This window comes from Saccharothrix sp., assembly GCF_031180885.1.
In the GTDB taxonomy this organism is placed as follows: domain Bacteria; phylum Actinomycetota; class Actinomycetes; order Mycobacteriales; family Pseudonocardiaceae; genus Actinosynnema.
On sequence record NZ_JAPSLK010000020.1, the window covers coordinates 1 to 56923 of the forward strand.

Annotated in this window: 55 protein-coding genes and 1 pseudogene; 16 read left to right on the forward strand and 40 right to left on the reverse strand. The window is 71.4% G+C overall.

The window, feature by feature from the left end; genetic code table 11:
* Nucleotides 1-120 (reverse strand): 30S ribosomal protein S2 (locus RIN75_RS22485; RefSeq protein WP_309114081.1); only part of this gene is annotated, 120 nt, incomplete at its 3' end.
* Nucleotides 121-460: 340 nt separating this feature from the next.
* On the opposite strand from RIN75_RS22485, the pseudogene RIN75_RS22490 reads away from it, so the two are divergent.
* Nucleotides 461-883 (forward strand): annotated as a pseudogene (locus tag RIN75_RS22490) (M23 family metallopeptidase); the annotation flags it as partial.
* A gap of 129 nt (nt 884-1012) precedes the next feature.
* Here RIN75_RS22490 and RIN75_RS22495 read toward each other — a convergent pair.
* From RIN75_RS22495 to RIN75_RS22605, 23 genes are all read right to left on the reverse strand, one after another.
* Complete coding sequence (locus tag RIN75_RS22495; protein ID WP_309114082.1) at nt 1013-1861, reverse strand: FliA/WhiG family RNA polymerase sigma factor; 849 nt, start codon at nt 1859-1861, stop codon at nt 1013-1015.
* Between the two features lie 397 nt (nt 1862-2258).
* On the reverse strand, nt 2259-3236 hold the full coding sequence (locus RIN75_RS22500; RefSeq protein ID WP_309113974.1) for a tyrosine recombinase XerC: 978 nt from the start codon (nt 3234-3236) through the stop codon (nt 2259-2261).
* Nucleotides 3237-3269: 33 nt separating this feature from the next.
* Entirely contained in the window at nt 3270-4415 is a 1146-nt protein-coding gene (gene dprA, locus RIN75_RS22505; protein WP_309113975.1) for a DNA-processing protein DprA, read from the reverse strand.
* A gap of 885 nt (nt 4416-5300) precedes the next feature.
* Nucleotides 5301-6815: a YifB family Mg chelatase-like AAA ATPase gene (locus tag RIN75_RS22510; protein ID WP_309113976.1), complete on the reverse strand. Its 1515-nt coding sequence runs from the start codon at nt 6813-6815 to the stop codon at nt 5301-5303.
* A 1-nt stretch (nt 6816) separates the two neighbouring features.
* A complete protein-coding gene (locus tag RIN75_RS22515; RefSeq protein WP_309113977.1) occupies nt 6817-7167 on the reverse strand; it encodes a YraN family protein in 351 nt (116 codons plus the stop codon).
* Nucleotides 7168-7335: 168 nt separating this feature from the next.
* Nucleotides 7336-7659 carry a DUF2469 domain-containing protein gene (locus RIN75_RS22520; RefSeq protein ID WP_033431454.1) on the reverse strand — a complete coding sequence of 108 codons (324 nt, stop codon included), beginning with the start codon at nt 7657-7659 and terminating at the stop codon, nt 7336-7338.
* The gene (locus tag RIN75_RS22525) at nt 7659-8456 is read right to left on the reverse strand and encodes a ribonuclease HII (RefSeq protein WP_309113978.1); all 798 of its coding nucleotides are present in this window, start codon (nt 8454-8456) and stop codon (nt 7659-7661) included. Before RIN75_RS22525 ends, RIN75_RS22520 begins: the two co-directional genes overlap by 1 nt.
* Nucleotides 8457-8499: 43 nt before the next feature.
* On the reverse strand, nt 8500-9417 hold the full coding sequence (gene lepB, locus RIN75_RS22530) for a signal peptidase I (RefSeq protein ID WP_309113979.1): 918 nt from the start codon (nt 9415-9417) through the stop codon (nt 8500-8502).
* Nucleotides 9418-9433: 16 nt separating this feature from the next.
* Complete coding sequence (lepB, locus tag RIN75_RS22535; protein ID WP_309113980.1) at nt 9434-10345, reverse strand: signal peptidase I; 912 nt, start codon at nt 10343-10345, stop codon at nt 9434-9436.
* Nucleotides 10346-10380: 35 nt separating this feature from the next.
* Complete coding sequence (rplS, locus tag RIN75_RS22540) at nt 10381-10740, reverse strand: 50S ribosomal protein L19 (RefSeq protein ID WP_309113981.1); 360 nt, start codon at nt 10738-10740, stop codon at nt 10381-10383.
* Between the two features lie 155 nt (nt 10741-10895).
* Entirely contained in the window at nt 10896-11636 is a 741-nt protein-coding gene (trmD, locus tag RIN75_RS22545) for a tRNA (guanosine(37)-N1)-methyltransferase TrmD (protein ID WP_309113982.1), read from the reverse strand.
* On the reverse strand, nt 11626-12141 hold the full coding sequence (gene rimM / locus RIN75_RS22550; protein ID WP_309113983.1) for a ribosome maturation factor RimM: 516 nt from the start codon (nt 12139-12141) through the stop codon (nt 11626-11628). Before rimM ends, trmD begins: the two co-directional genes overlap by 11 nt.
* Nucleotides 12142-12149: 8 nt before the next feature.
* Complete coding sequence (locus RIN75_RS22555) at nt 12150-12389, reverse strand: RNA-binding protein (protein WP_015104447.1); 240 nt, start codon at nt 12387-12389, stop codon at nt 12150-12152.
* Complete coding sequence (gene rpsP, locus RIN75_RS22560) at nt 12386-12829, reverse strand: 30S ribosomal protein S16 (protein ID WP_309113984.1); 444 nt, start codon at nt 12827-12829, stop codon at nt 12386-12388. Before rpsP ends, RIN75_RS22555 begins: the two co-directional genes overlap by 4 nt.
* Before the next feature lie 152 nt (nt 12830-12981).
* Complete coding sequence (locus RIN75_RS22565; RefSeq protein WP_309113985.1) at nt 12982-13737, reverse strand: 5-oxoprolinase subunit PxpA; 756 nt, start codon at nt 13735-13737, stop codon at nt 12982-12984.
* Nucleotides 13734-14510, reverse strand: coding sequence for a lysostaphin resistance A-like protein (locus tag RIN75_RS22570; RefSeq protein ID WP_375296005.1), 777 nt, complete (start codon nt 14508-14510; stop codon nt 13734-13736). Before RIN75_RS22570 ends, RIN75_RS22565 begins: the two co-directional genes overlap by 4 nt.
* 15 nt (nt 14511-14525) lie before the next feature.
* Nucleotides 14526-15236, reverse strand: coding sequence for a CPBP family intramembrane glutamic endopeptidase (locus RIN75_RS22575; protein WP_309113986.1), 711 nt, complete (start codon nt 15234-15236; stop codon nt 14526-14528).
* Nucleotides 15237-15307: 71 nt separating this feature from the next.
* Entirely contained in the window at nt 15308-16384 is a 1077-nt protein-coding gene (locus RIN75_RS22580) for an amidohydrolase family protein (RefSeq protein ID WP_309113987.1), read from the reverse strand.
* The gene (gene ffh / locus RIN75_RS22585) at nt 16381-17910 is read right to left on the reverse strand and encodes a signal recognition particle protein (RefSeq protein WP_309114084.1); all 1530 of its coding nucleotides are present in this window, start codon (nt 17908-17910) and stop codon (nt 16381-16383) included. Before ffh ends, RIN75_RS22580 begins: the two co-directional genes overlap by 4 nt.
* Nucleotides 17911-17969: 59 nt before the next feature.
* Complete coding sequence (locus tag RIN75_RS22590; RefSeq protein WP_309113988.1) at nt 17970-18506, reverse strand: AAA family ATPase; 537 nt, start codon at nt 18504-18506, stop codon at nt 17970-17972.
* 224 nt (nt 18507-18730) lie between these two features.
* Complete coding sequence (locus RIN75_RS22595) at nt 18731-21100, reverse strand: [protein-PII] uridylyltransferase (RefSeq protein WP_309113989.1); 2370 nt, start codon at nt 21098-21100, stop codon at nt 18731-18733.
* A 2-nt stretch (nt 21101-21102) separates the two neighbouring features.
* Complete coding sequence (locus tag RIN75_RS22600; RefSeq protein WP_309113990.1) at nt 21103-21441, reverse strand: P-II family nitrogen regulator; 339 nt, start codon at nt 21439-21441, stop codon at nt 21103-21105.
* On the reverse strand, nt 21438-22781 hold the full coding sequence (locus RIN75_RS22605; protein ID WP_309113991.1) for an ammonium transporter: 1344 nt from the start codon (nt 22779-22781) through the stop codon (nt 21438-21440). Before RIN75_RS22605 ends, RIN75_RS22600 begins: the two co-directional genes overlap by 4 nt.
* 240 nt (nt 22782-23021) lie before the next feature.
* Here RIN75_RS22605 and RIN75_RS22610 point away from each other — a divergent pair, with 240 nt between their 5' ends.
* Nucleotides 23022-23792, forward strand: coding sequence for a methyltransferase domain-containing protein (locus tag RIN75_RS22610; RefSeq protein ID WP_309113992.1), 771 nt, complete (start codon nt 23022-23024; stop codon nt 23790-23792).
* 48 nt (nt 23793-23840) lie between these two features.
* Here the strand turns inward: RIN75_RS22610 and RIN75_RS22615 are convergent, their stop codons facing one another.
* The 7 genes from RIN75_RS22615 to RIN75_RS22645 all read right to left on the reverse strand — a co-directional run bounded on the left by RIN75_RS22615 (nt 23841) and on the right by RIN75_RS22645 (nt 32285).
* Nucleotides 23841-25406: an alpha/beta hydrolase gene (locus RIN75_RS22615; protein WP_309113993.1), complete on the reverse strand. Its 1566-nt coding sequence runs from the start codon at nt 25404-25406 to the stop codon at nt 23841-23843.
* Between the two features lie 129 nt (nt 25407-25535).
* Nucleotides 25536-26534 carry an allantoicase gene (alc, locus tag RIN75_RS22620; protein ID WP_309113994.1) on the reverse strand — a complete coding sequence of 333 codons (999 nt, stop codon included), beginning with the start codon at nt 26532-26534 and terminating at the stop codon, nt 25536-25538.
* Nucleotides 26531-27835, reverse strand: a complete 1305-nt coding sequence (gene allB, locus RIN75_RS22625) for an allantoinase AllB (protein ID WP_309113995.1) — start codon at nt 27833-27835, stop codon at nt 26531-26533. The genes alc and allB overlap by 4 nt, the downstream gene beginning before the upstream one ends.
* Nucleotides 27836-27840: 5 nt before the next feature.
* Complete coding sequence (locus tag RIN75_RS22630) at nt 27841-28851, reverse strand: glycerate kinase (RefSeq protein WP_309113996.1); 1011 nt, start codon at nt 28849-28851, stop codon at nt 27841-27843.
* The gene (gene gcl, locus RIN75_RS22635) at nt 28851-30563 is read right to left on the reverse strand and encodes a glyoxylate carboligase (protein ID WP_309113997.1); all 1713 of its coding nucleotides are present in this window, start codon (nt 30561-30563) and stop codon (nt 28851-28853) included. Before gcl ends, RIN75_RS22630 begins: the two co-directional genes overlap by 1 nt.
* Nucleotides 30563-31435 (reverse strand): 2-hydroxy-3-oxopropionate reductase, encoded by an 873-nt coding sequence (locus RIN75_RS22640; protein WP_309113998.1) that lies wholly within the window; start codon nt 31433-31435, stop codon nt 30563-30565. The genes gcl and RIN75_RS22640 overlap by 1 nt, the downstream gene beginning before the upstream one ends.
* Before the next feature lie 73 nt (nt 31436-31508).
* Nucleotides 31509-32285 carry a TIM barrel protein gene (locus tag RIN75_RS22645; protein WP_309113999.1) on the reverse strand — a complete coding sequence of 259 codons (777 nt, stop codon included), beginning with the start codon at nt 32283-32285 and terminating at the stop codon, nt 31509-31511.
* Nucleotides 32286-32441: 156 nt separating this feature from the next.
* Between RIN75_RS22645 and uraD the strand changes: the two genes are divergently transcribed.
* From uraD to RIN75_RS22665, 4 genes are read left to right on the forward strand one after another with little or no spacing between them, the layout of a single operon-like run.
* The gene (gene uraD, locus RIN75_RS22650; protein ID WP_375296007.1) at nt 32442-32951 is read left to right on the forward strand and encodes a 2-oxo-4-hydroxy-4-carboxy-5-ureidoimidazoline decarboxylase; all 510 of its coding nucleotides are present in this window, start codon (nt 32442-32444) and stop codon (nt 32949-32951) included.
* A gap of 4 nt (nt 32952-32955) precedes the next feature.
* Complete coding sequence (gene pucL, locus RIN75_RS22655; RefSeq protein ID WP_309114001.1) at nt 32956-33834, forward strand: factor-independent urate hydroxylase; 879 nt, start codon at nt 32956-32958, stop codon at nt 33832-33834.
* Nucleotides 33835-33865: 31 nt separating this feature from the next.
* On the forward strand, nt 33866-34126 hold the full coding sequence (locus tag RIN75_RS22660; protein ID WP_309114002.1) for a hypothetical protein: 261 nt from the start codon (nt 33866-33868) through the stop codon (nt 34124-34126).
* Entirely contained in the window at nt 34123-36195 is a 2073-nt protein-coding gene (locus tag RIN75_RS22665) for a hypothetical protein (protein ID WP_309114003.1), read from the forward strand. Before RIN75_RS22660 ends, RIN75_RS22665 begins: the two co-directional genes overlap by 4 nt.
* On the opposite strand, the gene RIN75_RS22670 is transcribed toward RIN75_RS22665, so the two are convergent.
* On the reverse strand, nt 36196-37377 hold the full coding sequence (locus RIN75_RS22670; protein ID WP_309114004.1) for a DUF6986 family protein: 1182 nt from the start codon (nt 37375-37377) through the stop codon (nt 36196-36198).
* Nucleotide 37378: 1 nt separating this feature from the next.
* Nucleotides 37379-38905 carry a malate synthase A gene (aceB, locus tag RIN75_RS22675; RefSeq protein WP_309114005.1) on the reverse strand — a complete coding sequence of 509 codons (1527 nt, stop codon included), beginning with the start codon at nt 38903-38905 and terminating at the stop codon, nt 37379-37381.
* An 84-nt stretch (nt 38906-38989) separates the two neighbouring features.
* Here aceB and RIN75_RS22680 point away from each other — a divergent pair, with 84 nt between their 5' ends.
* The 5 genes from RIN75_RS22680 to RIN75_RS22700 all read left to right on the forward strand — a co-directional run bounded on the left by RIN75_RS22680 (nt 38990) and on the right by RIN75_RS22700 (nt 41429).
* Nucleotides 38990-39745, forward strand: a complete 756-nt coding sequence (locus tag RIN75_RS22680; RefSeq protein ID WP_309114006.1) for an IclR family transcriptional regulator — start codon at nt 38990-38992, stop codon at nt 39743-39745.
* A 48-nt stretch (nt 39746-39793) separates the two neighbouring features.
* On the forward strand, nt 39794-40165 hold the full coding sequence (locus RIN75_RS22685; protein WP_309114007.1) for a multidrug efflux SMR transporter: 372 nt from the start codon (nt 39794-39796) through the stop codon (nt 40163-40165).
* A 23-nt stretch (nt 40166-40188) separates the two neighbouring features.
* Nucleotides 40189-40536, forward strand: coding sequence for a multidrug efflux SMR transporter (locus RIN75_RS22690; protein ID WP_309114008.1), 348 nt, complete (start codon nt 40189-40191; stop codon nt 40534-40536).
* Nucleotides 40537-40573: 37 nt separating this feature from the next.
* The gene (locus RIN75_RS22695) at nt 40574-41017 is read left to right on the forward strand and encodes a MarR family transcriptional regulator (protein ID WP_309114009.1); all 444 of its coding nucleotides are present in this window, start codon (nt 40574-40576) and stop codon (nt 41015-41017) included.
* A 61-nt stretch (nt 41018-41078) separates the two neighbouring features.
* Nucleotides 41079-41429 (forward strand): hypothetical protein, encoded by a 351-nt coding sequence (locus RIN75_RS22700; RefSeq protein ID WP_309114010.1) that lies wholly within the window; start codon nt 41079-41081, stop codon nt 41427-41429.
* A gap of 341 nt (nt 41430-41770) precedes the next feature.
* On the opposite strand, the gene ftsY is transcribed toward RIN75_RS22700, so the two are convergent.
* Entirely contained in the window at nt 41771-43198 is a 1428-nt protein-coding gene (gene ftsY, locus RIN75_RS22705) for a signal recognition particle-docking protein FtsY (protein ID WP_309114011.1), read from the reverse strand.
* 114 nt (nt 43199-43312) lie between these two features.
* On the opposite strand from ftsY, the gene RIN75_RS22710 reads away from it, so the two are divergent.
* A complete protein-coding gene (locus RIN75_RS22710; RefSeq protein ID WP_309114012.1) occupies nt 43313-44431 on the forward strand; it encodes an anhydro-N-acetylmuramic acid kinase in 1119 nt (372 codons plus the stop codon).
* Nucleotides 44418-45968: a sodium:solute symporter gene (locus RIN75_RS22715; RefSeq protein WP_309114013.1), complete on the forward strand. Its 1551-nt coding sequence runs from the start codon at nt 44418-44420 to the stop codon at nt 45966-45968. The genes RIN75_RS22710 and RIN75_RS22715 overlap by 14 nt, the downstream gene beginning before the upstream one ends.
* On the opposite strand, the gene RIN75_RS22720 is transcribed toward RIN75_RS22715, so the two are convergent.
* Entirely contained in the window at nt 45965-46897 is a 933-nt protein-coding gene (locus RIN75_RS22720; protein ID WP_309114014.1) for a GNAT family N-acetyltransferase, read from the reverse strand. The two genes, RIN75_RS22715 and RIN75_RS22720, sit on opposite strands and share 4 nt — an antisense overlap.
* Nucleotides 46898-47198: 301 nt before the next feature.
* Here RIN75_RS22720 and RIN75_RS22725 point away from each other — a divergent pair, with 301 nt between their 5' ends.
* Genes RIN75_RS22725 through RIN75_RS22735 form a run of 3 tightly spaced genes read left to right on the forward strand, consistent with a single transcriptional unit; the run spans nt 47199 to nt 48749 of the window.
* On the forward strand, nt 47199-47648 hold the full coding sequence (locus RIN75_RS22725) for a helix-turn-helix domain-containing protein (RefSeq protein ID WP_309114015.1): 450 nt from the start codon (nt 47199-47201) through the stop codon (nt 47646-47648).
* A 49-nt stretch (nt 47649-47697) separates the two neighbouring features.
* Entirely contained in the window at nt 47698-48036 is a 339-nt protein-coding gene (locus tag RIN75_RS22730; RefSeq protein ID WP_309114016.1) for a hypothetical protein, read from the forward strand.
* A 14-nt stretch (nt 48037-48050) separates the two neighbouring features.
* The gene (locus RIN75_RS22735; RefSeq protein WP_309114017.1) at nt 48051-48749 is read left to right on the forward strand and encodes a lysophospholipid acyltransferase family protein; all 699 of its coding nucleotides are present in this window, start codon (nt 48051-48053) and stop codon (nt 48747-48749) included.
* A 12-nt stretch (nt 48750-48761) separates the two neighbouring features.
* Here RIN75_RS22735 and RIN75_RS22740 read toward each other — a convergent pair whose 3' ends face one another.
* The 5 genes from RIN75_RS22740 to RIN75_RS22760 all read right to left on the reverse strand — a co-directional run bounded on the left by RIN75_RS22740 (nt 48762) and on the right by RIN75_RS22760 (nt 56908).
* The gene (locus tag RIN75_RS22740; RefSeq protein ID WP_309114018.1) at nt 48762-51677 is read right to left on the reverse strand and encodes an NACHT domain-containing protein; all 2916 of its coding nucleotides are present in this window, start codon (nt 51675-51677) and stop codon (nt 48762-48764) included.
* A 54-nt stretch (nt 51678-51731) separates the two neighbouring features.
* The gene (smc, locus tag RIN75_RS22745) at nt 51732-55373 is read right to left on the reverse strand and encodes a chromosome segregation protein SMC (protein WP_309114019.1); all 3642 of its coding nucleotides are present in this window, start codon (nt 55371-55373) and stop codon (nt 51732-51734) included.
* Between the two features lie 63 nt (nt 55374-55436).
* The gene (locus RIN75_RS22750) at nt 55437-56075 is read right to left on the reverse strand and encodes a zf-HC2 domain-containing protein (protein ID WP_309114020.1); all 639 of its coding nucleotides are present in this window, start codon (nt 56073-56075) and stop codon (nt 55437-55439) included.
* Nucleotides 56072-56578 carry a sigma-70 family RNA polymerase sigma factor gene (locus RIN75_RS22755; protein ID WP_309114021.1) on the reverse strand — a complete coding sequence of 169 codons (507 nt, stop codon included), beginning with the start codon at nt 56576-56578 and terminating at the stop codon, nt 56072-56074. Before RIN75_RS22755 ends, RIN75_RS22750 begins: the two co-directional genes overlap by 4 nt.
* Before the next feature lie 33 nt (nt 56579-56611).
* Complete coding sequence (locus tag RIN75_RS22760) at nt 56612-56908, reverse strand: acylphosphatase (protein WP_309114022.1); 297 nt, start codon at nt 56906-56908, stop codon at nt 56612-56614.
* Between the last annotated feature and the right edge of the window lie 15 nt (nt 56909-56923).

Sequence of the window (56923 nt, forward strand, 5' to 3'; positions counted from 1 at the left end):
GATGTAGATGCCGTTGCGCTCGGTGAAGATGTAGCGCTTCATCTTCGGGTTCCAGCGCCGGGTCTGGTGCCCGAAGTGCACGCCGCTGTCGAGCAGCTGCTTCATGGTGACGACGGCCATGGCCGGTTTCGCACCTCTTCGATCAGGCGCGCCGGGCGGGCCGGCACGCGTTCCGGTTGGTCGCGGCGTTCCGGGTCGGACCGCCGCCCTGGTGCCCCTGCCGCCGCCCGAACCGGAGTTTCACCTCAGGACCGCCGGACGCCGTGACTCGACCACGGGAGGTGGATCGGATCTGCAATGGCACGCGAAGTCGTCCCGCGCTCACACGGGCCGCGCAACGAGTGTACGCCGCTCCCCGCCGCGACCCGAACCGCCCCCGAGTTGTCCACAGCCCTCGAGTTGTCCACAGTTCGCCAGCTCACCCTGGCCCGCATCCGCCCAGGTGAGGACCGTCGAACACATGACCACCCCACGCCTGCCCACCACCCTGGCCCTGACCACCGCCCTGATCGCACTCCTGGCGGCTGCGCCAGGTCCGGCGACCGCCCGCCCACCCCGCTACGCCTGGCCCCTACCCCCGCCCCACGTGGTCCTGAGGACGTTCCACGCCCCCACCACCCCCTACGGCCCAGGTCACCGGGGCGTCGACCTGGCCGCGAGCCCCGGCACACCCGTCCTGGCCGCCGCCGACGGCGTGGTGACCTTCGCCGGCCGGGTGGGCGACCGCGAGGTCGTCTCCCTCGCCCACCCGGGCGGCATCCGCACCACCTACGAACCGGTGACTCCCACCGTCGAACGCGGCCAACACATCACCCGGGGAACCCGCATAGCCACCCTCACCAGCGGCCACGAGGGCTGCCCACAACCCTGCCTCCACTGGGGCGCGCACCGCCCGAACAAGAAGTGGGGCCGCGACTACCTGGACCCGCTGAAACTCCTGGCCACCGACCCGATCCGACTGCTCCCGCCCGAACCGCGAACCACGCGTTCCGAGGGCGTCGGACCGCCCGCGTCAGGAGTCGAGCTGTTCGTTCAGCTTCGTGCGCAGCCGCAGGACGGCCCGGGTGTGCAGTTGGCAGACCCGCGACTCGGTCACGCCCAGCACCTTGCCGATCTCCGCGAGGGTCAGGTTCTCGAAGTAGTAGAGCGTCACCACGACCCGGTCGCGCTCGGCGAGCTGGGCGATCGCGTCGGCGAGTTGCCGGCGGCTGTCCTGGTCGACCAGCGTCGCGATCGGGTCTTCCGCGCCTTCGTCGGGCAACGACTCGGCCAGCGACGCACCGGCGCCACCGGCGCTGCGCCCGGCGGCGATCAGTTCGTCCAGGGCCACCACGCTGGTGAGCTGGAGCTGGGCGTACAGCTCGCGCAGCTCGGCCAGGCCGATCTTGAGCTCGGCGGCGAGTTCGCGGTCGGTCGGCGTGCGCTGGAGCCGGGCGCCGAGCCGTTCGAGGGCGCGTTCCACGTCTCTGGCGCGGCTGCGCACCGACCTCGGGACCCAGTCCTGGGAGCGCAGGTCGTCGAGGATCGCGCCGCGGATGCGCTGCATCGCGTAGGTCTCGAACTTCAGCCCGCGTTCAGGTTCGAACTTCTCGATCGCGTCGACCAGGCCGAAGATGCCGGACTGGATGAGGTCGGCGACGTCCACGTGCGCGGGCAGGCCCGTGCCGACCCGGCCGGCGACGTACTTGACCAGCGGCGCGTAGTGCAGGACGAGGCGGTCGCGCAGGGTCTGGTCGTGGGACTCGCCGTAGGTGTGCCAGAGGGCGATGATCCCGGCTTCCACGTCGTCGGCGGTGCGCGACTCCGAGGCCGGGTGAGCGGGGCGTGCGGACGGTGGGAGCACCGGGTCGTCGTCGGCCATCAGGTCCGGAACTGACAGGTCGGGGGCGGCGGGATCGTCATCGGCAGGGATTTCGTCAGCTATGTCCGCTACGTCTTCGTCAACCACGTCGTCGGCCGCATCGTCCCCAGCCGCATCGTCGCCGGTCTCATCCGCGAAAACATCGTCGTCACCAGCGGCGTAGTCGCCGGCTGAGTCGTCATCACCGCCGTCCTCGTCGACGAACAGGTCAGCGGTCGCCGGGTCGTGGGTGCGGCCGTTGGGGCGGTAACCGGCGCGGGGTTGGTCGGTGGCTCCGTGGTGACCGTTCGTCCCGGTCGGCGCGGGCGCGGCTGGAGAGGGCGCCTCCGACGAAGCCCCGACGTGCGCGGCGGAAGGAGAGGTCACGGTTGCGGTCCGCGAACCTCCCCCTGCGACGTCAGGAGCGGGGGTGGGTTCGGTCATGGATCGCCTTCAACCGGTCGACGGTGACGTGTGTGTAGAGCTGAGTCGTTGCGAGCGTAGCGTGACCGAGCAGCTCTTGGACGGTGCGCAGGTCCGCTCCCCCTTCCAACAGGTGCGTGGCCGCCGAGTGCCGCAGACCGTGCGGGCCGATGTCGGCCGACTCCGGTACCGCACCCACTACATCGTGAACAACCCGCCTGGCGGTACGCGGGTCGAGCCGGCCGCCGCGCGCACCGACGAACAGCGCTCGCTGTGAACGGTCGCTGACCAGCGCCGATCGGCCCTGTTCCACCCAGCGCCGTACTGCCCGTTCAGCCGGAACGCCGAACGGCACGGTGCGTTCGCGCCTGCCCTTGCCCAGAACCCGGATCACCCTTTGGGAGTAGTCGATGTCGTCGAGGTCGAGGCCGCACAGCTCGGCGACCCGAACACCTGTGGCGTACAGCAACTCCACCACGGCTTGGTCACGCAGCGCAACCGGATCGCCCTGTTCCGCACCTACTTCCGCTGCTGTCATCGCCGCCTTCGCCTGCTCCGGACGGAGCACGGTGGGCAGCGTCCGGTGCGGTCGCGGCGCGGTCAAACGCGGGCCCGGGTCGGCCGCCAACGGGCCCTCGCGCGTCGCCCACGCGGTGAACGCACGGGCGGAGGCCGCGCGCCGGGCCAGCGTGGTGCGGCTCGCGCCCGACGCGTGCTGGGCGGCCAGCCACGAGCGGAGTCCGGCCAGGTCGACGGCCTCCACCGCGGCGTCGCCGGGCGTTCCGGACGCCAGGTGGACCAGGAGCGAGACGACGTCCGCCAGGTAAGCGCGGACCGTGTGCGGCGATAACGCGCGCTCGACTGCCAGGTGGCGTTCGTAGCGGTCGACCGCGGCCGCCACGTCCTCGGGCAGCTCACGGCGCAGGCCGACGAGGTCGACGCGGGGTGTCCGAGCGTGCGGCGGCGGGGACATAGACCCTGACGCTGCGCCCTCAGCCGGACTTGGTCAAGTATCGCCACGCGGACTCCCGTTCTGGGAGCGTTTCCAGCCCGCATCGACCCGTTCCGCCAAGTCGATCAGCTCCAATTCGGGCAGCAGCGCCCGGACCCGGGACAGCTCGACCCCCGACTCGACCGAGATCGCCTCGGCACTCGCGCCCGACCGCAGTCCCAGCGCCTCGTACACCCGCAGCGCCTCGCCCTGTGGAAGTCCGACTTCGGTGTTCCGCGTGGCTTCGACGAGATCGACACCGAGCCGCCCGGTCGACTCGATGATCTCGGCGACACTGCTCACCGGCTGCGCCTCGCCGGATCGCAGCAGCTCGTGGCAGCCGGACGAGGTCGAGGACGTGACCGGCCCCGGCACCGCCATCAACACCCGCCCCAGCGCCGACGTCGAGGCAGCGGTGTTCTTGGCCCCACTCCGCCGCCCCGCCTCCACGACCACCGTGCCCTCCCCGAGGGCCGCGATGAGCCGGTTGCGCGTGATGAACCTGTACCGAGCAGGCCGACAGCCCGGCGGGTACTCGCTCACCACGAGCCCGTGCTGCGGAATGCGCTCCAGCAGTCCCTGATGACCCGCCGGGTAGGCGATGTCCACCCCGCACGCCAACACCGCGATCGTCGGCCCACCCGCGGCCAACGCACCCCTATGAGCCGCACCATCGATGCCGTAGGCAGCCCCGGACACCACGGTCACGCCGGCCTCGGCGAGCCCGAACCCGAACTCCGCCGCGACGTGCTGCCCGTACCCGGTAGCCGACCGACTCCCCACCACCGCCACCGACCGCTCCGAGAGCGCCGCGAGGTTCCCACTCCCCCGCACCCAGACCGCGAGCGGAGCAAGACCGCAGCGCAACCCGTGTGCGGCAGCGATGGTGAGGGCGTTGAACGGCCACTCGGGCCACTCGTCGTCTTCGGGGATCACCAGCCGCCCACCAAGACCTTCGACCACCGAGAGGTCTTCTTCGGCCCGGTACTCGTCGCGGCGTGCGGAGGTCTGGTTGGCCACGGCGGGCGGAACATCGCCATTCCGGACCCGACGCGCCGCGTCCACCGGACCGTGCTCGGCGACGAACTCGCTCAACGCCGGCGCCGGCGGCTCAGCAACCCGCGAGAGATACGCCCGAGCAACCCGAACCTCATCACCCATCACAACCCACCCCCACCCCGACCACCAGCCGAACAGGAGCACCGCCCGGTGACATCGCCTCCGCCGCACGAGCAACCACCCACACTGCTGCGGCCGCACGAGCAGCCGCCGCCACGACGGCCACACCAGCAACCAGCGCCGCCGCCAACGCCGCCGCTGCGGTGACACCAGCACTCGCTGCCGCGATCACGGCCACACGAGCAGCCGCCGCTGCCGGCACGGCCACACCAGCACTCGCTGCGGCTCCGGCGGCGACACGGGCACCGGGTGGTGGGGTCGGGCGGATGTGGGTGTCTGGCCGCGTCTGTGGGGAGGGGCTGGTCGCTTTCGGCGTGGTGGGGTCGGGCGGGATCGGTCGAGGGTGGGGCCGCTGGGTTGGTGGGTGAGGGTGCGGGGTGCCTCTGGGAGATGGGTGGGGATGCGGAGGGCCTCTGAGCGGTGGGTGCGGATGCGGGGTGGCTGTGGGCGGTGGGTGGGGTTGCGGAGTGCTTGTGGCAGGTGGGTGGGGGCATGAGGCGGCAGGGGCAGGGTGGGCGGTTTTGGCTGGCGGGGATGGGTGGCGGCGGGGGTGGTGCGGGTGGGGTCGGGGGCGGGGGTTGGCGGGTCGGGTGGAGGTTTGAGGGGTGGTTGTGGGGGTGGGGGTGGTTGGGCGGGGTGCAGTTGGTGGTCATGGAGTGTCTGCCTTTCGGGGTGGGGTGGAGCGGGATTGGGTTCGGGCGTGGATTCGGGTGGTTGGGGGACCGAGGGTCCAGGTGCGGGTGGAGTGGGTGGTGGCTAGGCGGCGGAGGGTTGGGCGACCGCCGTAGGGGCCCTCGCGAGGGGTGTCGGGAGGGGGTGGGTGGAGGCGGGGTTTGGGGGTTACTTGGCGGAGGCGCCAGGTGTGGGTCATGGGGTTCTCCGTTCGCGGAATTCGAGGGCGGCTGCCACGTGGTCCTCGGTGGGGAGGTCGGTTTCGGCCAGGTCGGCCAAGGTCCAGGCGACGCGGAGGCAGCGGTCCGCGCCTCGGCCGGTCAGGGCACCTCGGGACAGGGCTCGGTCCAGTAGGGATGTGGTCTGTCTTGGGAGGCGGTACTCGCGGCGCAGGATTGGGCCGGGGACCTCTGCGTTGGTGTGCCAGCCGTGCCGAGACCAACGGGCGCTGGCTCGGGCGCGTGCGTTCGCCACGCGTTTTCGGACCGTTTCAGTGGATTCGGGGTCCGGGAGACCGGCATCCATCATCACGGTGAGCGGGCGCATCAGAACTCGTAGGTCTACGCGGTCCAGGAGTGGGCCGGATAGCTTGGCTTGATAGCGGCGTCTGACGCCGGGTAGGCAGGTGCAGTCGATGTCCTTCGCGGGAGCGCAAGGGCATGGATTTGTGGCCAATACGAGTTGGAAGCGGGCCGGATAGCGGGCAATGCCGTGCAGGCGTGCGATCCGCACTTCGCCTTCCTCGAGCACGGCACGCAACGCATCGAGTTTGTTGGGGCCGAATTCGGAAGCCTCATCGAGGAACAACACGCCCTTGTGCGCACGGCTCACGGCACCGGGTTTCGCGAAGCCCGGTCCGCCGCCCACCAGTGCCACGGTTGATGCAGAGGGGTGAAGAGAGACGAAGGGAGGGGTGGAAACCAGTGGGCTGCCTGGGGTGAGCAGGCCGGCGATGGAGTGGACTGCCGTGACGCCCAAAGCATCATCGGAAGTCAGGGGTGGTAGGAGGCTCACCAGGCGTTCGGCGAGCATCGTCTTGCCGGTGCCGGGCGGACCGGTGAGCAGGACGTGGTGTCCGCCGGCGGCGGCGACCTCAAGTGCCCATCTCGCCTCCGGTTGACCGACTACATCGGCCAAGTCGGGGCCGGGAGCAGGCGGTGCCGGGGTGAACGGTGGTGGGGCGTGCAAGGTGTCGTCGTTGCCGTCCAGCCAGTGGAGGACGTCGGACAAAGAGTCCGCGCCCCGAACCTCCAGGCCGTCCACCAGGGCGGCTTCGCATAGGGAGGCTGTGGGGACTACGGCTCGGGGGAGGCCGGCGCGGCGGGCGGCGAGTAGGGCTGGGAGTACTCCTCGTACGGAGCGGACGCGGCCGTCCAGGGCTAGTTCGCCCAGGAGGACCGTGCCCTCCAGGCGGTCGCTGGTGACGGCTTGCGAGGCGGCCAGAACCACGCAGGCCAGGGCCAGGTCGTAGCTGGAGCCGACCTTGGGCAGCGACGCTGGGGACAGGCCCAGGGTCACCCGTTGGGTGGGCCACTCGTGGCCGCTGTTGCGGACGGCTGCCCGGACTCTGTCCTTGGACTCCTGGAGCGCGGCGTCCGGGAGGCCTACCAGGCGGGTGAGGACGGCTCCTGCGCCCACGTCCGCCTCGATCTCGACCGGTACGCCGTCCACGCCGAAGAGGGCGACGCACCACGCGCGTGCGAGTGCCATCTCAGGCACCCCGCACGTGGTGCAGGCGGACCGGACCCGATGGGGGCCAGTGGATGCCGATCAGGTCGAAACGGATGCGCATCCAACCCAGACCGTGGGCCCTCAGCCAGCGGCGGGCCAGGTCGCCTATTCGACCGAGTTTCTCCGGGGTGACGGCTTCCAGGGGGTGGTCGTGGTCGGTTCCCGAGCGGCATTTGACTTCGCAGACGACCAACTGTTCGCGGTCGGTCGCCACTACGTCCAGTTCGCCTGCCTTGCAGCGCCAATTGCGGGACAGGACGACCAGGTTCTGCTCCTCCAAGTACCGGCATGCCAGGTCTTCACCGCGCCGGCCCAACTCTTGGTTGCTCATCGCTGCCTCCTGCTTGTCGAGTGGTGTTGTCTCGACTGTGGCGGAGGAATGGCGGGTGGGCCGGCAGTGGATTTGGAATTGTGGATAACTTCGGTCCTGTGGACAACTCCCGGACAAGCAGCAGGGGCCCACCCGTTCGGGTGAGCCCCTGCTGAAGCGGAGCGGTGGTCAGGAGTTGAACGGGCCGTCCTCGGGCAGGCGGAGTTCGGGCTTGTCCAGTTCTTCGACGTTGACGTCCTTGAACGTGATCACCCGGACGTTCTTCACGAACCTCGCAGGCCGGTACATGTCCCACACCCAGGCGTCGGACATCCGCACCTCGAAGTAGACCTCGCCATCCGCGTTGCGGACCTGCACGTCCACCGAGTTGGCCAGGTAGAACCGCCGCTCGGTCTCCACGACGAACGAGAACTGGCTGACGATGTCGCGGTACTCCTTGTACAGCGACAGCTCCATCTCGGTCTCGTACTTCTCGAGATCCTCTGCACTCATTACGCCTCCGCGCGGGTCGTGCTCATCGAGTCCGCGCCCCTCCTCGTCGCGAGCCTGCCACCGCTGGTCTGCGGCGATGTTCCATTCTGGACCACGGCGGCGGAAAGCACGTCGCGCGCCACCCGGTGCGGCGCGGTCAAGCCGTGGCGGGCCGCCGCCGACGCCACGTTCGCATACGACCAGCGGTGCTCCGCGCTCGGGCCGTGTTCCAGCAGCGCTGCCTGGTGCTCGGGGGTGCTGTAGCCCTTGTGCACGTCGAAGCCGTAGACCGGGTGTTCGGCGTGCAGCGTCGCCATGATGCGGTCCCTGGTGACCTTGGCCAGCACCGACGCCGCCGCCACGCACGCCGCCACCCGGTCGCCCTTGACCACCGGCATGTTCGGCGCGGTCAGGCCCGGTACCGGGAAGCCGTCGGTGAGGACGTAGCCGGGGTGCGAGGACAGTTGGGCCACGGCTCGGCGCATGCCCTCGATGTTGGCCACGTGCACGCCGATCAGGTCGACTTCCGCGGCAGGCACCACGATCACCGCGTAGTCCACGGCGCGCTTGAGGACCAGGTCGTACATGCGGTCGCGCGCGGCGGAGGTGAGCAGCTTGGAGTCCGTCAGGCCCTCGAACCGCCCGGCGTCACCGGGCTTGAGCACGCACGACGCGATGACCAGCGGCCCGGCGCACGCACCGCGCCCGGCCTCGTCCACCCCGGCCACCGGGCCGAGTCCACGCCGGTCCAACGCGGCCTGGAACGCCCAGATGCCCGCGGTCTGCCGTACCTGCGCGCGAGGCGGCTTGCGGATCACCACCCGACTTTATCCCAGCCGCCACGGCCGGGAACGCGCGCGCTCAGCCACGGCGGGCGCGGAACAGGCGGGCGCGGACGCGGCGGCTCAGCAACAGCACCGGCCACGCGCCCAGCAGGCCCATGCCCAGCGGCACCGCGGACTGCCAGGCAGGCGCGCCCAACGCCACGACCTGCGGGTTGTGGTCGCCCACCCCCTGCCAGCGCGACGGCGGCAGCACGATCACCCGCGCCTTGCCCACCACGTTCTCCACCGGCACCAGACCCGCCTGCGGCCCCTTGTCCCGCGCCTGGCACCGCGAGTCGCACGAGTCGTTGCGGTTGTCGCCCAGCACGAACAGGTAGCCCTCGGGGATCTTCACCTCGGCGAACGAGTCCTGCGACGTCCCGCGCCCCGGCTCCCAGTACAGGTACGGCTCGTCCAGCGGCTTGCCGTCGACCATCACCCGGTTCTGGTCGTCGCAGCACGACACGGTCTGCCCGCCGACCGCGATCACCCGCTTGACGAAGTCCTCCTTGTTCGCCGTCGGCACCCCGACCAGCGAACCCAGCCCCTGGAAGAACCCGACCACCGGGTTGCTCGGCTCCGCCGGCGCGAAGTCCTGGTTGATCCACGCGTCCGGGCCGTGGAACACCACCACGTCACCCGGCGCCGGGTCGGTGAAGATGCCGTAGGTGACCTTGTCCACCAACACCCGGTCGCCGAAGCACGGCGAGGTGCAGCCGTGCAGCGTCTGCTCCATCGACTCCGACGGGATCATGTACACCCGCGCCAGGAAGGTCTGGATCAGGAACGCGAGCCCGACCGCCACCACGATGAGGACCGGCAGCTCACGCCAGAAAGAGCCCTTCTTCTTCTCCTTCTTGCGCGCGCGCTGACGCCACGCCTCGATCTTCTCCTCGTCGGAGGCACGGGACGAGTCCTCGTCGGAGGAGCCGGGGGAAGGTGCGACGTCGACCACCCGCCCAGCGTACCGATCAACCCTGTGTGGACCTGGTCAACCGGCGCCGCAGCCGCTTGCCGAAGAACACCAGCGGGAACGCCCCCAGCAACCCCACGCCCAGCGGCACACCGGCCTGCCACGCGGGCGCGCCCAGGGCCACGACCTGCGGGTTGTGGTCGCCGATGCCCTGCCAGCGCGACGGCGGCAGCACGATGACGCGCGCCTTGCCGATCACGTTCTCCTCGGGCACGACACCGTTGACCCCGCCGCCGCCCTGGCGCCGCGAGTCGGTGGAGTTGGTGCGGTTGTCGCCCATCACCCAGAGGTGGCCCTCGGGCACCTTGACCGGCGCGAACGGCTCGTGGTCCTCGGGACCGGTGCCGGGCTGCCAGTAGACGTACGGCTCGTCCAGCGGCTTGCCGTCGACCTTTACGCGGTGCTGGTCGTCGCAGCACTCGACGGTCTGCCCGCCCACCGCGATGACGCGCTTGACGAAGTCGCGCTCGTCCGGCGGCGCGAGCCCGACCAGGGACATCAGGCCCTGGAAGCCGCGCACGACGGGGTTCTCGGAACGGGGCGACTGGAAGTCGTTCTGGCCCCACGCCTCGGGGCCGCGGAACACCACGACCTCACCCGGTTCGATCTCGCCGAAGTCGTAGACCAGCTTGTCGACCAGGACGCGGTCGCCGAAGCACGGGGAGGTGCAGCCGTGCAGCGTCCGCTCCATGGACGCCGACGGGATGACGTACACCCGCGCCAGGAAGGTCTGGATCAGGAATGTCAGCGCCAGGGCCGTCACCGCGAGCACGAGCAGTTCGCGCCACAGCGGGGGCTTCTTCTTCTGGGGTTTGTCCTGGGGCTGGTCGCCCGACGCCGAGCCCTCGGTGGGCTCGGCGTCGGGGTCCTGACCGTCTTCGCCGGCGGAGCGGTGCACGGGTTCTGCCACGTGGGGCAGGCTATCGGTTGCGCGTGAGTCCGGCGTCAGGAGGCCGGCTTGGCCTCGCGCTTCTCCTTGATCTTGGCGGCCTTGCCGCGCAGGTCGCGGAGGTAGTACAGCTTCGCGCGGCGCACGTCGCCGCGGGAGGCGACCTCGATCTCCGCGATGTTGGGGGAGTGCACCGGGAAGGTGCGCTCGACGCCCACGCCGAAGGAGACCTTGCGGACGGTGAAGGTCTCGCGGATGCCACCGCCCTGGCGGCGGATGACCACGCCCTGGAAGACCTGGACGCGCTCGCGGTTGCCCTCGATGACGCGGACGTGGACCTTCAGCGTGTCGCCCGGCCGGAAGCTCGGGATGTCGGAGCGCAGCGACTGGGCGTCAAGAGCGTCCAGGGTGTTCATGGTCCGTCCTCTACGTTTCATTCACTTCCCCAGAGGCGCGTGCCATCTCAACTTGCACACGTGCGTGGGGGCGGGCTCAAAGCGCACACCGGTCGACCCGGGTGCAGCAACCTGTCCAGTGTGCCAGACGGGGCTGCCGGCCACGAAATCGGGGCTCAGCCCAGTTCGTCGAGCAGCTTGCGGTCGTGCTTGTCCAGCGCGTCCTCGGGGAGCGCGGCGAGCAGGTCCGGGCGGCGCTCCCACGTGCGGCGCAGCGCCTGGTCGCGCCGCCAGCGGTCGATCGCCTTGTGGTTGCCCGAGCGCAGCACCTCGGGCACCGCCAGGTCGCGCCAGACCTCGGGCCGGGTGTAGGAGGGGCCTTCCAGCAGGCCGTCGGAGAACGAGTCCTGCGCGGCGGACGCCGGGTTGCCCAGCACGCCGGGCAGCAGCCGCACCACGGCCTCCACGATCACCAGCACGGCGACCTCGCCGCCTACGAGGACGTAGTCGCCGATGGACACCTCGTCCACACGCATCCGGCGGGACGCGTCGTCCACCACACGCTGGTCGATGCCCTCGTAACGGCCGCACGCGAACACCAAACGCTCTTCTGCGGCGTACTCATGCGCCAAAGCTTGCGTAAAAGGACGCCCCGCGGGCGTAGGGACGATGAGACGCGGTGGCGGCTCCCCCGCGCACACCTCATCGAGAGCGTCGCCCCACACCTGGGGCTTCATGACCATGCCCGGACCGCCGCCGTAAGGGCTGTCGTCGACCGCCTTGTGCACGTCGTGCGTCCACTTGCGCAGGTCGTGCACGTCGACGCTGATCAGGCCCTTGTCGATGGCCTTGCCGAGCAGAGCGGCGCGCAGCGGGTCGAGGTACTCCGGGAAGATCGTGACGACGTCAATCCGCATCGAGCAGGCCTTCGGGCGGGTCGAGCACGACGCGCCCTCCGGGCACGTCGACCGTGGGCACGATCTGCCGCACGAACGGGACCAGCGCCTCGCCGCTCTCCCGCTTGATCACCAGCAGTTCGCCGGCGGGACCGTGCACGACCTCCCCGACCGTGCCGACGACCGTGCCGTCGAGCAGTTCGGCGCGCAGGCCTTCCAGCTCGTGGTCGTAGAACTCGTCCGGGTCGCCGGTGGGCGGCAGGTCGTCGGTGCTGACGAACAGCAGCGTGCCGCGCAGCAGTTCCGCGACGTCCCTGGTCAGGACTTCCTCGAAACGCACCAGCAGCCGCCCGGAGTGGTTCCGGGCGGCTGCGACGGTGAGAGTGCGACGCGTGCCGTCGCGCAGCTTGCCGACCAGCGCCGAGCCCACGGCGAACCGCTGCTCGGGCGAGTCGGTGCGCACGTCCACGGCGAGTTCGCCGCGGATGCCGTGCGCCTTGGCCACGCGGCCGACGACGACGTCCATGCGCGTGCTCAGCGGTCGGTGTCGACCACGTCGACGCGCACGCCACGACCACCGATGCCGGCCATCACGGTGCGCAGGGCGGTCGCGGTGCGGCCGGAGCGGCCGATCACCTTGCCGAGGTCGTCCGGGTGGACGTGGACCTCGAGCGTGCGACCGCGCCGGGTCGTGACCAGGTTCACCCGGACGTCGTCCGGGTGGTCGACGATGCCCCGAACGAGGTGTTCGAGGGCGTCAGCCAACAAGCTCACGCCTCGTCCTTGGGAGCAGAGGCCTCTTCGGCCTTCGCTGCGTCATCCTTCTTCGGCGCCTTCTTCTTCGGCGTGGTGGCCTCGGTCGTCGGCGCGTCACCGGCCGCGGCGAGCGCGGCGGCGAACAGGTCGGCCTTGGACGGCTTGGGCTCCTTGACCTTGAGGGTGCCCTCGGCGCCCGGCAGGCCCTTGAACTTCTGCCAGTCGCCGGTGATCTCCAGCAGGCGCTGGACGGGCTCGGTCGGCAGCGCGCCGACGCCCAGCCAGTACTGGGCCCGGTCGGAGTTCACCTCGATGAACGAGGGCTCCTCCTTCGGGTGGTACTTGCCGATCGTCTCGATGGCCTTGCCGTTGCGGCGGGTGCGCGCGTCGGCGACGACGATCCGGTAGTACGGCTGACGGATCTTGCCAAGCCGCTGAAGCTTGATCTTGACGGCCACGGGTGTGGGTACTCCTCAGGCTCTCTCTTGCATCACGTGCGGGCGCTCCTCACCCGAGTGGGGCACGGGTGGGAAAACCCAGAGGTCTTGGCGCCAGGGCACGGTGAGAGGGACCGACCACGGCGAACAGCCAACCATTCTGCCAGACGCGGTCACTCGACCACGAATCGGGCCACTTCTACACCCGATCCGGTCAACGCCTTCCGCACCGCGCGGGCGTGCTCGACGGCCCCGGGGGTGTCCCCGTGCAGGCACAAGGAGTCCACGTCGACGGCCACGACCTCACCCGTTGCGGCGACGATTTCACCCTTCTCAGCGAGCCGCAGCACCTGCGCCAGCACGGCTTCGGTGCTGGTCAGCAACGCTCCCGGCTGCGTGCGCGGCACCAGCGTGCCCTCGGCGGTGTAAGCGCGGTCCGCGAAGGCCTCCCGCACCGGCCGCAGGCCCACCCGCGCCGCGTGATGAAGAAGACGCGAGCCGGGCAGTCCGAGCACCGGCAGATCCCCGAACGCCTTCACCCCGGCCACTACGGCAGCGGCTTGCGCATCGTGGTGCACGGTCGCGTTGTAGAGCGCGCCATGCGGCTTGACGTACGAGACTCGCGTCCCGGCCGCACGCGCACACGCCTCCAGCGCCCCGACCTGGTACAGCACCTCGTCCGCCAACTCGCCCGGATCGGCGTCGATGAACCGCCGCCCGAACCCGGCCAGGTCCCGGTACGACACCTGCGCGCCCACGGCGACCCCGCGCGCGGCGGCCTCCGCGCACACCCGGCGCATCGTGGACGGGTCCCCCGCGTGGAACCCGCACGCCACGTTCGCGCTGGTCACGACTTCCAGCAGGGCGGCGTCGTCGCCGAGCTTCCAGATGCCGAACCCCTCGCCGAGGTCGGAGTTGAGGTCGATCACGTGGGCATCACCCCGATGGAGACGAGCAGCAGCGTCAGGCCGGGCAGGAAGTTGTTGACCACGTGCGCCACGACGCTCGCGGTGAGCCGGCGGGTGATCAGCCGGGCGATGCCGATGGGCAGCGCGATCACGATCAGCAGGGACGTGCGCAGCGGCTCCAGGTGGCTCGCCGCGAAGATCAGGGTGGTCAGCACGAACGCGGCCCACTGGCTCCAGCCCTGCCGCTCGATCGCGCCCCACAGCAGCCCGCGGTAGATCAGCTCCTCGCAGATCGGCCCGACGAAGCACACGTACAGGAACATCGCGATGGCGGCGGCCAGCGGCAGCGCGGCGCCGTCGACCAGCTCGCCGATCGCCGAGGTGGCGTTTTGGTCGCCCACGACGCGCGACCAGACCAGCGCCGCCAGGTAGGTCAGGACCAGGCCGAGCGCGCCGAGCTTGAGCCCGACCTTGACGTCCGCCCAGTTCCAGCCCAGCCGCAGGTCCACCAGCGGCCCGTTGCCGCGCACCCGGGTGATGACGACCGCCACCGCGGCGGCCAGGACGGTCGGCACCATCGAGCCGACCAGGATGAACGCCACCGAGGACCCGATGTCGGTCCCGGACGTGCGGGCGACCGCGGTGATGAACACCGCCGAGAGCACGAACACCGCTTCGACCAGCAGGAACGCGCCAAAGCCCCAACGCTGCCCGGTGCGTTCGGGCACCGGCTCGCGGCCGACCGCGCGCACGCCCTCGATCAGGCCTGTCGGGGGTTCATCCGGAGGATTCACAGTCGATAACCCTAGCTAGGAGGCGCCTACGTACAGGTAGACGGCGGGGAGGAGGTTGTTGGCCGCGTGCGCCACGACGCTCGCCGCGACCCGCCCGGTGATCATCCGGGCGGCCCCGATGGCGAGGCCCTGGGCGAACAGGCTGATGGTGCGCCACGACTCCTCGTGGAGGAACGCGAAGATCAGCGCGGTGAGTCCCAGGATGGCGTACCTCGGGACTTTGTAGTGCTCGAGCGCGCTCCAGAGGGCACCTCTGGTGAGGAGTTCCTCCGTCAGGGGCGCACCCAGGAAGACGAACAGCGCCGCGCACGCCAGCCAAACGGACTGACCGCCGGACAGCGCCCCGATCCGCTCCAGCGAGGACCCGGTGTCGCGGTTGATGCGGAGCAGCACGACCCCGAGTACCCACGCGAACAACAGCGACAACCCGCCACAGGCCAAACCCACCTTGATGTCACGCGCCCGGGGGACGAGCCCGAAGTCCCGCTCCGGACCGTCACCACGCCACCGGGAGACGACGACGGGGCCGAGGCCGAGCAGGACGTTGGGCAGGAACACCAGGAGCAGCAGCGGGCCCAGCACGGGCGGGTCGGTGACGTCGACCTCGGCGAACCGGTCGGCGGTGACCGCGGTGAAGACCAGGGTCGCCAGGTGGTAGCCGCCGAGTCCGGCGAACAGCGCGAGGAAGCCCCAATGCGCCCGCCCGGTGTCCTGCCGTTCCGCCACTCGTCCGAACGTAGCGGCACCGGCTGAACGGACCCTGTGCAGGGCTCAAGATCACCCTGACGGCCGCACGCTCAGTGGATGCGACCCCGCAGCATCACGAGCTTCGGGTGCCGCAGGGCCTCCAGGTCGACCCGGGGGTCGGTCTCGTAGACGACCACGTCCGCCGCCGCGCCTTCCGTCAACGACGGGAAGCCCAGCCACTCGCGCGCGGCCCACGACGCCGACGCCAGGGCGTTCTCCCGGCTCAGGCCCACCGCGTGCAGCGCGGCGATCTCGTCCACGATCCGGCCGTGGCGGATGCCGCCGCCCGCGTCCGTGCCCGCGTACACCGGCACGCCGGCTTCGATCGCCGAAGCGATCGTGGCCTTGTTGCGCGCGTAGAGGTGCCGCATGTGGGCCGCGTACTTCGGGAACTTCGCCGCGCCCGAGTCGGCGATGCCGGGGAAGTTCTCGATGTTGATCAGGGTCGGCACCAGGGCGGTGCCGGCGGTGGCCATCGCGGCGATGGTGTCGTCGTCCAGGCCGGTGCCGTGCTCGATGCAGTCGATGCCCGCCGCGAGCAGGCCGGGCAGGGCCTCGCCGCCGAACACGTGGGCGGTCACCCGGGCCTTCGCCTCGTGCGCGACCTTGATGGCCTCGGCCAGCACGTCGTCCGACCACAGCGGGGCCAGGTCGCCGGTGGACCGGTCGATCCAGTCGCCGACCAGCTTCACCCAGCCGTCGCCCTGCGCCGCCTGCTCGGCCACGGCCGCGGGCAGGTCGCGCTCGTCCTCCAGCTCCACGCCGATGTACTTGATGTACCGCTTGGGGCGCGCGATGTGCCGGCCCGCGCGGATGATCCTCGGCAGGTCCAGGCGCTCCTGCAGCGGACGGGTGTCCAGCGGGGAGCCGCAGTCCCGGATCAGCAGGGTGCCGGCGTCGCGGTCGAGCAGCGCCTGGTCGACCGCTTCCGGGAGGTCGACGGCCCCGTGCGAGCCCAGGCCGACGTGGCAGTGCGCGTCGACCAGGCCCGGCACGAGGTAGCCGCCGTCCACGACGGTCCGCGCGCCGGGCACCGGGCGCGTGCGCACCCTCCCGTTGACCACCCACAGGTCGCGCGGCTCGTCCCCGTCGGGGAGGACGACGCCGCGCAGGTGCAGGCCGGTCACTTCGGGAACTTGAACTTGGTCGGGTCGAAGCCGGGCGGCAGGTCGTTGAGACCGCCGTCGAGACCGGGCGGGAGCTGGCCCATGCCGGGCGGCAGGCCGCCGGGGAGCATGCCGGGCATGCCCGGGAAGCCGCCGCGGACCTTCGGCTGCGTCGGCCCGCGCCCCTTCTTGCCCTTCTTCCCCTTCTTGCCCTTGCCGCCCTTGGGCCGCGACCCGGGCAGGCCGAACCGGCCGGCCATCTGCGACATCATCTTGCGGGCTTCGAAGAACCGGTTGACCAGGTCGTTCACGTCGCTGACCCGGACGCCCGACCCGTTGGCGATGCGCAGCCGGCGGGACGCGTTGATGATCTTCGGGTCCTCGCGCTCGGCCGGGGTCATGCCGCGGATGATCGCCTGCACGCGGTCCAGGTGCTTCTCGTCGAGGTTGGCGAGCTGGTCCTTCATCTGGCCCGCGCCGGGCAGCATGCCCAGCAGGTTCGCGATCGGGCCCATCTTGCGCAGGGTGAGCATCTGCTCCAGGAAGTCCTCCAGCGTGAGCTGGCCGGACCCCATCTTCACCGCGGCGGCCTCGGCCTGCTCCGCGTCGAACGCCTGCTCGGCCTGCTCGATCAGGGTGAGCATGTCGCCCATGCCCAGGATCCGCGACGCCATCCGGTCGGGGTGGAAGACGTCGAAGTCCTCCAGCTTCTCGCCGTTGGACGCGAACAGGATCGGCTGCCCGGTCACCTCGCGGACGCTCAGCGCGGCACCACCGCGGGCGTCGCCGTCGAGCTTGGTCAGCACCACGCCGGTGAAGCCGACGCCGTCGCGGAACGCGGTCGCGGTGTTCACCGCGTCCTGACCGATCATCGCGTCGACCACGAACAGCACCTCGTCGGGCTGCACGGCGGCGCGGATGTCGATCGCCTGGCGCATCATCTCCTCGTCCACACCGAGGCGACCCGCGGTGTCGACCAGCACGATGTCGTGCTGGGCCCGCTTGGCCTCCTCGATGCCGCGGCGCGCCACGTCCACCGGGTCGCCCACGCCGTTGCCCGGCTCGGGCGCGAACACCGGCACCCCGGCGCGCTCGCCGACGACCTGGAGCTGGGTCACCGCGTTGGGCCGCTGGAGGTCGCAGGCGACCAGCATCGGCGTGTGGCCCTGGCCACGCAGCCACTTGGCCAGCTTGCCCGCGAGCGTCGTCTTGCCGGCGCCCTGGAGACCGGCGAGCATGATCACCGACGGCGGGTTCTTGGCCAGGTTGAGCCGCCGGGTCTCGCCGCCGAGGATGTTGATCAGTTCCTCGTTGACGATCTTGACGACCTGCTGGGCCGGGTTGAGCGCCTGGGAGACCTCCGCGCCCTTGGCGCGCTCCTTGACCTTGGCGATGAAGGTCCGCACGACGGGCAGCGCGACGTCGGCCTCCAGCAACGCCACCCGGATCTCCCGCGCGGTGGCGTCGATGTCGGCGTCGGACAGCCGCCCCTTGCCGCGCAGGTTGTTCAGGACCGAGGTGAGCCGGTCGGAAAGGGTGTTGAACACGATGCCGTCAGACCTCGCACGTCGTCGGACCATATGACCACCCGCCAGGGTAGCCGGTCTCAGGTCACGGCCAGCCTCAGGCGGTCGCCGCGGGACAGCAGGGTCATCGCCTGCCAGCCCCGTGGGGCGCGCCCCTCGGCGAACCGGCGGCGCAGCCGGGCGGCCCGCTTGACGTGCCGGGTGAACGACCGCGAGCGGATCAGCCGGCCGCGGCGGACCTGCCCGGACAACGCCTGTTCGGCGGTCGCGTCGAGCCACAGGAAGTGCCGGGGTCGGGCGCTCACCAGGCCGACCGCAACCAGGCCGGCGCGGGTGGTGGGACGGGTGGAGGGTTCGTGGACCAGGAGCAGTCCGGAGGTGAACAGGGCGAACCAGAGGATGCGCAGGCGGTGCACCAAGTGCACCACCGGCCGGTAGAAGCGGTAGGGGACGGAGTCGGGGAGCACGCTGCGGAGGTAGCCGCGGACCTGGTCGGAGTCCAGCACGACGGCTGCCGCGCCTCCGGTGTCGACATCGGCGAGCATGGTCGTCTTGCCCGCCCCGGGCAGGCCCGCGAGCACGACCAGGGATCGGGGTGCCACGGCGACGGCGGTCATCGCTTCCATACTAAAGAGACGTTTCGGACGCCTCCGAGTTCCCGGCAGAACCCGGAGGCGGTCTGCACCCCTCGAACGGACCGCCCCCGGGCCTTTTCGCCGGTGACGCTCCTCACCGCCCGGTACCTGGCGGCCCCGCGTCACGGGTCAAAGCCTGCCGGGCGGCGACGGGCGCGGGCAGCGTGAGCACCCCCGATCGGTTGTGCGTAGACCTACGCATTCCCTCAGCGGGCAGCTACCAGGACGGCGCGTTCGATCTTCTTGCGCCGGCCCGCGTCCAGGACCCCGGAAGTGGTGATGGCGAAGGAATCCACGACCGTCGAGCCCAAAGTGGACACCCGCGCCCACACGACGTCCACACCGGACTGCTCCAGCGCGTCGGCCACGTGGTGCAGCAGGCCGATCCGGTCCGCCGCGCGCAGCTCCAGCACGACCGAGCCGGTGGACTCGTCGTCGAACCACAGCACCTTCGGCGGGGGCGGGTCCTGCGGCGGGCCGCCGTAGTCGCGTTCCTTGGCGGCCAGTTTGTCCGCCAGGGCAAGCGATCCGTCGACCGCACGCGTCAACTGCTCGCGCAACAGGGTCACGTCGGGCAGCGACCCGAACCTCGGGGACACGGTGAACACGTCCACCGCCGCACCCTCATGCGAACCGAGGACCGCCGAGTGGACCTCCAGCGAGTTCAACGCCAGCACGCCCGCCGCCCGCGACAACAGGCCGGGACGGTCCTTGGCCACCACGGTCACGGTGGCCGCGTGGTCGCCGGGATCGATGAGCACGTCCGGCTTCCCGGACTCCAGCACGGCCGCCGCCAGGTCCTGCTGGCGCTGGTCCAACGGCTCCGGCTTGGGCAGCGGGTCGCCCGCCATCGCCGCCCGGCAGCGCGCCACCAGGTCGCCGACCAGGGACGCCTTCCAGTCCGACCACACGCCCGGGCCGGTGGCGATCGCGTCGGACTCGGCCAGCGCGTGCAGCAGTTCCAGCAGCACCGGGTCGCCGCCGAGGGTGTCCACGACCCGGCGCACGGTGGCCTCGTCCTCCACGTCCCGGCGGGTCGCGGTGTGCGGCAGCAGCAGGTGGTGGCGGACCAGCGCGGTGAGCGTGGCGACGTCCTGCGGCCACAGGCCCAGGCGTTCGGCGACCTGGGTGGTCAGGGCCGCGCCGACCTCGGAGTGGTCCTGCTGGCGGCCCTTGCCGATGTCGTGCAGCAGCGCGCCGAGCAGCAGCAGGTCCGGGCGGGACACCGTGGTGACCAGGCGCGCGGCGTGCGCGGTCGCCTGCACCAGGTGCCGGTCCACGGTCCAGACGTGCGCGGCGTCGCGCGGCGGCAGGTCGCGGACCGCGCCCCACTCGGGGAAGAGCCGGCCCCACAACCCGGTGCGGTCCAGGGCCTCGACCACGTCGATCAGGCCGCTTCCGCTGCCCAGCAAGGCCAGCAACTCCTCCCGGGCTTCGCGCGGCCACGGCTGGCGCAGCTCGGGCGCGGAGTCGGCGAGCTTGGCCAGGGTGCCCGCCGCGATCGGGTGCTTGCTGCGGGCGGCGGCGGTGGCCACGCGCAGCAGCAGCGCCGGGTCCCGGCTGGGCACGGCGTCCCGGGCCAGCGCGACCTCGGTGCCGTGCAGCACGACCCCTTCGTCCAGCGGACGGCGGGCGGGTTGGCGGCGTAGCGGGGAGCGCGCGAACACGCCCAAGCCCCGCTTGGGCACGGCCGCGCGAGCCGTCCGCATGGCCACGTCCACCGCGTACACGATCGTGCGAGCCGCCGACGACATCGCCCGCGCCAGCTGGAACCGGTCCGCCAGGCCCAGCGCGGCGGCGACCTCGTCACCGTCCTGGGCGCGCAGCACGTCCCGCGGCTTGCGGGCCACCCGGCGCAGCTCGGTGCGCACGTCCAGCAGCAGCTTGCGGGCCTCGTTCACCTCCGCCGACGGCCGGTCGGTCAGCTGCGCGGCGGACAGCGCGTCCAGCAGCGTCACGTCCCGCAGCCCGCCCCGGCCGTGCTTGAGGTCCGGCTCCACGCGGTGCGCGATCTCGCCGCTGCGCGCCCACCGCCGTTGCGCCGACTCGGCCATCTCGTCCAGCCGGGTCCGCACGCCCGACCGCCACGCCTGGCGCGCGCTGTCCGCGAGCCGGGTGCTGATGTCGGCGTCCCCGGCGATGTGCCGGATGTCCAACAACCCCAACGCGGTGCGCAGGTCACCGGCGGCGACGCGCAGCGCCTCGCCGACCGTGCGCACCGAGTGGTCCAGCCCGATCCCCGAGTTCCACAGCGGGTACCAGAGCTTCTCCGCGACCTCGTCCACGCCCTTGTGCCCGTTGTGCACCAGGAGCAGGTCGAGGTCCGAGTAGGGCACCAGCTCGCGCCGGCCCAGTCCCCCCACGGCGACCAGGGCCAGCCCGCTGCCCGGTCCACCGACTCCAGCCTGCGAGGCGTGCGCGGTGAGCCAGAACTCGTGCAGGTCCACCAGCGCCTCGCGCAACGACTCCCCCGTCAGACGGCGCCGACCTGGCGCGAGCAGGCGGTCCCTCGCTCGCACCAGGTCGTCAGCCGTGACGACGGCCGCCTCGGCGTTGTCCATACGGCCGTCCCCCATCTCTACAGAGCGTCGGTACCGCGCTCCCCGGTCCGGACCCGGATGACCGTGTCGACCGGGGTCACCCAGACCTTCCCGTCGCCGATCTTGCCGGTGCGGGCGGCCTCGACCACCGCGTCCAGCACCTTGTCGACCGCGGCGTCGTCGATCAGCACCTCGACCCGCAGCTTGGGCACGAAGTCCACGGCGTACTCGGCGCCCCGGTAGACCTCGGTGTGGCCCTTCTGGCGGCCGTAGCCCTGGACCTCGCTGACGGTCATGCCCAGCACGCCCAGCTGCTCCAGCGACGCCTTCACGTCGTCCAGCGTGAACGGCTTGATGATGGCGGTGACCAGCTTCATGACTTGTTGCTCCCCTCAAGGACCGCGGTGGCGCCGGCGGCGACACTCGGCTTGGTGTTGCCACGCGAACCGAGGCCGCTGCCGAACTCGTACGCGGTCTCCGCGTGCTCGGCCTCGTCGATGCCGCCGACCTCGGACTCCTCGTCGGCGCGGAAGCCGACGGTCAGCTTCACCAGGTAGCCCAGGACGAGGCTCAGGACGAAGGAGTACGCGAGCACGGCCAGCGCGCCCACGGCCTGCCGCCAGAGCTGGTCGACACCGCCGCCGTAGAAGAGGCCGTTGATGCCCGCCGGGGCGGCGGAGCTGGCGAAGAAGCCGATCAGGATGGTGCCGGACAGGCCGCCCACCAGGTGCACGCCGACCACGTCGAGCGAGTCGTCGAAGCCGAAGCGGTACTTCAGGCTGACCGCCAGGGCGCACAGCGCGCCGGTGATCGCGCCGATCGCGATCGCGCCCAGCGGGGTGACCGCTGAGCAGGCCGGGGTGATCGCGACCAGGCCGGCGACGATGCCCGAGGCCGCGCCCAGCGTGGTGGCGTTGCCGTCGCGGACGCGCTCGACCACGAGCCAGGCCAGCATCGCGGCGGAGGTGGCGACCAGGGTGTTGACGAAGGTGACGCCCGCGGTGGTGTTCGCGGCCAGGGCGGAGCCCGCGTTGAACCCGAACCAGCCGAACCACAGCAGACCGGCGCCCAGCACGACCAGCGGCAGGCTGTGCGGCTTCATCCGGTCCTTGGGCCAGCCGACCCGCTTGCCCAGCACGATCGCCAGGGCCAGGCCCGCCGCGCCGGCGTTGATGTGGACGGCCGTGCCGCCCGCGAAGTCGATGGCGAGGAGCTTGTTGGCGATCCAGCCGCCCGGGTCGACGACGTTGCCGTTGGCGTCCTTGCCGTCGAAGTCGAACACCCAGTGCGCGACCGGGAAGTACACGACCAGCGCCCACAGGCCCGCGAACAGCAGCCACGGGCCGAACCGGGCGCGGTCCGCGATCGCGCCCGAGATCAGGGCGACGGTGATGATCGCGAACATCGCCTGGAAGGCGACGAAGACGGTGGCCGGCACGGTGCCCGACAGGGCCTCCTTGCCCAGCAGCCCGTCCAGGCCGAAGAACTCGAACGGCTTGCCCAGCAGGCCGGCGCCGACGTCGGTGCCGAACGCGGTGGAATAGCCGACCAGCACCCAGAGCACACCGACCACGCCGATCGCGCCCAGGCTCATCATCATCATGTTGAGCACACTCTTGGACCGGACCATGCCCCCGTAGAAGAAGGCAAGTCCGGGGGTCATCAACAGCACCAGGGCGGAGCTGGTGAGCAACCAGGCGGTGTCCCCTGTATCCACGTCGACCTCCACTGCACGTCGGTTGCGGAGGAGCATCGGTACGTCCTGTTTCGCGCGGACACGTGTCAGGTTTCACGCGGGTGAACTGTCCGGGGGCTGGTGTTACGGGCACGTTTCACACGCTTGAAGGAAGAGTTTTCGACGGCAACCAACACGGGCGGCGCGGCTGTGCGGCGTGACGGACCGTGGAGCCGCCGGTCACTCTTAGAGTGGTTGCGACGGAGGGGGTGGGAGCGAGTGGTGACGGACGGTGGGGTGGCCGCCGTGTTCGACAAGCGGGCGGAGAACTACGACAAGCACACCTGGCACGTGCGGTACGCCGAGCGGCTCGTGGCGTTGGCCGGGCTCGTCGAGGGGGCGCGGGTGCTGGACGCGGCTACCGGTACCGGGATGGCCGCGCGTGCCGCCGCCGACCGCGTCGGGCCGCGCGGGTCGGTGGTGGGGGTGGACGTTTCGGCGGGGATGCTCGCCAAAGCGCGGGGGGCGGCGAATGTGGAGTTCGTACAGGCCGACGCCACCGCGTTGACCGGGGTCGCGGACGGGTCGTTCGACGTCGTCCTGTGCTCCGCCGGGCTGCTCTACATGGCGGTCGCGCCGGCTCTGGAGGAGTGGCACCGGGTGCTGGCGCCGGGCGGGCTCGTCGGGTTCTCCACGATGCGGGAGGGCTTCCCGCTCGCCGCGGGGGTGTTCCGGGCGTTGGCGCGCGACTACGGGCTGGTCCTCGCGGACCCCGCCGCCCCGCTGGGCACGCCGGAGAAGTGCGCGCAGGCGTTGAGCGACGCCGGTTTCGAGCCCGCGGACGTAGTGGTGGAGACGGTGGCGTTCTCCGAGGACGACGTCGCGCACGCGTGGGAGGCGCACACGAACGGGCCGCACCACGACGAGGTCGCCGCGCTCACCGCCGAGCAGGTGCGGGACTTCCACGACCGGTACCGGACGGCTTTGGCGGGCGTCGACCGCGAGCGCCTGTTGAACCCCGAAGTGCTCTACGCCTTCGGCCGGAAGCGCTGAACGGGCCGCCCCTCCGACGAAGAAGGGCGGCCCGTTCGGATCAAGGAATCAGCCGAGCCAGCCGGGCAGGCCGGGCTTCGGGCCCGCCGGGCGCTTGCCCGGACCGGCCTCCGCCGTGGTCAGGGACGCCTGCGGTTCGACCGCCGCGCAGCGGGTGCCGTCGCGCGGGACCTTCAGGTCGATCAGGTACTTGTCCGTCGCACCCTGCGTGCAGGCGCTGCGGTCGTACACGCCGTGGCCCCAGCCCTCGTAGGTGAGCAGGACCGTGGTGTCGCGGCTCTGCCGGTGGGCGTTGACGGCCCACTCGTAGCCGGTCGCCGGGTCGTGCAGCGCGTTCATCATGAGGATCTTCGGCGCGTGCTTGATCCGCAGGCGGTGCTGCGGGTTGTTGACCTTCTCCGGCAGGCCGACGCAGCCGGCGATCGCGTAGTGCCCCAGGGAGGAACCGCGCATGTGCGGCGCCAACTGGTTCGCCCGGCGGTCCAGCGCCGCCATCTCGCGGTAGTCCTTCACGCGCATCGCCCAGTCCTGGCAGAACACCGCCGGGAACGGGTTGGCGGCCGTCTGCGGCTCGGCGGCGAACGCGGTCGTGGTCGCACCGCCCTCGGACAGGGCCAGCAGCCACTCCGCGAGCTGCGCCCAGTCCGGGCCGTAGAACGCGCCGAACGCGTTGCTGATGATCAGGTCGGCCGGGATCTTCCGGGTCGGGTCGCCGGGGGCGGTGATCTCGCCGCGGTCGGCGCGGGCCAGCAGGTCGTCCCAGAACTCGGCGACGTCACGGCCGTGCAGGGCGCAGGACGTGGTCCGCTCGCACCACTTCACGAACTCGGTGAACGCGTCCTCCGCCGCCACCGCCTCGGTCTCGTTGAACCGCCAGGTCCCCAGGCTGTGGTCCATGTTCGAGTCGATGACCATGGCGCGGATGTTGCGGCCGTAGCGCTCGGCGTACTGCTGGCCGATCAGCGTGCCGTACGAGACGCCGTAGTAGTTGATCTTGCGCTCGCCGAGCGCCCGGCGCAGGGCGTCGATGTCGTTGGTGACCGCGATGGTGTCCGCGTGGTCGTAGATCGGACCCGAGTGCTTGCGGCAGTCGGCGGCGAGGTCGCGGTTGTACTGGGCGAGCGCCTCGAACTCGGCCTGGTTCGCCGGGTAGTACGAGACCGGCTTCTCCAGCAGTTCCAGCGAGCACTTCACCGGCGCGCTGCGGGCCACACCGCGCGGGTCGAACCCGACGATGTCGAAGCGGTCCTGCACGTCCTTGCTGAAGTACCGGTCGGCGCCCAGCGCGAAGTTCACGCCGGACCCGCCGGGACCGCCCGGGTTGATCACCATGGCCCCGATCCGCTTGGCGGGGTCGAGGGCGTTGCGCCGCGCCACGGCGAGGTCGAACTTCTCGCCGCGCGGGTTCGCCCAGTCGATCGGCAGCTTGAGCGTGCCGCACTCCACCTCGGGCAGCTCGGCGCACGGTTTCCAGTCGATGGGCGCGGCGAGCGCCTGAAGGTCGGCGTCGAGCGGGGTCGCGTCCGCGGGGTCCGCGGACGCGACCGAAGCGGTGCCGGCGACGAGCGCCACCGCGGCACCGACACCGCCCAGCGCTCGGAAGATCGGTCGCACAGGTTCCTCCCTAGTTCCTGTCACCGTTCAGTCACCCTTTGGGGTGATCGCAGGCTTCCAGGGGCGTGAACTGGCGCACAACCGACTGAAGTCGCAGACGACGTCAGCCCGAAGGCTGACAACCGCGCACTACCGGGTGAGTTCGTCGTACCGGGCGGTGAGCTGGTCGAGGCCCGCGTCGGTGAGCGAGCCGAACAGCCGCATCCGGGCCATGCCGCCGTCCGGGTGGATGTCGAGGCGGGCGTGCGTGGCTTCCGGCCCCTCCACCCGGAAGCGGTGCCGGGTGTCGGGTTGCAGGCGGGTGTGCGGGACGAGGTCGAACCAGTCGTCGGGGTCCTTGCGGACGTCCCGGCCGCGCACGGACGCCCAGCCCGGGGCGTTGCCCTTGAAGTGGGTGGTGTCCAGCTCCGCCAGGTGGACGACGCCGGGCGCGGCCAGGGCGACCTCCACCCACTCGTTGCCCTCCTCGCGGCGGCGGGCGGTCTCCCAGCCCTCGCCCATCGAGGCGGCGTTGCCGGGTGAGATGAGGTTGCCGGGGCGGCCGAAGAAGTCGTTGCTGCACCCGGCGATCGCGGCCCCGTTCTCCAGCGCGGCCAGGTCGAGAGCGCCGGGGACGATCAGGTTCGGGTCGGGCACCGGGGTGCCGAAGACGCGGAGCCGGGCCACGCCGCCGTCGGGGTGGATGGTCAGGCGGACGTGGGTGTAGCGGCGCTCGACGTCCACGTCGAAGTAGTGCTTCTGGTCCCCGCCCAGCGGCGACTTGGGCACCAGCGGCTCCCAGTCGGTCAGCTCCTCCGGGCTGGGGTAGCCCACGGCGTGCGTGCCCTCGACGCTCGCGAACGGCGGGTAGTTGCCCTTGAACCACGCCGTGTCCACCACGATCCCGCGCACCACGCCGGGCATGCCGAGCCTGATCACCGCGCTGTCCGAACCCGGTTCCCGACGCCGCCGGGTCTCCCACCCGTCGTAGACCTGTCCCTTGTGGCCGAACGTGTGGGGCCGGTACTCGGCCTCCGCCGGGGTGATCAGGTTCTCCCGCTCGGCGAACAGCTCGTCGTTGGCCCACACCACGCTCCCGCCGACCGCGCGGGAAGCCAGGTCGGGCAGCCGGGTCCAGGTGGGTGTCATGCGTCTCCTCTGCTCAGCAGCCGGCCGGTCGGCCGGTCTCCGGTGATCCCGTTGCCACGCAACCAGGTCTGCCGCACGACGCCCGCCAGCGGGCGGCCGTGGTAGGGCGTCACGGGGTTGCGGTGGCGCAACTTCGCGCGGTCCACGACGAAGGCGTCGTCCGGCGCGAACACGGCGAAGTCGGCGTCCCGCCCGGGTTCGATCGCGCCCTTGCGGGTCAGGCCGACCAGTTCGGCCGGGGCGGAGGCCATCCAGCGGACCACGTCGGTCAGGGCGTGGCCGCGCTGCCGGGCCTGCGTCCACACCGCGGGCAGGCCCAGTTGGAGGCTCGCGATCCCGCCCCACGCGGTCGCGAAGTCGCCCTCCTTCAACTCCGGTGTGCACGGCGAGTGGTCGCTGACCACGAGGTCGACCAGACCGTCCGCGAGGCCCCGCCACAGCAGTTCGCGGTTGGCCGCGTCCCGGATCGGCGGGCAGCACTTGAAGTGCGTGGCCCGGTCGCCGATCTCCTCCGCGATGAACGTCAGGTAGTGCGGGCACGTCTCGGCCGTCAGGCGCACGCCCTCGGAACGCGCCGAGCGCAGTGCGGGCAGCGCTTCACCGCTGGACAGGTGCAGCACGTGCACGCGGGCGTCGGTCTCCCGGGCCGCCTCGATCAGGCCGCTGATCGCCTGCCCCTCGGCGTGGTGCGGCCGGGACGCCAGGAAGTCGCGGTAGCCGGGACCGGACTCGGTCACGTGGCCGGGGTGCTCGGCGTGCACGATCGTCAGCGCGTCCACGGTCCGCAGCTCGCGCAGCGCCGCCCGCAGCTCGTCGTCCTCGACGTGCGGGAACTCGTCCACGCCGGAGTGGATCAGGAAGCACTTGAACCCGAACACCCCCGCCTCGTGCAGCGGCACCAGATCGGCGCGGTTGCCCGGCACGATCCCGCCCCAGAAACCCACGTCCACGTGCACGTTCCCGTCGGCGGTCTTGCGCTTGACCTGCAACGCCTCCACCGACGTGGTCGGCGGGAGGCTGTTGAGCGGCATGTCGACGATGGTCGTCACGCCGCCGGCCGCCGCCGCGCGGGTCGCGGTCGGGAACCCCTCCCACTCGCTGCGCCCCGGGTCGTTGACGTGGACGTGCGTGTCGACCAGGCCGGGCAGCAGCACCTCGTCGTCGGCCAACTCCACCACCCGGTCGCCGGACAGCTCGTCCGGCCCGGTGACGGCCGCGATCCGGCCGCCCCGGACGCCGACGTCGGCCGCCCGCTCGCCCTGCGGCGTGATCACCCTGCTCGCGCGGAACACCAGGTCCATGCGGGTCACTCTCCCAGCCAGTCGGCGGCGATGCGACCGGCCAGCCGCTCCAGCAGCGGTTCCGGCTCGGCCAGGCAGCGGGTCAGGTCGGGCTCGACGTCCAGCAGGGCGTACGCGCCGCGCAGGCCCAGCTCGGCGGGGTCGACGGAGGTGCGGCCGGCGACGGCGACCGCGGGCACGGACCCGGCCGCCGCCGCCACCCCCGCAGGGGCCTTGCCGTGGCGGGTCTGGGCGTCCAGCGAGCCCTCGCCGGTGACCACCAACCGGGCGCCTTCGACGGCCTCGGCGAACCCCACCAGCTCCAGCACCACCTCGATGCCGGGTCGGCGGGTCGCGCCCAGCACGGCCAGCGCGGCGAACCCGATGCCGCCGGCCGCACCCGCGCCCGGGACGTCGACGAACTCGGGTCCGACCTCGCGCGCGAACGCCGCCAACCGCTCCTCCAGCACCTCGACCTGCTCGGGCGTGGCCCCCTTCTGCGGCCCGTACACCGCCGCCGCGCCGGACGGCCCCAGCAACGGGTTGTCCACGTCGCTGGCCAGCACCAACTCCACGTCGGCGAAGTCGCCGACCCGGTCGCCGATGGCGTCGAGCATCCCCCGTCCGCCGTCCGTGCACGCGCTGCCGCCGACCCCGAGCACGATCCGCCGCACACCCGAGTCCAGCGCGCTGACCAGCAGCTCCCCCACACCCCTGCTGGTCGCGGTCAACGGGGCCGGCTCGTCGAGCAGGGCCAGCCCCGACGCCGACGCCACCTCCACCACGGCGGTCGCGCCGCGCACGGCGAAGCTCGCCGCCACCGGCTTGCCCACCGGGCCGGTCACCCACCGACCGACCCGCAGGAAGCCGGCGGCGACGGCGGCGTCGACCGTGCCGTCACCGCCGTCGGCCACCGGCAGGCTGCGCACCGCCAAGCCCGGGACCGCCTCCCGCAGGCCGCGCTCGACCGCGGCGGCGACCCGCGGGGCGGACAGCGTTCCCTTGAACTTGTCGGGCGCGACGACCACGTGGCTCATCAGGGCAGCGGCTCGTACTCGCGCATCGCCGCGATGGACGTGCCGTTGGCGGTGTTGCCCTCGCGCTCGATCATGATCTCGACCAGGACCGGGCGGCTGGTGCGCTCGGCCTCCTTGCGGGCCCACTCCAGCGACTCCCGGATGCGGCCCGGCTCGGTGACCCGGGTGCCGGAGCAGCCGTAGGCCTCCATGATCTTGACGTTGTCCGAGCCGTTGGTGTCGTAGTGGATGTCCACCTCGTACTTCATGTCGTAGCCGCCGTGGTCCTCGGCCATCCGGATCAGGCCCAGGTACTCGTTGTTCAGCATGATCAGCACGAACGGGACGTCGTACTGCGCGCCCACGGCCAGCTCCTCGACCAGGAACTGGAACGAGTAGTCGCCGACGATGCCGACGACCTCCGCGTCCGGCTCGGTGGTCTTGAGCGCCTTCTTCACGCCGATCGCCGCGGGGATCTCCCAGCCGAGGGGACCTGCCTGGCCGCACACCTGGTAGTGCCGCGGCTTGTGCGCCTTCTGGTGCTGGCCCGACCAGATCTGGTAGAGCCCGATGGCGGTGACGAAGTACGTGTCCGGCCCGTAGAACTCGTTGATCTCCTTGAAGACCCGGGGCGCCTTCACGGGAACGGTGTCGAAGTCCTCGCGCCGCAACAACGTCCGCTTCAGCTCGGCGCACCGCTCGGTCCACGCGTTGGGCTCCGCCGCCGCACGCTCGCGAGCCAGCTTGAGCAGCGCTTGCAGGAACAGCTTCACGTCCGCGACGACACCCAGGTCCGGCCCGAACACCTTGCCGATCTGGGTCGGCTCGACGTCCACGTGGATGAACTTGCGGTCACCCCGGTAGGTGGCGAGGTCGCCGGTGTGCCGGTCGCCGAACCGCGCGCCCAGCGCCAGCACCAGGTCCGACTCCAGGAACGAGGCGTTGCCGTAGCGCTGGGAGGTCTGGATGCCGGTCATGCCCGCGTACAGCGGGTGGTCCTCGTCGATCGCGCCCTTGCCCATCAGCGTGGCCTGGACCGGGACCTGGAGGTGCTCGGCCAGCGCCCGCAGCTCCTCCCCCGCCTCGGCCAGGATCACGCCGCCGCCCGCGAGCAGCAGCGGGCGCTCGGCGGCCAGCAGCATGTCCAGCGCCCGCTCGACGCGCGCCGGGTGCGGTTCGGGCTTGGCGACCGGGAGCGGGGCGTCGATGGACGCGTCCCACTCGATGTCCTGCTTCTGCACGTCGATCGGCAGGTCGATGAGGACCGGGCCGGGCCGCCCGGAGCGGGCGATCCGGAAGGCCTCGCGGAAGATCCACGGCGCCTGCGCGGCCTCCTTGACCTGCACCGCCCACTTGGTGACCGGCGCGGCGATGGCCACGATGTCGACCGCCTGGAACGCCTCCTGGTGCAGCTTCGAGGTGGCCGCCTGGCCGGTGATGCACAGGATCGGGACGGAGTCGGCCTGCGCGGTGTACAGGCCGGTGATCATGTTCGTGCCGGCCGGGCCGGAGGTGCCGATGGCGACGCCGACGTTGCCGGTGGTGCGGGACCACCCGTCGGCCATGTGCGTGGCACCTTCTTCGTGGCGGACGATCAGGTGCTCGATCGTGCCGTCCGTCTCCAGCGCCTTGTACAGCGGCAGGATGGCCGCGCCGGGGCAGCCGAACACGGTGTCGATGCCCTCGGACTTGAGGACGTCGACGACCGCCTGCATGACGGGAACCTTGGCCATCAGGCCCTCCCTGCGAAGTTCTCGATGACCTTGAGCAGCGCCGAGTGGTCCAGGTCGCCGTAGCCCTGGGCGCGCGCGGACGCGATGAGCTGGGCGATGACGCCCGTGACGGGCAGCGCCACGTCGACCTGCCGGGCGGCGGCCAGCGCGATGCCCATGTCCTTGTGGTGCAGGTCGATCCGGAAGCCCGGCTGGAACTCGCGGGCGATCATGGTCTCCCGCTTGAGGTCCAGGATGCGGTTCGCGGCCAGGCCGCCGGCGAGCACGTCCAGACCGGCCTTGGCGTCCACACCGGACGCCTCCAGCAGCACGATCGCCTCCGCGACCAGCGCGTAGATGCCGCCGACCATGAGCTGGTTGGCCGCCTTCACCACCTGGCCCGCGCCGTGCGGACCCACGTGCACGACGGTCTTGCCCAGCGCGTCGAAGATCGGCCGGGCCGCGGTGAAGTCCGCCTCCTCACCGCCGACCATGATCGACAGCGTGGCCTGCTTGGCGCCGGTCTCGCCGCCGGACACCGGGGCGTCCAGCACCCGCACGCCCTTCTTCGCGGCGGCCTCGGCGATCGCGAGGGAGGTCTCGGGGCGGATGGTGCTCATGTCGATCAGGAGCGTGCCTTCGGCGACCACGTCCAGCACGGTGCCCAGGACGACGTCCTCCACCTGCGGGTGGTTGGGCAGCATGGTGATGACGACGTCCGCGCCGCGGGCCGCCGCGGTCACGTCGGAGGCCGCCGTGCCGCCGGCCGCGGTGAGCTTGGCCAGGGCGTCGGGGTTGAGGTCGAAGCCCGTCACGTCGTGGCCGGCGGCGACGAGGTGGCCGGCCATGGGCGTGCCCATGATGCCCAGCCCGATGAATCCGATCCTGCTCATGACACCGCCTCGCTGACGCTCGCCGGATCAAGAGCACAAAGCACTGTGTTCGATGATTCGCTCGCAAGCTCGCTCATGTGTTGTCCTTAGGTCCGAACAGCCAGTCGAAGTCGGGGACGCCGTCGCGGAAGACCGTCGCCTTGTACTCCAGGCCGACGAAGCCCTGGTAGCCGCCGGCTTCGAGCTTCGCGAGCAGCCCGGTCAGGTCGAGGTCCCCGGTGCCGGGCTCGCCGCGACCGGGCGCGTCGGCGATCTGCACGTGCCCGATGCGGTCGACGTGCGCGGTGAGGGCGTCGAGGTCGTCGCCGTTGACGGCGAGGTGGTAGAGGTCGGCGAGCAGCGCGAGGTTGTCGCGGCCCGCCGCGTCGAGCACGGCCAGCGCGTCGGCGGCCGTGCGCAGCGGGTAGTCCGGTGCGGCCGAGAGGGGTTCCACGACCACGGTCGCGCCGATCTCGGCGGCCACGTCGGCGGCGTAGCGGAGGTTCTCCAACGCCGCCGGTGTGGTCGGGAAGCTGCCGTGCAGCGCGTTGAACGTGCGGCAGCCGAGGCGGTCGGCGAGGCCCGCCGCGATCTCCACGTTCGCCCGGAACTCGGCCTCGCGGCCGGGCCACGCCACCAGGCCGCGGTCGCCTGCGGGCATGTCGCCCGCGAAGAAGTTCAGGCCCACCAGGCGCACGCCCGCGTCCCGGACCGCCGCCTCGAACGCCTCGACCTCGCCCGTCGCGGGCACGGCCTCGGCGAACGGCCACCAGAACTCGACCGCGTCGAACCCGGCCTTCTTCGCGACGGCGGGCCGCTCCAGCACCGGCAGTTCGGTGAACAGGATCGACAGGTTGACGTCGTACCGCATCTCTCGGCTTCCTTCCACAATGCGGAAGCTATCTTCCGTGCACCGAGAGAGTAGGCAGGGTTCGCGGACCGGCGCAAGACTGTTGACACGCTCGGAGGGCGCTCGTACCGTCCCTCATGGCGGAAATGCGTTTCCGCGATACAGAAAAAGGGAGCCCTGGTGACCGATCTGCAAGGGTTCAACTCCGCACCGGCCGAGCAGCTCCGTCCGCTGCTCACCGAATGCCTCGCCGTGCCGCGGTGGGTCGACGCCGTCCTCGCCGGCCGCCCGTACCCGAGCGACGAAGCGCTGCTCGCCGCCGCCGACGGGGCCGCGTCCCTCAGCGACGACGAGGTCCACGCGGCCATCGCCGGCCACCCGCGCATCGGCGAGCGGTCCACCCACGGCGGCGTGTCCGCCCGGTGGTCGGCCGCCGAGCAGTCCGGCGTGGCCGCGTCACTGGCGGACCGGCTCAAAGCGGCCAACGCGGCCTACGAGGAGCGGTTCGGGCACATCTACCTGGTGTGCGCCACCGGGTTGAGCGGCGAGCGGATGTTGGACGACCTGGCCGAGCGCATGGCCAACGACCCGCGCACCGAGCTGCGCGTGGTCAACCGCGAACTGCGCAAGATCGCCGCACTCCGCCTGCGCAAGGTGCTCCACCCCCACGACACGCAAGGGAGCTGACCCGATGGCCATCGTCTTGGGCCCCAACCAGTACGGCAAAGCGGAGAACCGGCTCGTCACCGTGACCCGCGACGGCGATGTGCACACCATCAAGGACCTCACGGTCAGCACCTCGCTGCGCGGCGACCTCGCCGACACCCACCTGACCGGCGACAACGCCGCCGTCCTGGCCACCGACACGCAGAAGAACACCGTCTACGCCTTCGCCAAGGAGGCCCCGGTGGGCGAGATCGAGGACTTCGCCCTCCGGCTCGGCCGGCACTTCGTGTCCTCGCAGGAGGCCATCACCGGGGCGCGGGTGCTGATCGACGAGCACTCGTGGAACCGGATCGAGGAGAACAACCACTCGTTCGTCGCGGGGTCGAACGAGAAGCGCACGACCGCCGTGACGGTGGAGGGTGACCAGGCCTGGGTGGTGTCGGGCCTGAAGGACCTGGTGGTGCTGAAGTCCACCGGCTCGGAGTTCCACGGCTACCCGCGCGACAAGTACACGACCCTGAAGGAGGTCACCGACCGCATCCTGGCCACGTCGGTGACGGCGCGGTGGCGCTACCAGGGTTCGGGGATCGACTGGGCGAAGAGCTTCGCGGAGATCCGGGGCATCCTGCTGCGGACCTTCGCGGCCAAGCACTCGCTGTCGTTGCAGCAGACCTTGTACGCGATGGGCGAGGCGGTGTTGGAGGAACGGTCGGAGGTGGCCGAGGTGCGGCTGTCCATGCCGAACAAGCACCACTTCGTCGTCGACCTGTCGCCCTTCGGGTTGGAGAACAACAACGAGGTGTTCTACGCGGCCGACCGGCCGTACGGGCTCATCGAGGGCACCGTGCTGCGGGACGACGCCGAAGACCCCGGCCAGGCCTGGTACTCGTTGCCCGCCTTCTAGACGCGCTCGCAAGCCCGAGAGGAGGCGGTCAGTGCGTCACCCGGTCGACCAGGTACCTCGTCCCTTACCGCTGGCGGCCGGTGCCGTCCAGCGCGTCGCCGCCATGTACGCCGGAGTCGTCGCGCCGCCGCTCGGTGTGGGGCTGGTGCCGATCGTCGCGCCGGACTTCCACCACGGTTTTCCGGGTGTCGTGCAGACGGTGATGGACTCGGGGATCAGCGCGGGGACCATCACGGCTGTGGTGCTGAATCTGCTTATGTCCGAGCGGAAGCGCACTACATTGCCGGTGTGATCGACTACGAGGCCGAAGTCGAGCAGTTGTTGGGCGGCGCACCGGACGCACTCGCGTTCCGCGCCCTGTGCGCCGCCGTCTCCCGGGTGGACGACCCGGATCTCGTTGCCCGGTGCGGAGAACGGCTCACGTCGTGGCCGGACGAGGTGCGCGAGGTGCCCTGGTCGTGGCTCGCGGCGCTGGAGTCCGGTCACACCAAGCCCGCTTGGCCGCTCGTCCGGGCGCTGCGGCTGAAGTCCGCGCGTTGCGGCATCGCCGACGTCGGGCTGCCGGACCCGCGCACCCGGCCGGAAGTGCGTGGGGTGACCCGGCTCCACCTGGGCTGGTTCGCCCACCGGCAGCTCGAAGAGCTGGTCGGCACCCTCGACCACTGGCCGGACCTGCGGGTGGTCGAGACCGGCCTGGTCACCGAGATGGACGAGGACGTGGTCACCAATCTCGCCGCGCACCCCGGTGTCGCGCGGCTGGAGTCGTTGGACCTCGTGACCGCCCACGAGGACATGTGGAACTTCACCCGGCCGCCGTTCCGCCCGCCCGCGGGCAGGCCGCTGCGGCTGCGGCACGTGGGTCTGCGTGCGCCCGACCTGGTTTACCTGTTGCGCTCAGGTCTGGTGCCGGACCTGAGGTCCGCGGACGTCCTCGTCTGCGACACCGAAGAGGCGCGCGAACTCGCGGAGTGCCCGGGACTCGCCCGGCTCGAACGCCTCGCGATCGGGTTCCGCTGCGGCAAGAACGGCAGGCAGCCGCTGTGGCAGCCGTTCTTCGGCAACGTCATCGACGCCGACGACGACGCGGCCGAGGTGTTCTTCGCCCGCGCCGACCTCACCGGACTGCGGGACCTCGCGGTCCGGGGCACGTGCATGGGGCTGGGCCGGGAAGGCCTCGGCGCACGCGGTGTCGAGGCGCTCGTCGCCAGTGGCGTGCCGGGCCGGCTCACCGCGCTCACCCTCGAACTGCTGCCCGTCGCCGACGACACCATCACCCACGTGGTGAACGCGGTCGACCGCGACCGCATCGAGGAGTTGGCGCTGCGCGACCTCGTCGCCACCGACCTGACGGCGGCGGCGTTCACCGGCACGTTCCCCCGCCTGCGCGAGCTCGACCTGAGCCGCAACCACCTCGGCGCGGAGGGCGCACGGCGGCTGGCGACGGAGGTCCGGTTACCCGCGTTGACCCACCTGCACCTGAACGGCAGCGGCAGCGGCTCGCCGTACTACGGGCGTCCCGACGTCCAGCCGCTCGGCGACGACGGCGCACGGGCGTGGGCCGACTCCGCGAACGCCGCGAACCTGCGGCACCTCGACCTGATGGCCACCGGCCTCGGCGTGGACGGGCTCGCCGCCCTCATGCGGTCGGACCGGTTGGGGGCGCTGGAAACCCTGGTCCTGTCGCACAACCCGGTGGGCCGCTGGCCGGACGTCCCGGTGTCGCTCCGGTTCCTCGACCTCACCGACTGCGGTCTGGGCGACGACGACGTCGAAGCCCTCACCGCCTCCGCCGCTCCCCTGCTGCGCGGCATCTCGTTGGCGTACAACAACATCGGGTCACGAGGTATGCGCGCCCTCGCCGCGTGGCCGGTGCTGCCGCAGCTGTGGGAGCTGGACCTGCACGACCACATCGCCGGGGACGACGGACTGGCCGCGCTGGCGGCGTCCCGCGCGGCACAGCGGTTGCTCGAACTCGACCTCGAACAGGACTGCTGGAACGCGCGGCACCGGAGGTTCGGCACGCCGCTGCCGGCCGAGGTCGTCGACCCCGCGTCCTTCCCCGGCCTGGACTCGATGTTCCTGGGCGTGGTGGACGAGTACCACGGCGCCCGGTACTCCAGCGGGTTCCCGCCCCGCGTCCGGGAGGAGTTGGCGGCGGCGCCGGGCACCCGGCCGGAACTGGTCGCGTTCCTCACCCACCTCGACGCCGAGGAGTTGGAGGACGCCGACCCCGAGCAGGAACCCGACCGCTCCGACCGGGACTTCCGCACCCGGTGGGCCGAGTCGCACGCCGAACTGGTCGAGGTGAGCCTGGACTTCGCCCGCCGCATGAAGGCCGGGGACATCGGCTGGCCCCCGTGATCAGGCCGTGCGGCGGGCCAAGGCTTGGAGGTGCGGCAAGGTCAGGCCGGTGAGCGAGCGGAGTTCGTCGGGCGCCACCGCTCCGCAGTCCAGGGCACGCAGGAAGGACGTCGACAGGGCTTGGGCGGTCGCGGGTTCGTCGAGGATCGTGGTGCCGGCTTTGTCGACATATGCCTTCAGGCGTCGGGCGTCCGCCGACAGGGTTTCCCGGTAGTACGCGTACACGGCGGCGTAGCGGGTCGCCAGTTGTGCCGGGTGGAGGTCCCAGCCCTGGTAGAAGCCGTGCGCCAGGGACCGTCGGACCAGTGTGTAGTGGGTGCGCCAGCCGTGTTCGACGTTGTCGCCGGTGGGCAGGACGTTCGTAGACCCGTCGGACAACTCCACGCCGTGGTTCGCCGCCGACACCTGCATGACGTTGCGGGCGAAGTCGCAGGCGCCGTGGGCGAGGTGCTGGTGCGCAGCGCCCAGGCCACAGCTCGCGGTGTAGTCGTACGTGCCGAAGTGCAGGGCTGTGACACGACCCCGACCGGCCTTGATGAGCTGCGGGACGGCCAAGCGGCCCTCGTCGTCCACTATGGACTGGGTGGTCTCGATCTGGATCTCGAAGCGGAGGTCCTGCGGGAACAGGTCCAGTACTTCGGCGAAGACCTCGACCTGGGCCACGGACGTCACCTTCGGGAAGGTGATGACGAAACCCGGCGGGACCTCGCCCAGCGCGGTGACGAAGATGTCCAGCGTGCGCAGGCCGCGGTCGACCAAGGCCTTGGTGTCGAAGGACTTCATGCGCAGGCCGAACCTGGCCGGAGCGCGACCATCGGCCACCCAGTCGCGGACGACCAGGGCGGTCCGCTCGGCGTCGTCGTCTTCACTCGGACGAGCACCGTAGCCGTCCTCGAAGTCGATCCGCAGGTCCTCCACCGGTTCGGTCAGGAGCTTGGCGCGAACCCGCTCGTACAGGTCTTCGGGGACGTCCAGCACGCGCGCGAAGTCCTCGGGCGAGTACTTCTCCAGCGCCGCAAGCGCTTGCGCGCCCCAGGTGGCGGGAGTGGCCTCGTCGACGCGGTCCGCCGGCACGTAACACGTGTGCACCGGTTGGCGGCCCGAGGGCGACCGAGGGGCCGCGGCGGGCAGTCGCGCGGTGAGCGCCGCGACCGCCGCCGGGTCCAGGGAAGTGCGCGGCACGTCAGATCCGCTCGTACGCGGGCAGGGTCAGGAAGTCCACGAACTCGTCCGCCAGCGCCACCTGCTCGAACAGCTCCACCGCCAGGTCGAGGTGGTCGCCGTCGAGCTTGGCCCGGGTGTCGGCCAGCACGGCGCGCACGAGGTCCGCGGTGACCGGCGTGCCGTCGTCCAGCACGACCCCGTTGTGCACCCACTGCCACAGCTGGGACCGGGAGATCTCGGCGGTGGCCGCGTCCTCCATGAGGTTGTGGATCGCCGCCGCGCCGTTGCCGGCCAGCCACGACAGCAGGTACCGCACGCCGACGTCCACGGCGCTCTCCAGGCCGGCCCGGGTGGCGTGGCCGCCGGTGGACTTGAAGTCCAGCAGGTCTTCGGCGCGCACCGAGACGTCCTCGCGGAGGTTGTCCAGCTGGTTGGGCTTGTCGCCCAGCTTGGCGTCGAAGATCTCCCGGCACACCGGGACGAGGTCGGGGTGGGCCACCCAGCTCCCGTCGAACCCGTCGTTGGACTCCCGGGTCTTGTCGTCGCGGACCTTCGCCAACGCCTGCTCGGTGACCTCGGGGTCCCGCCGGTTCGGGATGAACGCGGCCATGCCGCCGATCGCGAACGCGCCCCGCTTGTGGCACGTGCGCACCAGCAGTTCGGTGTAGGCGCGCATGAACGGGGCGGTCATGGTGATGCTGTTGCGGTCGGGCAGGACGTAGTCGACGCCCTTGTCGCGGAAGTACTTGATGACGCTGAACAGGTAGTCCCACCGGCCCGCGTTGAGCCCCGAGGCGTGGTCGCGGAGTTCGTAGAGGATCTCCTCCATCTCGAACGCGGCCGGGATCGTCTCGATCAGCACGGTGGCGCGGACGGTGCCGTGCGGGATGCCCAGTTCGGCCTGGGCGGCGGTGAAGACGTCGTTCCACAGCCGGGCTTCGAGGTGGCTCTCCATCTTCGGCAGGTAGTAGTACGGCCGGCCGAGGGCGGCGTTGTGGAAGAAGTGCAGGCCGAAGTCCACCAGCGCGCCGACGGCGGGCCGGCCGTCGACCTCGATGTGCCGCTCGGGCAGGTGCCAGCCGCGCGGGCGGACCACGATGGTGGGGTGGTCGCCTTCCTTGAGGGAGTAGTACTTGCCCTCCGGCGACTGGTGGTCGATGGTGCCGCGGGCCGCGTCGTAGAGGTTGACCTGGCCGGAGATCACGTTGTGCCAGTGGGGGGTGTTGGCGTCTTCGAGGTCGGCCAGCCACACCTTGGCGCCCGAGTTGAGGGCGTTGATGGTCATCTTGCGCTCGGTGGGTCCGGTGATCTCCACGCGCCGGTCGCGCAGCGGCTCGGGCGCCTCGGCGACCCGCCAGTCCGACTCGCGGACGTGCCTGGTCTCGTCGAGGAAGCCCAGCGGGCGGCGTTGCGCGCGGCGGGCGATCAGCTCGTCCCGGGTGGCGGCGAAGGCGCGGTGCAGGCCCGCGACGAACTCCAGCGCGTCCGGCGTGAGGATCTGCTCGCCGCGCTCGACCTCGCCCCCGAGGACGCGGATACCGGACATTGGTTCCCACCTTCCTGGCACGGATTTCTACTTCGCGGACTATAGTTATCGCATCGCGGAACGGCAACGGAGGGGTTGGTCGAGATGGCACGGGAGTCCTCGGGCGGGGTGCAGTCCCTACAGCGTGCCTTCGACCTGCTGGAACGGCTCGCCGACGCGGGCGGCGAGGCGAGCCTGTCGGAACTGGCGTCGGCGTCCGGCCTGCCGCTGCCCACGATCCACCGGCTGATCCGCACCCTGGTCACGCTGGGGTACGTGCGGCAGAACAGCAACCGCCGCTACACCCTGGGGTCCCGGCTGATCCGGCTCGGCGAGAGCGCGTCGCGGCAGTTCGGCACGTGGGCGCGACCGTTCCTGGCGGCGCTGGTCGACCAGGTGGAGGAGACCGCGAACCTTGCCGTGCTGGACGGGGACGAGGTCGTCTACGTGGCACAGGTCCCCTCCCGCCACTCCATGCGGATGTTCACCGAGGTGGGCCGGCGACTCCTGCCGCACGGGACCGGGGTCGGCAAGGCCATCCTGTCCCAGTTGCCGCGCGACGAGGTGCGCGCGCTGCTGGCGCGGACCGGGCTGCCGGCGTACACGCCGAACACGATCACCGACGCCGAGGAGTTGCTGGCCTCGCTGGACCGGATCGCCGAGCAGGGGTACGCGCTCGACGAGAGCGAGCAGGAGTTGGGCGTGCGGTGCATCGCCGTGCCACTGGTGGGCGCGCCGACGCTCGCCGCCGTGTCGGTGTCCGGACCCGAGGGGCGGCTGACCAAGGAAGCCGTGGACCGGATCCTGCCCGAGGTGCTGGAGATCGCCAAGCGCCTGTCCGCGCAGTCCGCGCTGGCCTGAACCGACGCGTGAGGAGTGACGGGCGCCCCCGTTGACCAAGTTATATTCATGCGCATACAGTTAATGCACATGCACTCGTTCACCTCGGAAGGTCGACCCATGCACTGGTTCCACCTCGCCATCGCCACCGTCTTCGAGATCGTCTTCGCCCTGGGTGCCCGAGCGGCCAACGGGTTCACCCGTCTCGTGCCGTCGGTGGTGACGCTCGTCGCGGCGGCGGGCGGGATCTTCTTCCTCAGCCTCGCCCTGCGGACGCTCGACGTCGGCGTCGGCTACACGATCTGGACCGGCATCGGGTCGATCGGCACGGTCGTGATCGGCGCCTTCCTGTTCAAGGAACGCCTGACCGCCGCGCGTGCCGCGTGCTTCGCCGTGATCATCCTCGGCGTCGTCGGCCTGCGCGTCGCGGCCGGCGCCTGACCAACACCCCGGGGAGCAGAGAAATGAACAGCCACAAGCGCGCCTGGACGTACCTGCTGATCGCGGCCGTGTTCGAGGTGGTGTTCGCCTTGGGGACCAACGGGTCCAACGGGTTCACCCACCTGTGGTGGTCGGTCACGACCGTGCTCGCGGCAGCGGGCGGGATCTTCTTCCTCAGCCTGGCGGTGAAGACGCTGGACGTCGGGGTGGGCTACACCGTGTGGACCGGGATCGGGTCGGTGGGCACGGTCGTGTTCGGCAGCCTGGTGTTCCACGAGTCGCTGTCGGTGCTGAAGGTCTTGTGCTTCGCGCTGATCATCGGCGGCGTGGTGGGGCTCAAGCTCACCTCACGCGCGACAGCGGCGAGCTAACATATGCATGTACGACCATAGACAAGGGAGGGCCACCATGTCGGACGCTCCGGGACGCGCGGTGGCCCTCTCCAGCGACGGACAGCTGTGGGCCCGGCTGTCCGCGCTGCACGCCCGGGTCGGCGGCGCCATGCAGAAGGTGCTGCAGCGGCGCGCCGACATCGGGTTCTCCGAGTTCCTGGCCCTGGTCGCGCTCGCCAACGCGGAGCTGGGCGAGCTGCACATGCAGGAGCTGGAGGAGGTCACCCAGCTCAACCAGAGTTCGGTCAGCCGGCTCGTGCTGCGGCTGGAGCGGACGGGCCTGACCGAGCGCCGGTACTGCGAACGCGACCGGCGGCGGGTCTACACCGGGATCACCGAGTTGGGGCGCCAGGTGCTGGCCGAGGCGCTGCCGGTGTACGAGACCGCGTTGAGCGACGCCTTCGGCCACCTCACCGGCGACCGCGAACTCGGCCCGTTGCTGGCCAAGCTCCGCGAGTGACTTCCCACGATCGAGCGACCCCGACGTGCCGGTCGTCGGGCGGGCGGTGATGATCTCCCGCGTGACTTACGAGGGACGCACGCTGACCCTGCACTGGGACGACCGCCAGGTGGTGGGCCGCTGGTCCGACGGCTCCCGACTGGACCCCGTGCCGACCACCCCGCCCGTCGACCGGGTGCAGTGGCTGGTGGACCTGATCGCCGAGTACCGCCGGACCTACCCGGGCGCCCGGGTCCGCGCCACCAACCGGGACGACTGGCGGGTGCCGGAGACCGGGCGACTCCGGTACGTCGTGCCGCAGGCGCCGCCGGCGGGTCGGCCGTACGTCGTGCGGTCCACGCTGGAACCGTTGCACTACCACGTCTTCCCGGACCGCCGGCAAGTCAAGGAGTGCTGGCACCACTGCCCATAAGGGCCTCCGCCGCACAGTGGCCGCTTTGCTTTCGCCGCGCAGCGGCTGTTTTCGGCGCGCTTCGCGCGCCGGGCTGGCTATCAGCCACAGGAAGGGCCTCGGTTCGTCCCCCGTACGGCCTGGGCGCAGCCCAACCACGCTTTGGTCTTCTGTGCAACCACGCTTCACCGGTTGCTCAGAAGGCCAAAGCGTGGTTGCCTCCGGCAGGCCGTACGGGGGACGAACCGACGCCCTTCCACCCCGGGGGCCTGCCGCGCGGCGAGCGCCGCTTTGATCTTGAGAGCGCGCCAGCGCGTCCGTCTTGAGAGCGCGAAGCGCGTTCTAGAGAGCGAAGCGCGTGCCTAGCCCAGGAGGGCGTCGACGAAGGCGACAGGCTCGAACGGGGCCAAGTGGTCGGCGCCCTCGCCGAGACCGACGAGCTTGACCGGCACACCCAACTCGCGCTGCACCTGGAAGACGATGCCGCCCTTGGCCGTGCCGTCGAGCTTGGTCAGCACGATGCCGGTCACGTCCACCACCTCGGCGAACACCCGGGCCTGGGTCAGGCCGTTCTGTCCGGTGGTGGCGTCGAGGACGAGCAGGACCTCGTCCACCTCGGCCTGCTTCTCCACCACCCGCTTGACCTTGCCCAGCTCGTCCATCAGGCCGGTCTTGGTATGCAGACGGCCGGCGGTGTCGATCAGGACGGTGTCCACGCCCTTCGCCACGCCCTGCTTGACCGCCTCGAACGCGACCGACGCCGGGTCCGCGCCCTCCGCGCCGCGCACCGTCGACGCGCCGACCCGCGAGCCCCAGGTCTCCAACTGGTCGGCGGCGGCGGCGCGGAACGTGTCCGCCGCGCCCAGCAGCACCGAGCGGCCGTCGGCGACCAGGACGCGGGCGAGCTTGCCGGTGGTGGTGGTCTTGCCGACGCCGTTGACGCCCACCACGAGCACCACCGCGGGCTTGCCGGAGTGCGGCAGGGCGTGCACGGACCGGTCCATCTCCGGGTGCAGCGCCTCGGTCAGCACCTCGCGCAGCAGCGCGCGGGCGTCGTCGGACGTGCGCACGCCCCGGGTCGCGATGCGTTCCCGCAGGTTGGTGACGACCTGGTCGGTCACCGCCGCGCCGAGGTCGGCCATCAGCAGGGTGTCCTCGACGTCGGTCCACGAGTCCTCGTCGAGGTCGCCCGCGCCGAGCAGGCCCAGCAGGCCCTGGCCGAGGGTCGAGCGGGAGCGCGAGAGCTTGCCGCGCAGCCGTTCCAGACGGCCGGCGGTGGGCTCGATCTCCTCGATCTCGCTGGCCTCTTCGGGCAGCGCGATGTCGACGAAGCCGCGCTTGACGGAGTCGCGGGGGACGCTCGCGTCGTCGCCCACGCCGGGCTGGCCGTCGACCTCGGTGCGGTCCGCGACCGGGTGTTCGACGGGAGCGGTGTCGTCCACGGGCGGGGCAGTCACCGGAGAAGTGGTCGCATCCGCCGGAGGGGCGGTGGTGGTCTCGGCGGGCTTGGCAGGGCTCGCGCCGGACGGCTCGGCCTGAGCGGGCTTGCGTTCAGCGGGCTCGGCGGGCTTGGTGTCGGCGGATTCGGTGTCGGCGGGTTCGGGTTCGGTCGTCTTGGGGGCGAAGGTCACCCCCGCGCCGGCCTGGTAGCCCTTGACGGCCGGCTTGTCCTCCTCGGGTTCGGCGAGGCTGATGCGCCGCTTCCGGGACAGCACGACGCCGGTGACGAGGGCGACCGCGAGCAGGGCCGCGACAACGACGACGATCCAGATCACAAGCTCCGTGGACACTCCGCAATCCTCGCACGCCACGTTCCGTGACAATCCAACAAGCTGGATTGATTTCCGGCAACTTTCCCACCTACACCCTTGCGCCTGCGGTCTGTGTGGAATAGGACACAGGGCGTGAGGGTGATCGGGCTCATCTCCGGGACGTCGATGGACGCCGTCGACGTGGCCGTCGGCGACTTCGCGCTGGACGGACCGACCGTCGTGCTGCGCCCGGTCGCCCACGCCGAGCACCCCTTCCCGCCCGAGCTGCGCGAGCCGCCGACGAGCGCCGCCGACCTGTGCGTGCTGGACACCCGGCTGGGCCGGCTATTCGCCTCAGCGGCGAAGGAGCACGAGGCGGACCTGGTGGCCTCGCTCGGGCAGACCGTCCACCACTGGGTAGAGGACGGCCGGTGCCTGGGCACGCTCCAGGTCGGCGCGCCCGCGTGGATCGCCGAGGCGACCGGGCTGCCCGTCGTCGCCGACTTCCGGGTCCGGGACGTCGCCGCCGGCGGCCACGGCGCTCCCCTGGCCAGCACCCTGGACGCGCTGTGGCTCGCCGAGCTGGGCAACGCCGTCGCGCTGAACATCGGCGGCATCGCCAACATCACCAAGATTTCGCCCGAAGGTGTGATCGCCTACGACACCGGACCGGGCAACGCCCTCATGGACGCGGCCATGACCGTCCTGTCCGGCGGCCTGCGCACATGTGACGTGGACGGGGAGTTCGCCGCGCGCGGCCGGGTCCACCAAGAGCTGCTGGACCGGCTGCTCGCCGACCCGTACTACGCGCGCCCGGCGCCCAAGTCGACCGGCAAGGAGCACTTCAACCGCGCCTACCTGGACCGGGTCACCGAAGGTCTGGTCGTGCAGGCCGAGGACTTCCTGGCCACGCTGACCGAGCTGACCGCCCGCACGATCGCCGCCGAGTGCGCGGGCGCGGGCGTGGTGATCGGGTCCGGTGGCGGGATGCGCAACCCCGTCCTGGTGAAATCGTTGCGGGACAAGGTGGAGCTGCGCACCAGCGACGAGCTGGGCCTGCCCGCCGACGCCAAGGAGGCCTACCTGACCGCCCTGCTCGGCTTCCTGACCTGGCACGGCCTGCCCGCCAACGTGCCCTCCGCCACCGGCGCGTCCGGCCCGCGCCTGCTCGGCTCGATCACCCCCGGCCGCGAACCCCTGCGCCTGCCCGAGCCCGTGACCACCGCCGTCACCGGGCTCAGAGTGATTGGAGGACACCGTGCGCGCACTTGATGTCGCCATCATCGTGCTGTTCCTGGTGGGGATGCCGCTGCTGGGGGTGTGGATCGGCGGCCGGCAGCGCTCCGCCACGGACTACTTCGTCAGCGAGCGGCGCATCTCGTGGTGGGTCGTGTGCGTGTCGGTGGTGTCCGCGGAGACGTCCACGCTGACCGTGCTGTCCGTGCCGACGGTCGCCTACGGCGGGACGATGACGTTCCTGTCGCTGGCGATCGGCTACCTGCTCGGCCGGATCGTGGTGTCGTTCGTGCTGCTGCCCAAGTACATCGCGGGCAACCTGATCACCGCGTACGGGTTCCTGGGCAAGCGGTTCGGCGGCGGGTTGCAGTCCACGGCGTCGGTGACGTTCCTGGTGACCCGGCTGCTCGCGGACGGCCTGCGGCTGTTCGCCACCGCGATCCCGGTGAAGGTCGTGCTCGCGGCGTACGGGGTCAACGCGTCCTACTGGGCGATCGTCATCGTGTTGGGCATCGCGATGGTCGTCTACAGCTTCCTCGGCGGCGTGCGGGCCGTGGTGTGGGTCGACGCCATCCAGATGCTCTGGTACGTCCTCGGCGCGGTCGCGGTGATCGTGGTGCTGTCCGGCAAGCTGCCCGACGGCTGGTTCTCGGCGGCGGCCGACGCGGGCAAGTTCCAGGTCCTCGACTTCGCCGCCAGCCCGTTCACCTCGGCCTACGCGATCCCGACCGCGTTCATCGGCGGCGCGGTGCTGTCGATGGCCTCGCACGGCGCGGACCAGCTGATCGTGCAGCGGCTGATGGCCACCCGGGACGTCCGGGCCTCGCAGAGGGCGCTGATCGCCAGCGGTGTGGTGGTGTTCCTCCAGTTCGCGCTGTTCCTGTTCATCGGCGTGATGCTGTGGGCGTTCTACAAGGGCGCGAACCCGGTGAAGGACCTGGGGCTGAACAACAACGACGAGCTGTTCGCGAACTTCATCGTGCGGGACATGCCGTCGGGGCTGTCCGGGTTCGTGATCGCGGGCATCCTGGCGGCGGCGCTGTCGTCGTCGCTGGGCGCGCTGGCCTCGTCCACGGTCACCGACGTGTACCAGAAGCTGGTGCGGCGGCCGATGAGCGAGGCCGAGGTGTTCCGGCAGGGCCGGATCTGGACGGTGGTCTGGGCCGGTCTGCTGATCGTGTGCGCCGGGCTGTTCGCCTCGCTGACGCGGCGCGGCAACCCGATCGTGGAGCAGGGCCTGTCGATCGCCGGGTTCACCTACGGCGCGTTGCTGGGCGCTTTCCTGCTGGGGTTGTTGTTCCGGAAGGCCAAGCAGACCGACGCGATCGTGGCGTTCGTGACCACCGTGGTGGTGATGGCGTTCGTGATCCTGGGCGTGAAGTTCGTCGGCCCGGAGGCCGCGGCGACGCTCGACTTCTCGGCGGCCACCGCGACCTCCAAGCCGCTGGCCTACCCCTGGTACACCCCGATGGGAGTGCTGGTGACGTTGGTCGTGGGTGGTTTGTTGTCGTTGCGGCACAAGGGTTACACGCCGCCGCAGGTGGACGAGGCGGTGAGCGCGCGGGCGGCTTAGGCCGCTTTGGAGCGGTAGGCCACCAGTTCGAGGTGGAGGCGGAAGCCGAGGCGGTCGAACATGCGGTGGGACGAGGTGTTGCCGGCCAGGATGGCGGCGGCGGCCTGGGGACGGGCGCCGTGGCGTTCAGCGAGCTTCCAGACGAGTTCGGTGATCAGCGCGGCGCCCACGCCCTTGCCCCGCACGTCGGGTTCCACGGCGACGAAGTCGACGTAGTACTCCCCCGGTTCCGCCTTGCCCGCGGCGTAGCCGAGGACGTTCGGGCCGTCCATGGCGACGACGACGGTGTGGTCCCGGCTGCCGTCGACCAGCGAGCGGCCGGACAGGTAGGTCTTGGGGAAACAGCGTTCGTGCAGGACGGCCACCGCCTCGTGGACGGCGGCCTCGGTCGGCAGCACGCGCATCTCGCGCGCCGGACCGGTGCGCGGGCAGCTCGCCTCGCGCAGCAGCAGGCCGCGCAGGCCGTCGCCGTCGAGGACGTGGATGCTGCTCGCCCGGCCCGCGGTGAAGCCGTGCCGCTCGGCGAACGCGGCCAGCCTGCGGTGCATGGTGTGGCCGTACACCTCGCGGTCGGCGATGCCGTCCAGCAGGGGTTGGGCGTGGGCGTAGAGGGCGTCGGAGGTCTGGTCCCAGATGCGGCTGCCCGCCGGGTGGTTGACCGGCACGTCCACGAACGGGCCGTGCAGGAACGCCCGGCCCAGCTCGGCGTCCACCTCGACGCTGAGCACGCCGCAGACGCGGCCGGAGTCGTCGGTGGCGACGACGGTGCAGGAGGGCCAGTCGGGTTCGAATTCGGCGAGTTCTTCGGTCAGCTCCCCGAGCGTCTCACCGAGGTAGCCGATGTGGTGCGCGGTGTCGGCTTGGAGCCGGACGAGCAGGGCCAGCACCGCGCCCAGGTCGTCCTGGTCGGCGAAACGGATGTCATACATGCCCGGAATAGTCACTCGCCGGTGCGACGAACGCGAGGGAGTTTTCGGACGTGGGCGCGGGTGACTTGACGCGGGCCGGTCGAGCCGTCGGACGGGCCCGGTGACCGGGGTGTCGCGGCGGCTGTTCCCGGGTTCCCGGTTCACCGATCCGGGGCAGACCCGGCGACCGGGAGGCAGCCGCTCGGCGACCTGCCGCGGCGCGGGAAGTGGCGCTGGCACTCGGCGCCGTTGGCCTGATCGACGAGCGGCGGGGCGCGGAGCGGTTCACGATGGGTACCGCAACACCTCCTGGGGAGGCGTCATGGCGGTGCGGCGCGTGCGTTTCGAGGAAGCCGGGTGCCCGGTCTCGCGGTCGGTGGACGCCGTCGGCGACTGGTGGTCGCTGCTGATCGTCCGGGACGCGTTCGACGGCCTGCGCAGGCTGAGCGACTTCCAGCGCAGCCTGGGTGTGGCCAAGAACATGCTCAGCGCCCGGCTGCGGGAGTTGGTGGCCCACGGGGTGCTCATGTCCGTCCCGTCGCCGGACGGTGGTTTCCAGCGCGAGTACGTCCTGACCGCGAAGGGCCGTGACCTCTTCCCGGTGATCGTGGCGCTGCGCCAATGGGGTGAACGCCACTGCTTCGTGCCGGGCGAGCCGCACACCACCCTGGTGGACCGCGTCACCGGCAGACCTGTGGCGATGTTGGAGGTGCGCGCGGAGTCGGGCGCGGTGCTCGGACCGGACGACACCGTTGTCACCGGGGTGTCCTGACGCGACGCATCTCTTGCCGCCGGGCTGCGCGTGGTGGACCCTCGACTGCGTGAGTGAGGAAACGATCCAACTCGAACTCAACGACAGCGGGGTGGCGGTAGACCTTCCGATGCCCGCCAACCAGCGGGACGCGGTCCAGGAGGTTCCCTACCGGCCGGTGGACTTCCGGGACGACGACCTGCCCAGCGCACTCGAACGGGCCGCTTCCTGGCTCCGGCAGACCCAGGACTGGCTGGGCGAGCCGGTGGACGTCATCGCGATCCACCTGGACTACGACGACACCAAGGGTTCGCCGTACTACAACCTCAAGTTGCTCTGCAACGACGAGGACCTGGCCGGCGTCCCCAAGGTGGTCCGCGAGCACGAGGCCGGTATTACCCGCCAGTAGCGTACCGTTGAGGTATGCCAGATCGCGTGTACCCGCCGGTGATCGCCGCGGCCAAGCTCATGTTCCGCGTGCTCGACCTGCGCATCACCGTGGACGGCGCACACCACGTGCCGACCACCGGCGGGGCCGTGCTGGCGAGCAACCACGTCAGCTACCTGGACTTCATCTTCGCGGGCTACGGCGCGCAGCCCGCGAAGAGGCTGGTCCGGTTCATGGCCAAGCACGAGGTGTTCAAGCACCGCGTGTCGGGCCCGTTGATGCGTGGCATGCACCACATCCCGGTGGACCGCGCCAACGGGCAGGAGTCGTTCCAGCAGGCGCTGGACGCGCTGCGGGCGGGTGAGGTGGTCGGGATCTTCCCGGAGGCCACCATCAGCCGGTCCTTCACGGTGAAGGACATCAAGAGCGGCGCGGTGCGGCTGGCGGCGGAGGCCGGTGTGCCGTTGGTGCCGGTCGCGGTGTGGGGCACGCAGCGGCTGTGGACCAAGGGCAAGCCGAAGAACCTGACGCAGCGGCACGTGCCGGTGACGATCATCGTGGGCGAGCCGATCGAGCCGACCACCGATGACGCGCTGCGGAAGCGGATGCAGGAGCTGCTGGACGAGGCGCAGGCGCGGTACCCGGAGCCGGGCGAGGGCCACTGGTGGCACCCCGCCCACCTGGGCGGCACGGCCCCGACGTCGGAGGAGGCCGCCGCCCTGGACCGCCGCTAGCGGCGAGGCCGCTCAGGACACGCCCTGCCCTTCGCTTTTCCACACCGTCGTGTCGGCGGCCGCCCAGCCGTCGAGGAAGTCCCTGGCCGACTCGGCGGGGACGGCGGCCGAAGCCCACTCGTAGAGCAGCGAGCGGGACGAGCGGTCGTTGTGCCACAGCTCCGCCAGCTCCACGCACCCGGCCATGACGTACGCCAGGCCCTCGCGGCACTCCGGCGGGTAGCCCGACGCGCGACGCAGCACCGCCTCGACGCTGCGCTCGACCCCCCACGAGCCGGTGCCCGCACGGCTGGGCACCAGCAGGTTGTCGAAGCTCGGACCGTGCCGCCGCACGCCGGTCGTGAGCGCGCGCAGCAGGTTCCCCACCGCCGCCATCGGCGCGGTGCGCCGGTCCGGCGAGGCCAGCGTCTCCACCACCCAGATCGCGGACGAGCCCGGCCCCAGCGACGGGATCAACTGGTCGAAGCACTGGAAGAGGCTGGTGTAGGCGTCGCGCAGCCGCCACTCGGAGCCGGCGGCGAAGTCGTCGCCGGTCACCGCGCCCGCCTGGCACCGGATCGCGAAGCCCAGCTCGCCCCGGTCCGCCGTCAGCCGCTCGACGTGGGGCATCAGCTTGCGGACCACCCCTCGCAGCGTCCGCACGGCGCCGGGGCTCAGGCCGTCCTCCACGGAGTTCGCCAGGTAGCCGGCGTGGATCGCGAACCACAGGTGGACCAGTTCGTCGTCGGTCACCCCGTCGTCGACGGTGCCGCGGACCAGGTCGCCCAGCACTTCGACGACCACCTCCCGGTGGTGGTAGGTGGACTCCAGCAGCACGCTCATGGCGCCCACCCGGCCCTGCGGCACCTGGCGCACGACCTCGCCGAGCAGCCGCTCGACCGCCGCCCGGCTGAGCGGGATGCAGTCCGACATCTTCGCGACGTACCGCAGCACCGACTCCCGGAACAGCGCCCGCCGCGCGAGCTGCTCCCGGAACCGGCCGACGTCAGTGGTCAAGGCCGGTGGCGGGTGGTCGTCGTTCATCCTGGACAGCATCTCCAGCAGCACCTCCGAGCCGCCCGCGCGGTTGCCCATGTTGTGCAGCGACACGCAGATCTGCGAATACACCTCCGCCCGACCGGCCACCGCGTGCGGGTACAGCTCGCCGGCGACCCGGGCGCTGTCCCCGCCGCAGTTGCGGACCAGGTACAGGGCGCTGAAGTACTCCTGGAAGCTGCCGTGCGTGAACTGGAAGACCTCTTCGTGGTGCTCGTCCAGCCCGTAGTCGGTGAAGATCCACGCCCGACCCCGGCACGTCGCCAGCAGCTCGCCGACGAACCGCCTGGCCGCCGACTCGCTGCCCTTGCCCTCCTGGAGCAGGAACGGCACCAGGTCCACCTCGATGTCCCGGGCGGTGAGCCGGGTCTTCTCGGCGGTCCGGTCGCCCAGGGCGGCGATCCGCGACAGCGCGATCTGCACCAGCTCCAGGTCCGGTACCTCGTCGATGATGCCCCGCGTCTTGTCCCACTCGCCCAGCAGCAGTTCCACGCACCGGCTGTAGAGGCGGGCGCGGGTGCGCGGGATCGTCTTGCGGCCCCGGTAGAGCACGCAGATGAACGCCAGCAGCAGCGGGTTGGACACCAGGTCGGGCAGCGTCGCGGTCTCCGACGTGAACCGGGACACGATCTGCTCGGTGGTGCGCCGCCCGCCCAGCTCCTGGTGGCTGAACCAGTTCTCCACGTACCGGTCCACCCGGGCGCGGTCGAAGGCGCGGATGAAGTAGGCGTCGAACAGCACGGGGTCCAGGCGCGCCACCGGGTAGCCGATGATCCGCGAGGTCACCAGGATGCGCGCGAACGGGTAGGCGCGGGCGACGGACTCGATCGTCCGGGCGAACCGCACCCGGTCCTCGCCGCGCACGATCTCGTCCAGGCCGTCGAACACCAGCAGGGCCTCGCCCTCGTGCAGCAGCCGCTCCACCGAGCCGCGCGTGACGGTCGTCTGGTAGCGCCTGCCCAACTGGTCGCGCACCAGGTCCACCAGGCTGAACTCGGGTTCCGCGACGTGCCGCAGCACCACCAGGAACGGCACCATGCCACCCTCTTCGGCGGCCACCACGGCGGCCACCGTGCTGGCGGTGGACTTGCCCGCGCCGGGGTCGCCGAGCAGGACGGTCCGACCGACCAGGTCGGGCAGGGCGGCGGTGACCACCCGGTCGGTGCGCAGCAGCAGCGTGTCGCCGTCCACCTCGCCCAGCGACGGCGGTACGAACAGCCTGGTGTGGTCGACCATCCGCCGCGTCGACAGGTCGGGGACCTCGATCATCCGGTGCGCATCGGCGAACCGCCGACGGTAGGCGTCGATCCACCTGCGGTGGTCGTCGCGCGACTCGTGCTGGGCGACCAGCGCGGAGGTGTACTTGTCGATGGACACCAGCGTCTGGGCGACGATCGTCGACTCGGCCCACGAGATCAGCTCCTCGGGGCTGCCTATGGAGTCGCGGAGCTTGCGGGCGACGCTGCGGCAGGATTCGAAGAGGTGGGTGACGAACGCGTCGGCGTAGGGCGCGACCTTCTCCCGGCTGGTTCCGGGCAGGTGCGGCAGGAGCAGGAGGGTGACGTTGGTCAGCACGCCGTGCCGGTGGGCGGTCTCGGCGTTCATGATCGCCACCGCGAGCGCGTGCCGGGCGCATGTGGCGAACTCGGGGGTCTTGATGAACGCGTCGACGTGCTTCTGGGTGACGCCGTGCGGCAGCCGGTCGACCAGGCTCGCCGGCCAGTAGTCGGAGTTGTGCGGACCGGACGTGCGTTCCAGCAGGGTGAGGACGTCAGCCGGGCCGTAGCCGCGTTTGGCGAGGTTGCGCTTGAACTTCCGCAGCAGCGGTTCCAGAAGGGGGCGCGACGCCTGCACCGCCGCCCTGCCTAACGCGCCTTCCACCACACCCGTCATCGCGCCTCCCGCCGTTTGGCAGGTCATCGCGGGACGGCGTGAGCACGTTAGCCGTCACCCGGCCTCGGGAGTCGCGGGCTCGGCCGGTGCGGGGGCCGGTGCTTCCGCCTTGCCGGGCTTGAGGTCTTCGCGGCCCCGAAGTCGCTGGGAGATCACCTGGCTGATGCCGTCGCCGCGCATGGACACGCCGTACAGGGCGTCCGCGATCTCCATCGTCGGCTTCTGGTGCGTGATGATCAACAGCTGCGACCGTTCCCGGAGCTGCTCGAACAGCCCGATCAGCCGGTGCAGGTTGGTGTCGTCGAGGGCCGCCTCGACCTCGTCCATCACGTAGAACGGCGAGGGCCGCGCCCGGAAGATCGCGACCAGCATCGCCACCGCCGCCAACGACTTCTCGCCGCCCGACAGCAGCGACAGGCGCTTGACCTTCTTGCCCGGCGGCCGGGCTTCCAGCTCGATGCCGGTGGTCAGCATGTCCTCCGGCTCGGTCAGCACCAGCCGGCCCTCGCCGCCGGGGAACAGGACCTTGAAGACGACCTCGAACTCCCGGGCCACGTCCTCGTAGGCCGACGTGAAGACCTCCAGGATCTTGTCGTCGACCTCCTTCACCACGGTCAGCAGGTCGCGGCGGGTGGCCTTGATGTCCTCCAGCTGGTTGGACAGGAACTTGTACCGCTCCTCCAGCGCCGCGAACTCCTCCAGCGCCAACGGGTTCACCTTGCCCAGCAGGGACAGGTCGCGTTCGGCGCGCTTGGCCCGCCTGGCCTGGGTCTCCCGGTCGTACGGCACGGCCTGGGGCGCGGAGACCAGCTCGCCGCGTTCCTTCGCGGCCTCGTACTCGGCCAGCTCGCCGGCCGACGGCGGCACGTAGACGTCCGGGCCGTACTCGTTGACCAGGTCCTCCAGGCCGATGCCGAAGTCCTCGGCGACCTTGGTCTCCAGCTGCTCGATGCGCATCCGCTGCTCGGCCCGCAGCACCTCGTCCCGGTGGACGGCGTCGGTCAGCTTCTCCAGCTCCACCGACATCTCCCGGACCAGGCTGCGGACCTGGGTCAGCAGGGCCTCGTGCTGGGTGCGGCGCTCCTGGGCGACGTCGCGCTCGCGCGCGGCGCGGGCCAGGGAGGTGGCGATGCGTTCCAGGGCGATCTCGCCGCCGCGCACGACCGCCTGGGCCACCACGGCGCCGCGGGCACGGGCGGCGTGGGCGCGGGCGGCGCGTTCGCGGGCTTCGCGTTCGGCGCGGGCGGCGCGGCGGAGGGCGTCGGCCTTGCCCTGGAGGGCTCGGGCGCGTTCCTCGGCGGTGCGGAGGGCCAGGCGGGCGTCCATCTCGCTCTGGCGCGCGGCGGCGAGTTCGGCGGCGGCCTCGTCGCGGTGGGAGGTGTCGGGCTCGTCGTCGAGGGGCTGCTCCTCGGCGACCAGGAGGCGTTCCTCCAGTTCGGCGAGCTTGAGCAGGTTCTCCTCGCGGGCCGCCTCGACCTTGCCGCGCTGGACGCGCACGCGCTCCACGTCGGCCTCGGCGGACCGGACCGCCGCCGCCAGCCGGTTGAGCCGCTCCGACGACCGGGCGCGGCGCACCTTGGCCTCGTTGACCTGCTCCTTCAGCGCGCCGACCTCGGCCCGCCTGGCCTGCTGCTCGGCCCGCGCGCCCTCCAGCGCGGCGGCGGCGTGCTCCAGGGCCCGCTCGGCCAGCGCCAGCTTCTCCGACGCCTCGTCCACGGCCGCCTGGACCTCGATGACGCTCTGGCTGCGCCCCGAGCCGCCCACGGCCCAGTCCGCGCCGAACACATCCCCCTCACGGGTGACGGCCCGGACGTCCGGGCGGGTTTCGACGAGACTCCGCGCGGCAGCCAGGTCGTCGACCACGGCGAGGCGGTCCAGGGCGCGGTGCACGGCCGGGCGCAGGGCCTCGGGCGCGTGCACCAGGTCCACCGCCCACCGGGCACCAAAAGGCAGTGCGGGCCAGCCGGAACGGTCGATGTGACCACCGCCGCCCACCAGGAGGCCCGCACGGCCGGCGTCCTGGGCCTTCAGCAGTTCGAGAGCGGCCAACGCGTCCGGGCCGGACTCCACGGCGACCGCGTCCGCGACCGGGCCGAGAGCGGCGGCCAGCGCCACCTCGTGACCCGGCTCCACGGTCAGCAGCGCCGCCACCGAGCCCAGCAGGCCCGGCAGCCGGGACGCCAGCAGCGCACCCGCCCCGTCCTTGCGGGTCAGCCCCAGGGACAGGGCGTCCACCCGGGCCTTCCACGACGCGATGTCCCGCTCCGCCGTCCGCTCGGCCTTGACCAGTTCCTCGACCCGGCGGCGGGCGGCTTCGTCGGCCTCCACGGCCTGCTTGTGCCGCTCGTCGAGGCCGGCGTCGTCCTCGTCCTCGGTGCCGGTGACCTCGCGGCCCTCGGCCAGCTCCTGCGCGGCGACCGCCAGCCGCTCCTCGGCCTCGGCCAGGGTCACCGACAGCCGCTCGATCTCCTCGGCCGTCGCGGACGTCTTCGACCGCAGCGCCTCGACCTGCCCGGACAGCCGGGCCAGGCCCTCCCGCCGGTCGGCGATCGCGCGCACGGCCGCCAGGTGCGCCTTCTCCGCGGCCTGCACCATCCGTTCCAGCTCGGCGCGGGTCTCCACGGCCTCGGCGAGGCCGATCCGGGCCTCCGTCACGCCCTCCTGGAGTTCCTGCTCCAGCAACGCCGTCTGCTCGGCCTCGGCCTCCAGCTCGTCCGGGTCGCGCCCGCCGCGCGGGGCCTCCACGGACGCCGACAGGTGGCGCTCGCGTTCGACGGCCAGCCGCACGGTGCCGCGCAGCCGCTCCTCCAGCGCGGACAGCCGGTACCAGGTGTCCTGGGCCTGCTGGAGCTTCGGCGCGTCCGCCGCGACCAGGTCCTCCAGCTCGTTCTGCTGGAACTGGGCCTGCTGCAGCGACTGCTCGACCTCGGCGCGCCGGGCGCGGGCCTTGGCCTCGTCCTGCTCCTCGCGGGCCAGCGCCTCGCGCTGGGTGACCAGGTCGTCGGCCAGCAGCCGCATCCGGGCGTCGCGCAGCTCGGACTGCACGACCTGGGCGCGGCGGGCGATCTCGGCCTGCTTGCCCAGCGGCTTGAGCTGGCGGCGCAGCTCGGCGGTGAGGTCGGTGAGGCGGGTCAGGTTGGCCTGCATCGCCTCCAGCTTCCGCAGCGCCTTCTCCTTGCGCTTGCGGTGCTTGAGGACGCCCGCGGCCTCCTCGACGAACGCCCGGCGCTCCTCGGGCTTGGACTCCAGGATCGCGGCGAGCTGGCCCTGGCCGACGATGACGTGCATCTCGCGGCCGATGCCGGAGTCCGACAGCAGTTCCTGGATGTCCATCAGCCGGCACGAGTTGCCGTTGATCTCGTACTCGGTGGCGCCCTCGCGGAACATCCGGCGGGTGATCGACACCTCGGTGTACTCGATCGGCAGCATGCCGTCGGAGTTGTCGATGGTCAGCGTGACCTCGGCGCGGCCAAGCGGCGCGCGGCCGGAGGTGCCGGCGAAGATGACGTCCTCCATCTTGCCGCCGCGCAGGTCCTTCGCGCCCTGCGTGCCCATCACCCAGCGCAGCGCGTCGAGCACGTTCGACTTGCCGGACCCGTTGGGACCGACGACGCACGTGATGCCCGGCTCGAAGCGCAGCGTGGTAGCCGAGGCGAAGGACTTGAAGCCCTTCAGCGTCAGGCTCTTGAGGTGCACGCCGGGCAGAGTACCCGTGCGGTCGCACGCCCAGACGCCTGCCACGCCGGCCAACGGCCCTGTTCAGGGCTTCACGGACACCAGGACCTGCCTGTCCACGACGACTTCGAGGCGTTCGATCTGGCCCACGGAGAAGGACGTGGACCCCGGGATGCGGGCGTCCTCGGGGTGGTCGGTGCCCCACCAGCCGCCGATCTCGGTGCGGCCCGAGCGGTCGTGGACGACCAGCATGCACCTCTTGCCCTTGGGCGCGTTCTGGACCGTCAGCCACATCTCGGTGCCCCACTGCTTGGCCACCAGGTCGGCGGTGGCCGAGACACCGGTCCCGCTGTCGGCGGCGCTCAGGCGGATCGGCTCGGGGTCGCGCGGCGCGAACACCAGCACACCCACCGCGACCAGCGCGATGACCAGCGCCCCGGCGCCCGCCAGGACGAGGTTGCGGCGCTTCGCGGGCGGCTCGGGCGCCGGCTCGGCGACCGGCGGCAGCGGCAGCAGCTCCGGGGCGGGCGCCGGGTCGTCGAACGGCACGTCCAGGTACTCCACGTCGACCTGCGCGAGCAGGCCGGGCAGCGGGGCCAGCCGGACCATCTCCCGGCGGCAGACCGCGCAGGTGCGCAGGTGCACCTCGAACGCCGAGCGCTCCGCCGGGTCGAGCGCGCCCAGCAGGTAGGCGCCGAGCGCGACGGTGTGCGTGCAGCTCACGACTCGGTCACCCCCCGTTCCTCCAACGCGTCGCGCAGCGCCCGCAGGGCGTAGAAGCAGCGCGACTTCACCGTCCCCGGCGGGACGCCGAGGACCGCCGCGGCCTCCTTGACCGTGCGGCGGCGGTAGTAAAGCTCGACCACCACGGCCCGGTGGTCGTGGCTGAGCGCCCGCAGCGCCTCCGCGACCTGCCAGCTCTGCAGCACGTGGTCCACCTGGTCGGCGACCGGCGGCAGGTCGGCGGGCTCGATCGGCACCTCGGAGTTGCGCCCGCTGCGCTTGCGGAAACCGGAGATGACCAGGTTGCGCGCGACCGTGTAGAGCCAGGGGCCGGCGTCGTCCGGGGTCAGCTCGTCGGCGTGCTTCCACGCCCGCAGCAGGGTCTCCTGGACGACGTCCTCGGCCTGCTGGTGGTCGCCGCCGACCAGGCGCAGGACGTAGCCGTGCAGCGGGCCGCGCCACCGGCCGTAAAGCTGCCTGACCACCTCTTCGCCTCGGTCCACATCGCTTTACTACGCCATCGGACCCTTATGCGTTCAACGCTCGACGAAACCGGTCAAGCCGCCGCGCGGCTCGGACCAGCGCTCCACGACCGAGTCCACTCGACCGGGGGTACGACCGGAACGGAGCGCGTCCAGGAGGCCCTCGCACGCCTCCTTGGGGCCTTCCGCGTTGACCTCGACCCGACCGTCCCGCAGGTTCGAGGCGCTGCCGACCAGGCCCAGCTCAAGAGCCCTGGCGCGGGTCCACCAGCGGAAGCCGACGCCCTGCACGTGCCCGCGGACCCATGCGGTGAGCCGAACGGTGTTCTCTGCACCAGCCACATCGGCCATCCTGACATTTCACCC

Bases quoted from the DNA above. Each gene is read 5' to 3' on its own strand.
- RIN75_RS22725 (WP_309114015.1), top strand. From the start codon at position 47,199: ATGGCGGTGCGGCGCGTGCGTTTCGAGGAAGCCGGGTGCCCGGTCTCG.
- RIN75_RS22630 (WP_309113996.1), bottom strand. From the start codon at position 28,851: ATGAGCCACGTGGTCGTCGCGCCCGACAAGTTCAAGGGAACGCTGTCC.
- RIN75_RS22590 (WP_309113988.1), bottom strand. From the start codon at position 18,506: ATGACCGCCGTCGCCGTGGCACCCCGATCCCTGGTCGTGCTCGCGGGC.
- RIN75_RS22720 (WP_309114014.1), bottom strand. From the start codon at position 46,897: ATGTATGACATCCGTTTCGCCGACCAGGACGACCTGGGCGCGGTGCTG.
- RIN75_RS22600 (WP_309113990.1), bottom strand. From the start codon at position 21,441: ATGAAGCTGGTCACCGCCATCATCAAGCCGTTCACGCTGGACGACGTG.
- RIN75_RS22760 (WP_309114022.1), bottom strand. From the start codon at position 56,908: ATGGCCGATGTGGCTGGTGCAGAGAACACCGTTCGGCTCACCGCATGG.
- allB (WP_309113995.1), bottom strand. From the start codon at position 27,835: ATGGACCTGGTGTTCCGCGCGAGCAGGGTGATCACGCCGCAGGGCGAG.
- dprA (WP_309113975.1), bottom strand. From the start codon at position 4,415: ATGGGTGATGAGGTTCGGGTTGCTCGGGCGTATCTCTCGCGGGTTGCT.
- RIN75_RS22595 (WP_309113989.1), bottom strand. From the start codon at position 21,100: ATGGGGGACGGCCGTATGGACAACGCCGAGGCGGCCGTCGTCACGGCT.
- RIN75_RS22735 (WP_309114017.1), top strand. From the start codon at position 48,051: ATGCCAGATCGCGTGTACCCGCCGGTGATCGCCGCGGCCAAGCTCATG.
- RIN75_RS22520 (WP_033431454.1), bottom strand. From the start codon at position 7,659: ATGAGTGCAGAGGATCTCGAGAAGTACGAGACCGAGATGGAGCTGTCG.
- rplS (WP_309113981.1), bottom strand. From the start codon at position 10,740: ATGAACACCCTGGACGCTCTTGACGCCCAGTCGCTGCGCTCCGACATC.
- RIN75_RS22645 (WP_309113999.1), bottom strand. From the start codon at position 32,285: ATGCGGTACGACGTCAACCTGTCGATCCTGTTCACCGAACTGCCGGTG.
- RIN75_RS22685 (WP_309114007.1), top strand. From the start codon at position 39,794: ATGCGCATACAGTTAATGCACATGCACTCGTTCACCTCGGAAGGTCGA.
- RIN75_RS22495 (WP_309114082.1), bottom strand. From the start codon at position 1,861: ATGGCCGACGACGACCCGGTGCTCCCACCGTCCGCACGCCCCGCTCAC.
- pucL (WP_309114001.1), top strand. From the start codon at position 32,956: ATGGCCATCGTCTTGGGCCCCAACCAGTACGGCAAAGCGGAGAACCGG.
- trmD (WP_309113982.1), bottom strand. From the start codon at position 11,636: ATGCGGATTGACGTCGTCACGATCTTCCCGGAGTACCTCGACCCGCTG.
- RIN75_RS22510 (WP_309113976.1), bottom strand. From the start codon at position 6,815: ATGGCACTCGCACGCGCGTGGTGCGTCGCCCTCTTCGGCGTGGACGGC.
- RIN75_RS22740 (WP_309114018.1), bottom strand. From the start codon at position 51,677: ATGACGGGTGTGGTGGAAGGCGCGTTAGGCAGGGCGGCGGTGCAGGCG.
- RIN75_RS22690 (WP_309114008.1), top strand. From the start codon at position 40,189: ATGAACAGCCACAAGCGCGCCTGGACGTACCTGCTGATCGCGGCCGTG.
- RIN75_RS22500 (WP_309113974.1), bottom strand. From the start codon at position 3,236: ATGTCCCCGCCGCCGCACGCTCGGACACCCCGCGTCGACCTCGTCGGC.
- rimM (WP_309113983.1), bottom strand. From the start codon at position 12,141: ATGGACGTCGTCGTCGGCCGCGTGGCCAAGGCGCACGGCATCCGCGGC.
- RIN75_RS22640 (WP_309113998.1), bottom strand. From the start codon at position 31,435: ATGAGCAGGATCGGATTCATCGGGCTGGGCATCATGGGCACGCCCATG.
- gcl (WP_309113997.1), bottom strand. From the start codon at position 30,563: ATGGCCAAGGTTCCCGTCATGCAGGCGGTCGTCGACGTCCTCAAGTCC.
- RIN75_RS22680 (WP_309114006.1), top strand. From the start codon at position 38,990: ATGGCACGGGAGTCCTCGGGCGGGGTGCAGTCCCTACAGCGTGCCTTC.
- RIN75_RS22515 (WP_309113977.1), bottom strand. From the start codon at position 7,167: ATGAGCAACCAAGAGTTGGGCCGGCGCGGTGAAGACCTGGCATGCCGG.
- aceB (WP_309114005.1), bottom strand. From the start codon at position 38,905: ATGTCCGGTATCCGCGTCCTCGGGGGCGAGGTCGAGCGCGGCGAGCAG.
- alc (WP_309113994.1), bottom strand. From the start codon at position 26,534: ATGACACCCACCTGGACCCGGCTGCCCGACCTGGCTTCCCGCGCGGTC.
- RIN75_RS22695 (WP_309114009.1), top strand. From the start codon at position 40,574: ATGTCGGACGCTCCGGGACGCGCGGTGGCCCTCTCCAGCGACGGACAG.